Here is a 57,671-nt window from a genome sequence, read left to right on the forward strand (position 1 = left end):
GTAGCGTGAATGTCATATTGCATCGCAGCTATCCGCACGGGACCCGCAAAAGAATACATGCTCGACAACGCTCTCATCCTGCTGCCGGACTTTCTGATCATCCTGTTTGGCTGCCTGCTCAAGCGGCGCTTCGGTTATGGCGGCGACTTCTGGCTCCAGCTGGAGAAGCTGGTCTACTACGTGCTGTTCCCGGTCATGCTGTTCCGGTCGGTGGTCGGCTCCAGCCTCGACCTGCGCGAGGCCGGCGACATGGTGCTGGTCGGCTTTGCGTTTACCCTGACCGGTGTCGGGCTGGGCATGGCCGGTCGCTGGCTGTCGCGTGACGATTCGCGCTCGTTCGCTTCCAGCGTGCAGTGTGCGTTCCGTTTCAACACCTATATCGGGCTGGCGGTGGTCGACCGGGTGGCGGGGCCGGCCGGGGTGGCGACATTCGCACTGCTGGTCGGCTTCATCATTCCGCTGGCGAACGCAGCCGCCGTCTGGTTTCTGGCCCGGCACAGCGGGGGTTCGCTGTGGCGCGAACTGCTGCGCAACCCGCTGATCCTGGCGACGCTGGGCGGATTGCTGTGCAAGGGCATCGGCATCGAGCTGCCGGCGGCGCTGGAGCGGATCGGCAACCTGTTTTCGGTCACTGCGATCACCATGGGCCTGCTGTGCGTCGGTGCCGGGCTGCGGCTCGGTGCGCTGCGGGCGCGGCTGGCCCTGGTCAACTACCTGACCGTGGTCAAGCTGCTGGTGCTGCCGGCGGTGGCGATCGGCTGTGCGGCGTTGCTGGAGGTCGGTGGTACCTACCGTCAGGCGGCAGTGATTCTTGCTGCATTGCCCACGGCGTCGAGTGCCTACATCCTTGCCACGCGCATGGGCGGCGACGGGCAACTGGTGGCGTCGATCATTACGCTGCATGTATTTGCCGCCATGTTGACCATGCCGCTATGGCTATCTCTGGCATGATGGATGCAACTGGAGCGATTGATTTAATGCAATATGGGGAAACCTGATTGACTGTAACCTTGAGCCATTAACCTGACGATCCGGCCGGGGGCGCATCCGGACCCCCGCCGCATGCCCGACTGCCCGTGGTTTCCGGCAGTGAAGAATCGCCAGGTCACCGGCATGAGCGGTGGCCTGTAACGACTGGGCCGCCACCGGACCGACGTACCCTGTCGGACCCGGTGGCGGCGTGTGATTAGAACCGTATCGCCCCAAATGCAGGAGACGACCGTGAACTCCAACACACCAAATAACGAGTTGCTTCAGAATTTCTTTACCAGCCTGACCGAGCGCAATACGGCCATGTTGCAGCAGATCGTCAACAATATGAGCAAACTGCACCTGCCGGATGACCAGATGGCGCCGTTCGCGAAACTGTGGGGGAGTCTGGCCGAGCAGTCGAGCAGCTGGCTGGCCGTGCAGCAATCGTTCTACCAGCAGCAGATGAACATGTGGATGAGCTTCCTCGGCAAGCCGGCCGAAGGCGAGGAGGGCGCGCCGGCCGACAAGCGCTTCGCCGCACCGGAATGGAACGAGCATCCGTACTACAAGTTCCTGAAGCAGAACTACCTGCTGACGTCGAAGTGGCTGACCGAAATGGTCGACGGTGCCCAGGTGGACGAAGAGCAGAAGGAACGCATGGCGTTCTTTACCCGCCAGTACATCGACGCCATGAGCCCGAGCAACTTTGCCGTCACCAACCCCGAGGTGATGAAGCGCGCGATCGAGACCAAGGGCGAGAGCCTGGTCGAGGGCATGAAGCACATGCTCGACGACATGCAGAAGGGCCGCATCTCGATGACCGACGACTCGAAGTTCGAGGTCGGCGTCAACGTGGCGGTCACGCCGGGTGCGGTGGTGTTCGAGAACGACCTGTTCCAGCTGCTGCAGTACACGCCGACCACGGCCAAGGTTCACGAGCGGCCGCTGCTGGTGGTGCCGCCGTGCATCAACAAGTACTACCTGATGGACCTGCAGCCGGACAACTCGATGATGCGTTATCTGGTCGGCCAGGGCTACACCGTGTTCATGGTGTCGTGGAAGTCCGCTGACGAGCGCATCAAGACCTATACCTGGGACAACTACATCGAGGACGGCGTGATCACGGCGGCCGATGCCGTGCGCAAGATCACCCGCCAGGACAAGATCAATGCGCTGGGCTTCTGCGTCGGCGGCGTGATCCTGACCACTACCCTGTGCGTGCTGAAGGCGCGCGGCCTCGACTGGTTCGAATCGGCCACGTTCATGACCTCGCTGATCGATCACGCCGAGCCGGGCGATATCAAGATGTACATCGACCCGAACGTGATCCGCGCCCGGGAAGCCATTATCGCCACCGGCAACGGCGGCATCGTGTCGGGCATCGAGATCGGCAAGACCTTTGCCAGCCTGCGCGCCAATGATCTGGTGTGGAACTACGTCGTCAACAACTACCTGCTCGGCAAGACCCCGCCGCCGTTCGACCTGCTGTTCTGGAACAACGACGCGGCCAACCTGCCGATGCCGATGCACACCTTCCTGCTGAAGGAGCTGTACACCAACAACAAGCTGATCCAGCCGGGTGCGCTGACGCTGTGCGGCGTGAAGATCGACGTCGGCACCATCGACATCCCGCTGTACGTGTTTGCTGCGCGCGAAGACCACATCGTGCTGTGGAAATCGTCGTACTCCGGCGTCAAGTACCTGACCGGCGCACCGGAACGCCGCTATGTGCTGGGCGCGTCGGGCCATATTGCCGGCTCGATCAACCCGGTCAGCAAGAACAAGCGCAACTATTGGGTCAACGAGTCGCTGCCGAATTCGGCCGACGAATGGTTCGAAGGTGCCGAGTCGCGGCCGGGCAGCTGGTGGCAGGACTTCGACAGCTGGCTCGCACCGCGTTCGGGCAAGGAAATTGCCGCACCGAAAACGCCGGGCAACAAGGACTATAAAGTCATCGAGCCGGCACCGGGCCGCTATGTCAAGGAACAGTCGCGGGTGATGGTTTCGGCCTGACCGGTCCGTTTTTCCTACAATTGAGATCCAGGCCGGCGGCGATGAACCGCCGGTCGCCCCCCAGGAGAAAAGTATGCAAGAAGTCGTCATCGTTGCCGCCAAGCGGACCGCCATCGGCAATTTCGCCGGCTCGCTGGCCAAGGTCGGTGCCCCTGATCTCGGCGCGACCGTGATCAAGGCGCTGCTGGCGGAAACCGGCGTGAGTGCCGAAGCGGTCAGCGAAATCATCCTCGGTCAGGTCCTGACCGCAGGCGTCGGCCAGAACCCGGCCCGCCAGGCGCTGATCAAGGCCGGCCTGCCGGTGACCACGCCGGCCTCGACGCTGAACGTGGTGTGTGGCTCCGGCCTGCGCGCGACCCATCTGGCGGCCCAGGCCATTGCGCTGGGTGATGCCGACATCATCATCGCCGGCGGCCAGGAAAACATGTCGCTGTCGCCGCACCTGCTGATGGGCTCGCGCGACGGCTTCCGCATGGGCAATGCCCAGCTGGTGGACAGCATGGTTTACGACGGTCTGACCGATGTGTACAACCAGTACCACATGGGCATCACGGCCGAGAATATCGCTGCCAAGTACGGCATCAGCCGCGAAGAGCAGGATCAGCTGTCGGTGACGTCGCAGAATCGTGCCGAAGCCGCACAGAAGGCCGGCAAGTTCGCCGCGGAAATCGTGCCGGTCGCCGTGCCGCAGCGCAAGGGCGATCCGGTGATGTTCGACAGCGACGAGTTCATCAAGCACGGCGCGACGCTGGAAGGCCTGGCCAAGCTGCGCCCGGCGTTCAAGAAGGATGGCACCGTGACCGCCGGTAACGCGTCGGGCCTGAACGACGGCGCGGCCGCCGTCATGCTGATGTCGGCCAAAAAGGCGCAGGAACTGGGCCTGAAGCCGCTGGCGCGCGTCGCCGGTTATGCGCTCTCCGGCTGCGCACCGGAAATCATGGGCATGGGTCCGGTCAGCGCTACCCGCAAGGCGCTGAAGCAGGCCGGCTGGTCGCTGGGCGATCTGGACCTGATCGAAGCCAACGAAGCGTTTGCCGCGCAGTCGCTCGGCGTGACGCGCGAACTGGAATGGGATCTGTCGCGGGTGAACGTCAATGGCGGCGCGATCGCGCTGGGTCACCCGATCGGGGCGTCCGGTTGCCGCGTGCTGGTGACGCTGCTGCATGAAATGCAGCGCCGCGAAGCCGGCAAGGGCCTGGCCACGCTGTGCATCGGCGGCGGCATGGGCGTGGCGCTGGCGGTCGAACGCGTCTGACGACTCACCGAGGCAGGCACAGACTGCCTGCCTCCCGCTGTCGCGGGGAACGGTGTTGCAGGGTATGAATGAACAGATGGCGGGTGCCCCGGGCAGCCGCCGTTTTCTTTTGGCGTGCCATGACTGTTGTGTCGCTGCCACAACACTGTTCGCGCCGGCCGGGCAATCCGACGAACGGGAACCGCTGTGTGTTCACTGTGCTTTCCGGTATCGATTCCGCAGCAACTTCCACTCCCGGATGCCGTTCCCGCGCCGTCTGGCTGCTGAACATCCGGTCAATTTGGCTGGATATGCTGTATAAATCTTTCTGCTATTGAAAAAAGAACGAATCAGATCTTCCATGACCGGTAGCGAACGGCTGCTATCGGCGGGACTGGACTTCCCGCGGGCATCGGCACGCCCGGCCGGGATTCGATACGGCAGAAACCCATAATGAAAAAAATTGCGCTGGCGGCGCTGGCCAGCCTGCTGCTGGCCCCCGGCTGCCTGGCTGCCGAAGCGGTCACTGAATGGCGTTATCACGTCTACCAGGGCGATACCCTGTGGAGCATTGCCACCCTGCACCTGAAGGATGTGTCCTATATCCCGGCGCTGCAGCGGCTGAACCGCATTTCCAACGCCCATGCCATCCTGACTGGCAGGGATATCCGCATTCCGCTCGAGTGGATGAAGCAGCGCCCCGGCCGGCCGGTGGTCATGGCCGTGACCGGCAACGGCAGCCTGAAGCGGCACAACGGCAGCCGGCCGCTGGTGGAAAAGCAGGAACTGGAGGCCGGCGACATCATCGAGACGGCGGAGAACGCCGTCATCATCATTCGCTACGAGGACGGCTCGGTCAGTGAAATCGGGCCGAAGTCCCGGCTGACGATCAGGCAGACCACGCATTACCCGAGCACCCAGGCCACCAGCAATGATATCCGGCTCGAACGCGGCAGCATTGACAGCCGCATCACCAGAAATCCGCTGATGCCGAACCGGTATGACATCCAGACCCCGAGTGCGGTGACGGCGGTGCGTGGTACGCAGTTCCGCGTGCGCGTCGACGACCCGGCCGAATCCGGCACCGAGGTGCTGGAGGGCAAGGTTGAAGTCCGGCAGGACGGTCGTCCGGTCAATGTCAGCGCCGGCTACGGCGTGATGATGCGTCAGGGCAGGGGCGACAGCGGGGTCGAGTCGTTGCCGGCTGCACCGGATCTGGCCGGGCTACCGGCCGGCAGCGCGTTTCCGGGCGTGCAGTTCGCCTGGCCGGCCGTGCCGCGCGCGACCGCCTATGCGTACTCGTTGCAGGGCGAGTCCGGCCAGTATGCGAGCAGCGAGACCACCGTCCCGCGGGCTGTTGTCCGGGTCAGCGACAACGGCCGCTATCTGCTGACGGTACGCGGCAAGTTGCCGAGCGGGCTCAACGGGTATCCGTCCGTGCATGCGTTCAGTGTGCATGCCTTCCCGCCGCCGCCGTTTATTGTCGAACCGATGAATGGCATCATGGCGGCCGGCAACCAGGTCAGCCTCAACCTGGGCGCCACGGACGGGCAGCGCTGGCTGGTCGAATTTTCCCGCGATCGCGCCTTTGCGGCCCCGGTGCTGCGGCAGCAGATGGATCGCGACCATGCGTCGATCACGCTGCCGCAGGCCGGGATCTGGTTCTGGCGCGCCGCCCAGCTCGATGCCGGCGGCGTGGCCGGCCCTTTCGGCGAGCATCGCCAGCTGGAGGCCGGCGCCGGTTTCCGCGCCCGGCTCAACGATGTACGCATGGCTGTGCGTGCACGTGCGCACCCGGTCGATGGCGCCAGCTATGCACTGACGCTGAGCCGCCCCGGTCAGGAGGTCGTGTACCGCGCGGTCGCGAGCCAGCCGGTCTGGGTCCTGCCGAAGACGCTGCCGTCCGGTCCTTATCGGGCCCGCATCGACATCGATGCGCCTGATTATCATGAGGTTGAACAGCAAGAGATCCAGATACTTGGCTAAACACAGAACGCTGGCCTGGTTGCGCCGGCATGGCATGCCGATTGTGGTCATGCTGCTGACGATTGCCGTCATCCTGCACCAGGGCAGCACCCGGATCGATCTGTGGCTGCTCGATGGCCTGTCCGAGCTGAAGGCCAGCCCGAGCAGTGATGACATCGTGATTGTCGCCATCGACGAGCGCAGCCTGAGCCAGCTTGGCAGCTGGCCGTGGCCGCGCGAGCTGCATGCCCATCTGCTGGACCGGCTGCACGGGGCCCGGGCGGTGGCGCTGGACCTGATTATTGCCGACCCGTCGCCGCAGCCGGAATCCGACCTGGAGCTGGCGCGGGCAATGCGCCGGCACGGCCATGTCTACCTGCCGATCGTGGTCGAAAACGCCGAAGGCAAGCCGAAGGAAGTGGCGCCGCTGCCGGCGCTGGTCGCTGCGGCGAAAGGGCTGGGGACGCTGGATTTCGAGCGGGACAGCGACGGCCTGATTCGCCGTTTCTATCTGCACAGCGGGCTCGGGGCGCCGGTGTGGCCGGCTTTCGCCACCAGCGTGCTGGGCACGACACGCAAGGCCGTGCCGCCGGGCAGCATGGCGACGCTCGATGGCTGGGCGCGTTCGGGCGAACGGCAGATTCCGTATTTCAGCGGCAAGGTCGGCTACCCGACGCTGTCCTATGTCGATGTGCTCGGCTCGACCGGGAATATCGAGGCCATCCAGGGCAAGATCGTCTATGTCGGCGTGACCGTGCGCGGCATGGGCGATGTGTACCGGACGCCGGTATCGGACATGCCCGGCGTGGTCATCAATGCCGCCGCGACCCAGGGGGCGATGGAAGGCAGCCTGATCAAGACGCTGGACGCCGACTGGCTGACCTGGCTGCTGCTGTGCCCGGCGCTGCTGTGGCTGCTCGTGCACCCGTTCATCAGACCGACGTCGGTGCTGGCCGTCGGCTGTGGCGCGGCGCTGGCCCTGCTGCTGTGCAGTGTCACCGCCTACTTTGCGTTCCGGTTCTGGCTGCCGCTCGCCAGTCTGGCGCTGATTCTGCTGGTGTCGGTGCTGGTCGAGTCCATCATTGACCAGCAGCGTTTCAAGAAGCTGGCGCTGACCGATGCGCTGACCGGGGTCGGCAACCGGCTGTGCTTCAACGAGTCCTTCCGCAGCGCGATCAACATGCCGAACGGGCGGCAGCGACCGATCGGGCTGATGATTCTCGATATCGACAATTTCAAGCTGTACAACGACCACTTCGGCCATGCCGCCGGTGACGATGTGCTGCGCCGGGTCGGCAGCGTGCTGCTCGCAGCCTGTCCGCGCAAGGGCCTGGCGGCCCGTATCGGCGGGGAAGAGTTCGCTATCCTGCTGCCCGGCGCCGGCAAGGGCGAGATGAATGCGGTGGCGGAAAGCGTTCGCGCCAACCTCGAAGCGCTGCGGATTCCGCATCCGGCCAATGGTGGCGGCATTGTCACCTGCAGCGTCGGCGTGGTCTGCCGCGCGGTGGGGGCGGAAGGCAACCAGCGCGAGCTGTTTGTCGAGGCCGACGAGGCGCTGTACGAGGCGAAGAAGAACGGGCGCAACCAGGTCCGGGTGGCCGGCCGGACCGTCGTGCCGGTCAGCCCTGCGGCGGCTTGACGCCGTTCGGCAGCAGCAACCACATCTGGCCGCGCTGCTTCATGCGGCCGGCCTGTGCGCCGGCTTCGTCGCCAAAGCCCCAGAAGAAGTCGGCGCGCACCGCGCCCTTGATCGCGCCGCCGGTATCCTGTGCGCCGACCAGCCGGCGCAGTGGCGCATTGCTGTTCGGCAGCGTGGTCGACAGCCAGACCGGCGCGCCGAGCGGCGTGCTCTTCGGGTCGACGGCAATGCTGCCGCCATCGGTCAGCGGCAGGCCCATGGCGCCAAGCGGGCCACCTTCGGCCGCGCCCAGATCACGGAAAAACACATAGCTCGGGTTGGCGGTGTACAGCTCTTTCAGCCGTTCCGGATTGCGTTTCGCCCATGCCTTGATGCCCTGCATCGACGCCTCGGACGCCTTCAGTTCACCCTTGTCGATCAGGTAGCGGCCGATCGAGTTGTACGGCTGACCGTTCTGGTCGGCATAACCGACCCGGACCATGCTGCCATCGGGCAGCTGCACCCGGCCGGAACCCTGGATCTGCAGGAAGATCGCTTCGACCGGGTCATTGACCCAGACCAGCGCGTTGCCGGGCGACACGCCCTTGCCGTCGGCGATGTCGCCGGCGGTCCAGTACGGCACCAGCTTGCGGCCGACCAGCCGGCCGCGCAGCCGCAACCCGTTCAGTTGCGGATAGACACTGGCCAGATCGACGTTGATCAGATCGTTCGGCACCGGATACAGCGGCACGGTCGACTGTGTGGTCCGCGAGCGGCTGCCGGTCAGCAGCGGCTCGTAGTAGCCGGTGATCATGCCGGCGGTTTCCTGGCCGTCGGCCAGTTGCCAGGGGGTGAAGCGGGATTCAAAGAACTGGCGGATCGCCGCCGGGTCCTGCGGGTTGACGCCGGCCGATGCCGCGCAGGCGTCACCCCAGCCGGCACGCCTGGCCACGGTGCGGCACGAGATCAGCCATGCCTGCCAGCCGGCAGCCGTGTCGCCGTCCTGCCAGCCGGGCAGGGTGGCGAAGCTGGTCTGGTGATAGGTCGCCCTGGCGCCGGACGGCTTGACCGGTGGCTGCTGCGGCGTGGTGGGCGGCGACACCGGCGGCGTGGTCGGCGTCGGGACGGGAGTCTGGGTGGCGCAGGCGGCCAGCAACAGCGAGCAGGTCAGTGCGCTCAGGCGGCGAACGTTCATGGATATACGGCCAGGTTCAGCAAAAAAGAGGGCGATTGTACCCCCGCGATGGCGATGCTGTGCTTAGTCCGGCGCGAGGCAGTCTTTCGGCTATAATCGACCTCATTTTTCACCTGAATTGCTGCATCCACACATGGAACTCGCCAAGAGCTTTGAACCGGGCGACATCGAACGCCGCTGGTACGATCAATGGGAACAGGCCGGCCACTTTGCGCCGAACATGGACGAAACCCGTCCGTCCTTCGCCATCCAGCTGCCGCCGCCCAATGTAACCGGCACCCTGCACATGGGGCACGCATTCAACCAGACCATCATGGATGGCCTGACCCGTTTCCATCGCATGAAGGGCGACAACACGCTGTGGGTACCCGGCACTGACCATGCCGGCATTGCCACGCAGATCGTGGTCGAGCGCCAGCTGGCCGAGCAGGGCATCAGCCGGCATGACCTCGGCCGCGATGCCTTCATCCGCAAGGTATGGGAATGGAAGGACGTGTCCGGCGGCACCATCACCAGCCAGATGCGTCGCGTCGGCTGCTCGGTCGACTGGTCGAACGAATATTTCACCATGGACGACACCCGCGCCGGCATCGTGACCGACGTGTTCGTCCGCCTGTACCGCCAGGGCCTGATCTACCGCGGCAAGCGGCTGGTCAACTGGGACCCGAAGCTCGGCACCGCCGTGTCCGACCTCGAAGTGGAGTCGGTCGAGGAAGACGGCCACATGTGGCATATCCGCTACCCGGTAGTCGGCAGCGAGGCGTCGATCGTGGTGGCGACCACCCGTCCGGAAACCATGCTCGGCGACGTGGCCGTGGCGGTGAATCCGGGTGACGAGCGCTATGCGCACCTGGTTGGCCAGATGCTGGAACTGCCGCTGACCGGCCGCCGGATTCCGGTCATTGCCGACGACTACGTCGATGCCGCATTCGGCACCGGTCTGGTCAAGATCACCCCGGCGCACGATTTCAACGACTATCAGGTCGGCAAGCGCCACGGCACGCAACTGATCAATGTGATGAGCCTGCAGGCAACCCTGCTGGCCAAGGCCCAGGTCTTCGCGTTCGACGGCACCGCCGAAGGCACGATCGACCTGCCTGCCGCCTATGCCGGTCTGTCGACCGCCGACGCGCGCAAGGCGATCGTGGCCGACCTGGATGCCCAGGGCTTCCTGGTCGAGGTCAAGCCGCACAAGCTGATGGTGCCGCGTGGCGACCGTACCGGTTCGGTGATCGAGCCGATGCTGACCGACCAGTGGTTCGTCGCCATGTCCAAAGTTGGCGACAATGACCCGACCGGCAAGAGCATCGCCCAGAAGGCCATCGATGCCGTTGCCAGCGGCGAAGTGCGCTTCATCCCGGAAAACTGGGTCAACACCTACAACCAGTGGATGAACAATATCCAGGACTGGTGCATCAGCCGCCAGCTGTGGTGGGGTCACCAGATTCCGGCCTGGTACGACGAGGACGGCCGCTGCTACGTGGCCGAAACCGAGGCCGAAGCGCTGCAACTGTCCGGCGGCAAGCCGCTGCGCCGCGACGAGGACGTGCTCGACACCTGGTTCAGCTCGGCGCTGGTGCCGTTCTCGACCATGGGCTGGCCGGCCGACACTGCAGCACTGCGCGCCTTCGTGCCGTCGTCGGTGCTGGTGACCGGCTATGAAATCATCTTCTTCTGGGTTGCCCGGATGATCATGATGACCACGCACTTCCTCGGCAAGGTGCCGTTCCGTGACGTGTACATCCATGGCATCGTGCGCGATCACGAAGGCAAGAAGATGTCGAAGTCCGAGGGCAACGTCATCGACCCGGTGGACCTGATCGACGGTATCGCGCTGGAACCGCTGGTCAAGAAACGCACTACCGGCCTGCGCCGCCCGGAAAAGGCACCGCAGATCGCCAAGGCGACCGAAAAGCTGTTCCCGGAAGGCATCCCGGCCTATGGCACCGACGCGCTGCGCTTCACCATGGCCAGCTATGCGAGCCTCGGCCGTTCGGTGAACTTCGACTTCAAGCGCGCGGAAGGCTATCGCAACTTCTGCAACAAGCTGTGGAACGCAACCCGCTTCGTGATGATGAATGTCGAGGGGCAGGATTGCGGTCAGGATGAAAGCCTGCCGCTGTCGTTCAGCTTCGTCGACCGCTGGATCATCGGCCGTCTGCAGCAGGCCGAAGCCGAGGTGACCGAGGCGCTGGACAGCTATCGCTTCGATATCGCCGCACAGACGATTTACGAATTCATCTGGAACGAGTACTGCGACTGGTATCTGGAACTGGCCAAGGTGCAGATCCAGAACGGTGACGCCGCCCAGCAGCGCGCGACCCGCCGCACGCTGGTGCGCGTGCTGGAAACCACGCTGCGCCTGACTCACCCGCTGATGCCGTTCATCACCGAGGAATTGTGGCAGACCGTGGCGCCGCTGGCCAACGCCCGGCATACCGACTCGATCATGATCGCCAGATGGCCGGTGGCCCAGCCGGAAAAGATCGACGCCGTCGCCAATGCGCGCATGGATGCGTTCAAGGACATGGTCAACGCCATCCGCAACCTGCGCGGCGAGATGAATCTCGGCCCGGCCGTCAAGGCACCGCTGCTGGTCGAAGGCCCGGCCGACTATGCCGATTTCCTGCCGTATGCGCGCCTGCTTGGCCGCCTGTCCGACGCGGCCATGGTCGACAAGCTGCCGGAAGATGATGCACCGGTAGCCATCTCCGGCACGGCACGGCTGATGCTGAAGGTCGAGATCGACAAGGACGCCGAATGCGCCCGCCTGAACAAGGAAATCGCCAAGCTGGAAGGTGAAGTCGCCAAGCTGTCCGGCAAGCTCGGCAACGACGCCTACGTCGCCCGCGCTCCGGCGCATCTGGTCGAGCGCGACAAGGCGCAACTGGCCGAGTTCGGCGCCAAGCTGGACAAGACCCGCAGCCAGCTGGCCAGACTGCAGGGCTGAGTGCGGGGCGGGGCGTCCGTGAGGGCGCGCCGCCTGGCCATCCGGAACGCCGCTTTTCCGCGAGGGAAAGCGGCGTTCTGACGTCCGTCTGCCTATGACCAGCTGGCCGCCATCACCGGTGCCAGCGTGTCGCGGTACGCTGCCGGCAGCGTGGTCTGGCCAGCGGCGGGCGGGGAGAAGGCCGCCATGGCCGTGACCAGCTGGTCGACCTGGTGGTCGATCCGGCGCTGCCCGGCCGCTTCCAGCTGGTCTCCGTTCCAGACCGTGCCATCGTTGAATACCAGCTGCTCGATGCGCTGGTGTGGCGAGTCGTACCAGCCGGCAATGGTGATCCGGTCGCCGCCGGGACCGTAGTCCAGAACCAGACTGGCAAGCTCGCGGCTGACGGAAACGTCGGCCGGCGCGATGCCGGCACCCAGCACGATGCGATCGGTGGCGGTATCGTACCCGGGGTAATCGTAATACCCGTTTTCCCGGACGGTATCGATGCCGTCACCAGGGGAAAAGTAGTAGTTGTCGGCGCCGGTACCGCCGTAAAGCTGGTCGTTGCCGCGTCCGCCCTCAAGGTGGTTGGCGCTGTCGGGGTTGGCGCCTGGCTCGAGGCGGAACCAGTAATGGTCCGCAATCAGCAGGTCATCGCCAGCGCCACCGAGCAGGAAATCGCTGCCGCCGTTGCCGATCAGCATGTCGTCACCGGCGCCGCCGGCGATGCCATCGTCCGCGCCGCTGCCCCAGCCGATGTCCGCGGCCGCTCCGCCGAGCAGGATGTCGATGCTGCCGGGGCCGCCCGTCGCGCCGCTGTCCGGACTGAAGAACGTGGCGGCGTTGCCGTCGACGAGGCCGGCATGGGCATTGGCCAGCATGCGCTGTACGCCGGGATGCTGCGGGTGCAGCGCCGCGGCGACCTGCAGCAGCGACAGGTGGGACAGGGCCTGTTCCGGATTGTGCTGGCGCCAGCCGGCGGACTGCAGTTGCCCGATCAGCGGGGTGAGGCTGGCGACGGGGTGGTTGGCAAGGTCGATCTGGAGGGGGCTGGGTGCGGTCTGCATGCGGATTCTCCCTGTGCGGTCGTGGTATGACCGGAAGACTTCACGCTACGCCGACGGGATTCGGGCTGTCATTCAGACAATCCCCTGTTTTTCATTGGAAAACTCTGATTGTCCATCCCGTTTTTCTGCCGGTATGCAGCCCGGTTTACACGGGGAAATGAAAACGCCGCTTTCCCGTTACGGGAAAGCGGCGTTCCGGCCTGGCAGTCGTGTCAGGCGGCGATGCCGTCGTTCGCCTCGCGGATGCGGTTGGCGATATGGGCCAGCGCTTCCTCGACCTGGTCGATCAGGATCAGGCACAGGTCGCCGGGGCGCAGATGCGACAGGGCGGTGTCGATGGCGAGGAATTCGCCATGGATTTCCTCGATCGCGGTGGTGCGCCTGGCGCCGGCCAGCCCCTGGTGCAGCAGGGCGAGCACTTCGCCGTCAGCGCGGCCGCGCTGGCAGGCGTCCTGATACAGGATGACTTCGTCGAACGCGTCGCCGAGGATCTCGGTCTGCTGACGGATGTCCTGGTCGCGGCGGTCGCCGGCGCCGCTGATCACCACCGAGCGGCGCTTGGCCGGCATGGTTTCGATCGCGCGGGTCAGGGCCAGGATCGCGTCCGGGTTGTGACCGTAGTCGGCGATCAGGGTGGCGCCGTTGTACTCGAACAGGTTGAAGCGGCCCGGCGCGGTGTCGGCATCGCTGACGAAGGAGCGCAGGCCGGCACGGATGGTGTCCCAGTCGGTGCCGAGTGCCCAGGCGCCAGCGACGCAGGCCAGGGTGTTTTCGACCTGGAAGCCGATCCGGCCGCCGGCGGTCAGCGGGATGTCGGCCAGGGCCAGGCGGACTTCGCTGCTGCCCTGTGCGGCGACGATGTCACCGCCGTCGACGTAGATCACCCGCTTGCCCTGGGCGCGGTGCGACACCATGACCGGCAGGGTCGGGTCGATGGCGAAGTAGGTGACCTGGCCCGGGCAGGCGTCGGCCATGTGTGCCACCAGCGGATCGGCTGCATTCAGCACGGCCATGCCGGTGGTCGACACATTGCGCACGATGATGCTCTTCAGCACCGCCAGGTCTTCCAGCGTGGAGATGTAGTTCAGGCCGAGGTGATCGCCCATGCCGACGTTGGTGACGATGGCGACGTCACAGACATCGAAGCCGAGGCCTTCGCGCAGCAGGCCGCCACGCGCGGTCTCGAACACGGCAGCGTCGACGTCCGGGTGGAACAGCACGTTGCGCGCGCTGCGCGGACCGCTGCAGTCGCCGGTATCGGTGCGACGGCCGTTGATGTAGACGCCGTCGGTATTGGTCATGGCGACGCGCTTGCCGGTCTGCGCCAGCAGGTGGGCGGACAGGCGCACTGTGGTGGTCTTGCCATTGGTGCCGGAGACGGCGATGACCGGGATGCGGCCGTTGTCGCCGGGGGCGAACATCGACGAGATCACCGCTTCGCCGACATCGCGGCCCTTGCCGAACGACGGCTGGATATGCATGCGCAGGCCGGGGGCGGCGTTGACTTCGACAATGCCGCCGCCCTGTTCTTCCAGCGGACGCAGCACGCTGTCGCAGACCACGTCGACGCCGGCAATGTCGAGGCCGATGGTTCGCGCTGCCGCGATGGCGCGTGCGGCCAGTTCCGGGTGGACGTCGTCGGTCACATCGGTGGCGCTGCCGCCGGTGGACAGGTTGGCATTGTTGCGCAGCACCACGCGCTGGCCGCGGGCCGGCACGCTGTCGGCGTCCAGGCCCTGGGTCTGCAGGGTGGCCAGGGCGATGTCGTCGAGGCGGATGCGGGTCAGCGAGGTCGAGTGGCCACTGCCGCGACGCGGGTCGAGGTTGACCACGTCGATCAGCTCGCGCACCGTCAGGGCGCCATCACCGACCACTTGCGGCGGTTCGCGCCGCGCGGCGGCAACCAGCTGGTCGCCAACCACCAGCAGACGGTAGTCATGGCCGGGGATAAAGCGTTCAACCAGCACATGGCTGCTGATTTCCGACGCTGCCGCGTAGGCGGCCAGCACCTGGTCGTGGGTCGAGATATTGACCGCAACGCCCTTGCCCTGATTGCCGTCCTGCGGCTTGATCACCACCGCGCCGCCGATTTCCTGCACGGCGGCCCAGCAGTCGTCGACATCGGTCACGGTGCGGCCGTTCGGCACCGGCACGCCGGCGGCGTGCAGCAGCACCTTGGTCAGTTCCTTGTCCTGGGCGATCGCCTCGGCGATGGCGCTGGTGCTGTCGACTTCGGCGGCCTGGATGCGGCGTTGCTTGCTGCCCCAGCCGAACTGGACCAGGCTGCCCCTGGTCAGGCGGCGGAACGGAATGCCGTGGGCAACGGCGGCGTCGACGATATTGCCGGTGCTTGGTCCGAGCCGGACATCCTCGTCCAGATCGCGCAGGGCAGCCAGGGCGGCCTGCACGTCGAACGGCTGGCCGGCGTCGGCGGCCTTCAGCAGCGCTTCGGCCTGCTCGAAGGCCAGCCGGCCGACTTCTTCCTCGGTGTATTCGACCACGACCTGGTAGATGCCGGCTTCCAGCGTTGCCGTGGTGCGGCTGAAGCTGACCGGACAGCCGGCGCGTGCCTGCAGCGCCAGGGCGACGGCTTCCAGTGCATGGGCCATCGACACGGTTTCATCGTGGCGCAGGGTCTTCAGGGCGCCGAGTTCCGGGAACAGCCCGCGCAACCGGTCTTCGAACCCGGCCATCCCGGCCAGCGTGCGTTCGGTGTCGGTGCAGGCGACGATGGCTTCGATCGCCGTGTACCGGCTCCACAGGTTCGGGCCGCGCAGAGCGCGGATACGGGAGACTTCCATTTTGAGATGCGTCCTGTCCGGTAGGGCTTAGCGGTTGTTCGGGGTTTGCTGGCCAGCCCACTGGCGGACAGCGTTGAGTACGGGCCGGGGATTCCCCTCGCCGCACTGGATGATCAGGCATTCGCCGGCCGACAGGGCGGCCAGGGCATCGTCGACGGCGCGCGTCGCATCGCTTTCCTCGCGGATGTCGCTGGCGCGGATCGCCTGTGCCAGCCCCTGGCGCAGCAGGGCGCGGGCGGCGCCTGCCGGGCGCTGCGACGATACGGTGGCGTCGTCGGTCAGCACGATGCGGTCGAAGGCGGCGCCAAGGATTTCGCCCTGGCGGACCAGATCTTCGTCGCGGCGGTCGACGCCGCCGCCGTAGACGACGGTGCGATGGCTGCACGGGAAGCGGCCGAGCGCATCGACCAGCGCCTGCAGCGCGGCCGGATTGTGGGCGTCGTCGACGATCACGGTCGAACCCTGGCTCTCGAATACCGAGAAGCGGCCGGTGGCATCGTGACGGTCCGGCTCGAAGGTGACAATGCCGGCGCGAATCAGGTCGGTCGACAGGCCCATCGACCACGCGGCGGCAATGGCGGCCAGCACGTTTTCGGTCTGGAAGGCGACGCGGCCGCCACGGGTCAGCGGGAAGTCGTCGACCTGGGCCAGCACGATTTCATCGCTGCCGGTGGCCAGTACGACCTGTTCGTCGCGGACCACGACGGCACGCTTGCCGGCAGCCAGGTGTTCCTGCACCACCGGCAGGTCGGCGTCGAGGGCGAAGTAGATCACTTCGCCGTCGCACAGCGCAGCCATCTCGGCCACGTCCGTGTCGCGGGCATTGAGGATGGCGGCGCCGGTCGGCAGTACCACGTCGATCTGGCTGCGCAGCACGTTGAACATGCGATCCGCGGTATCGATATGGTTGTCGCCAAGGTGATCCGGGTTGTCGATATTGGTGATGATGCCGACCTGGCAGCGGTCGTAGGCGAGGCCGTCGTTCAGCAGCGCGCCGCTGTCGTTCTCGAACACGGCGGCATCGACCGCACGGTTCATCAGGATGCGGCGGGCGGCGTCCCAGTTTGCGCTGTCGCGGGTTTCCACCTGGCGACGGTCGAGGAACAGGCCGTCGCTGCAGGCCAGACCGACGTGGGCGCCGCTGAGGCGCAGCAGACGGGCGACCAGGCGGGCGACCACGGTCTTGCCGTTGCTGCCGGTGATGCCGACGATCGGGATACGGCCGTCTTCGCCTTCCGGGAACAGATGGGCGGCGATGGCGCGGCCGACCGGGCGCGGGGTGCCATCGGCCGGGCGCAGGTGCATCAGCAGGCCCGGGCCGGCGTTGACTTCGACGATGGCGCCGCGCTGTTCTTCCAGCGGGCGGGTGATGTCACGGGTGACCAGGTCGACGCCGGCGATGTCCAGACCCACAGTGCGCGCGGCCAGCGACACGGCGGCGGCGACTTCCGGGTGGACGATGTCGGTTACGTCGAAGGCGACGTTGCCGTTGCGCTGGATCAGCACGTCGACCCCGGCGGGCACGACCGAATCCGGTTCGAAGCCCTGACGCTTGAGGTCGAGACGGGCGGCGGTGTCGAGGCGCACGGTGTTCAGCGGATGGTCTTCGGTGCGGCCGCGGCGCGGGTCGCTGTTCAACTGGCTGTCGATCAGTTCGCGCACGGTTTCGCGACCGTTGCCGACTACCCAGGCTTCTTCGCCGCGGGCGGCGGCGACCAGCTTGCCGCCGACTACCAGCAGGCGGTGCTCCAGACCTTCGACAAAGCGTTCGACGATCACGCCGCTGCCTTCGTCGATGGCGACCTTGTACGCGGCTTCGACTTCTTCGCGGGTGTTCAGGTTGGTGAACACGCCGCGGCCGTGGTTGCCGTCATACGGCTTGACCACCACCGGCACGCCGATTTCCTCGGCGGCTTCCCACGCGTCTTCCGGGCTGCGCACGTAGCGACCTTCCGGGACCGGTACGCCACAGGCTTCAAGCAGGGTCTTGGTCAGGTCCTTGTCGCGCGAAATGCTTTCGGCGATGGCGCTGGTGCGGTCGGTCTCGGCGGTCCAGATCCGGCGCTGGCGTGCGCCATAGCCGAGCTGGACCAGGTTGCCGGTGTTCAGGCGGAAATACGGGATATCGCGGTCGTCGGCGGCGTCGACGATGCAGGCCGTGCTCGGGCCGAGGCAATGGTCATCGACCAGGTCGCGCAGCGTGTCGACCACGGCGGCGACATCGAACGGGCGGTCTTCGATGGCGGCCATGACCAGATCGCGCGCGGCGTACAGGGCGGCGCGGGTGACATCTTCGTGCCAGGCGCGGACCACGACCTTGTACACGCCGCGGATCGGGGTTTCGCGTGCCTTGCCGAAACCGCCGGGCATGCCGGCCAGGTTCTGCAGTTCAAGCGTGACATGTTCGAGGATATGGCCCGGCCAGGTGCCTTCTTCGACCCGGCGCAGAAAACCGCCGCGTTCGCCGTAGCTGCAGCGGTGCTCGATCAGCGACGGCAGCCAGCTCGACAGGCGCTCGTAGAAGCCGGGCAGGGTGTTGGACGGGCATTCTTCCAGTTCGCCGATATCGACCCAGGCCTCGAGTACCGGGCGGTAGGTCCACATGTTCGGTCCGCGCAGGGAGATGACGCGGAGAATTTCAATGTCTTTCTTTTTCATGTTCCAAATAATGCCGTAGGTTTCCGTACCTGAAATGTTTCTGATTGGATCAATTTGTATCCGATTATTAATCGTTGATCAGAATGCTATTCAAGTGAGGGGTAAATGAGTTCGAGATGGAAACAAGCAAGTCCTGACTTTGAATCTTTCATTTAAACCTGTGGCCGTATCGCCGACGACCGGTGACAGGGCGGGGCGCACCGGTGGGCGGGGTCTGGCAGCGAGGCATTGGAAGCTCCGAGTAGGAACGGGAGGTACTATACACTTGCTTCTCCAGCAATTAAACTCTAGGCGGATTCAAGTTTCATCGCGGTCCGGATGCGCTAAATCCTTGTTGTGAAACCGTCTGCGGAATCTGAATGGCCGGTGACGCACAATTCATTACAAACTATTTCAATTCGCGCAAGTGCATTGCGGTGATTGTGAAGTCGATTGAATGTAATGGTGTGTAATGAATTGAAATGAATTGCACGTGAATGGTCCGTTCTTCTGCGTGCAGTCATCGTCTCCAGGACAGGCAGCTTCACCACGGTCGGGCCCGTTGCCCCTCTCGCCAGAAATCAGCTAATGACAAATCATTTATCCGTAGCAAACGTCCACTCCCGCAGCACGCTGCCCGACGAATGGCAACATGAAGTGCAGTCCAGCCTGTCGGTCGGGGAAACCGTGCTGGCGTGGCTGGAAGTCGATCTGGACCGGCGACTGCATTTCCAGCCGGGCATGGTGATCGTGACCGATCGCCGCCTGCTGGCGCGAGCGCCGGACAGCAAGAGCTGGAAGATCTGGGGCTATCGCGAGGGCCTGGCCCTGCGCCTGAGCGACCATGCCGGCGTCGGCGCGATCGAGCTGGTCGACGGTGAGTCCCGCCTGGCCGACTGGCGCTTCACGCTGGGACTGAACCCGGCCGCGCTGCGGCTGGTCGACCAGTTCACGCTGCACCGCGACCGTTATCTGGCCGGCCTGCCGGCTGCCGAACTCGCAGTCAGCGCCGTCTGCCCGAACTGCAATGCGACACTGGCGTCGGCGGATGCCGACTGCCCGCACTGCAGCGGCGAGACCGGCACGCCACCGACCACCTGGACGCTGTTCCGGCTGTGGCGCTTTGCCCGTCCGTACCGCGGCCGGCTGCTGACCGCCTTCGTGCTGACGCTGCTGTCGACGGCGGCGACCCTCGTCGCGCCATACCTGACCATGCCGCTGATGGACAAGGTGCTGATCCCGTACCAGAACGGCACGCCGATCGACACCGGGCTGGTCAAGCTGTACCTGCTCGGCCTGTTCGGCTCGGCGCTGTTCGCCTGGGTACTGGGCTGGGGACGAACCTATATCCTGGCGCTGGTCAGTGAACGCATTGGCGCTGACCTGCGCACCTCGACCTACGAACACCTGCTGAAATTGTCACTGCAGTATTTTGGTGGCAAGCGCACCGGCGACCTGATGGCGCGCATCGGCTCGGAAAGTGACCGCATCTGCATCTTCCTGTCGCTGCACCTGATGGATTTCGCCACCGACGTGCTGATGATCATCATGACGGCGGCGATCCTGTTCTCGATCAATCCGTGGCTGGCACTGGTCACGCTGCTGCCGCTGCCCTTCATCGCCTGGATGATCCATCTGGTCCGCGACCGCCTGCGCCACGGCTTCGAGAAAATCGACCGCATCTGGTCCGAAGTGACCAATGTGCTGGCCGATACCATTCCCGGCATCCGCGTGGTCAAGGCCTTTGCCCAGGAGAAACGGGAAACCGGGCGCTTCCGCGAAGCCAACCGCCACTATCTGACCGTCAACGACCGGGTCAACAAGGTCTGGTCGCTGTTCTCGCCGACCGTGACCCTGCTGACCGAAATCGGCCTGCTGGTGGTGTGGGCATTCGGCATCTGGCTGGTGTCGCATGACCAGATTACCGTCGGTGTGCTGACCGCGTTCCTGACCTATATCAGCCGCTTCTACACCCGGCTGGATTCGATGAGCCGCATCGTGTCGGTGACGCAGAAGGCTGCCGCCGGCGCCAAGCGCATCTTCGACATCCTCGACCATGTATCCAGCGTGCCGGAGGCGAGCCACCCGGTGTCGGTCGGCAATGTCAGCGGCAAGATCGAGCTGCGCGACGTCGGCTTCCGCTACGGCAGCCGCTCGGTGATCCGCAACCTGAACCTGACCATCCAGCCGGGCGAGATGATCGGTCTGGTCGGCCACAGCGGTTCGGGCAAGAGTACGCTGGTCAACCTGATCTGCCGTTTCTATGACGTGGCCGATGGTGCCATTCTGGTCGATGGCGAGGATATCCGCTCGCTGCGCGTGGCCGATTTCCGCCGCAATATCGGTCTGGTGCTGCAGGAGCCGTTCCTGTTCTTCGGCACCATTGCCGACAACATCGCCTATGGCAAGCCGGATGCGACCCGCGAGGAAATCGTCGCCGCCGCCCGTGCCGCCCATGCCCACGAATTCATCCTGCGCCTGCCGCACGGCTACGATTCGCTGGTCGGTGAACGCGGCCAGGCCCTGTCCGGCGGCGAGCGCCAGCGCATCTCGATTGCCCGTGCGCTGCTGATCAACCCGAGCATCCTGATTCTCGACGAGGCGACGGCATCGGTCGACACCGAAACCGAGAAGGAAATCCAGAAGGCGCTCGACAACCTGGTGCGCGGCCGCACCACCATTGCCATTGCCCACCGCCTGTCCACGCTGCGTCGTGCCAGCCGGCTGGTGGTGATGGACAAGGGCGAGATCGTCGAAGTGGGCGGGCACGAGGAACTGATCGCCCGCGAAGGGGCGTACTACCGCCTGTACCAGGCGCAACAGCGCCAGGTGGAAGCCGAGGGCGTGTCGGAAGGCGCGCTGTCGGAAACCGTGGACGATTGAGAAAGACACCGATGACCGAAACCGATTTCAGCCTCGACCGCAACGCCTTCGGCCGCCTGGTGCTGACCACTGCCGACGGCACGGTGCACGAGAATGTCGTCCCGGTGCGCGCGTTCCCGATTGCCGCGCCCGACGACGGCCTGTCACTGCTCAGCCATGACGGCAAGGAACTGGTCTGGATCTCGCGGCCATCCGCGCTGCCGGCCGCCCCGCGCGCGCTGATCGAGGAAGAGCTGGCCGGGCGCGAGTTCATGCCGGAGATCCGGCGTCTGAGCGCGGTGTCCGGTTTTGCCTGCCCGTGCGTGTGGTATGTCGATACCGACCGCGGCGAAACCGCTTTCGTGCTGAAGGGCGAGGAAGACATCCGTCGCCTGGCACCGCCGAATCTGCTGATTACCGACAACAACGGCATCCACTATCTGGTCCGCGACATGAACGCGCTGGACAAGACCAGCCGCAAGCTGCTGGACCGGTTCCTGTAAGGGCCGGCCTTGTGCCAGTCGGCTTGCTGACCAACCCGCGCATAGGTGAAAGGCTTGAGGAATTCGAGCCGCGTGAAGTCCGCAGGATTTTCGTCGGGCACTGCGAAATGCGGCATGAAATCCAGGCACCCATCCCCTACGTTCTGCGGTTGTGGCATACGCGCGAAAACCGGCAGGCGTGCCCGGGACTTGCGCCGATGCTTCAGCCTGCCTTGCCGTATGCCGTGGTTTCCAGCAGAAACGCCTCCACCGCTGCCGCAACCGCCTCGGGCTGGTCCTGCTGGACCATGTGACCGGCGTTGGCGATGCTGGCTTCGCGCAGGTCGGCGAAGCCGTCGCGGCGCTCGCGCATCAGTTCCAGAATATTGAAGGTCAGGCTGTTCGGCTCCGGCGAGTCGCCGGCCAGCCACAGCACCGGGCAGGTGATATGGCGCCAGCAGGCCCTGGCTTCTTCCAGCCGGTACAGCACCGGGTTGACCATCTTGTGCTTCGGGTCGGCGCGATAGCGCAGCTCGCCATTGTCGCCGGTTTCGGTCCAGTGCCCGGCCAGCCAGGCGGCGCGGTCCGGGCGCAGGAAGGGCTGGCGTTTCAGCATCTTGGCCACCAGTGCCTGCAGGTCGCCGATCGGGCCGAAGCGCATGCCCGAGCGTTTTTGCGCCAGCCAGCGCGCATAGCGGGCCGGCGCTTCGTCGGGTGAGGTCGCCGGCAGGCCGAAGCCTTCGATCGAGACCAGCGCCGCCACGCGTTCGGGCCGGATGCCGGCATACAGGCTGGCCACCATGCCGCCCATGCTGTGGCCGACCAGTCGCACTGGAGCCTGCGGGGAGTAGTGTTCGAGGATCGCGTCGAGGTCGGCCAGGTAATCAGCGGCGAAATAGCTGCCGGTATTGTGCTGGGAGGCGCCAAAACCGCGCCAGTCCGGTGCAATGATGTCCCAGTCGTGCGCCAGCGCGTCGACCATGAACTGGAAGGTGGCCGAATGGTCCATCCAGCCATGCAGCAGGAACAGTCGCGGCGCGCCGGGTGTGCCCCAGCGGCGGATGTGATGACGCAGGCCATGGGCGGACAGGAATTCGCTGCGGGACGGGTGTACGGATATCGGCATGGTGGGTGCAGTTTACCGCAGCGCCGCATGGGCGGGCAGGGTGGCAGGAACAGTTGTCAGCGGCGAGGCGACAGGCGCGGGTCCAGCGGCGGGGCCTGCACCGACACGATCCGGCAGGCGCTGGCGGCCGGGTGGGCCGGGTTCAGCAAATAGTTGCTGCCGTCCACCGTCAGTGCGCTCGGTACCTGCAGCAGCGCGGACGGCGCCTGCTCCAGCCAGGCGTCGCCGATCCGGCGGGTCAGCTGCGGCTGTTCGTGCCAGTCGTCGGGCAGGGCACTGATGTCGGCATGCAACAGGGATGCCGGTTCCGGGATGTCGATCTGCAGCAACGGGTAGTGGCGCGGGAAGACGTCCAGTTCCAGATGCACCAGCATCTCCAGCATGGCCGACGCGGAATGGTCGGCCAGGTAGACGACCGGCCGGCCGGGCGAGTGCCAGCACCCCCCGGCGCGCAGCCCGCCCTGACCGCGCAGGTCGGCATGGCGGCTGATCCGCCACAGCCTCATGCGAAGTAGCCTTCGTCGATCTGGATCAGCGCGGTTTCGGCCAGCCGTGCACCCTGCTCGGTGCGGGAGATCTCCAGCGGTGACTGCTCGTCGAAACGTCGCAGCGGCTTGCGCATCCAGTCGGTGGCCAGATGGCGGTCGCCGAATACCTGCTCGGCCAGCGCCAGCAGGCTGGCCACCCGCACCGCACGCTCGGATTCCTCGCGCGTCAGCGACTCGTGCCGGGCCAGCCGGTGGGTCAGCGTACGCGGGTTGATGACGAAATCCAGCTCCTTGCGGGTCAGTCCGGAGCGGACCAGATTGTCGATCACGCCCGGCGACACCCCGGCGCTGACCATGCCGGCCAGCGCCAGATCGGTATCCACCGGCTGGCCCAGCAGGACCGACAGTCGCTCGAAGTGGCCGCCGCAGGCGGTCCGGTCCGGGGTCGGTGCAAAGATGGCCTGGGTCATGTCGTGCCCTCCTGGTGCATTGGCGCCACCGCTGGCCGGAATGGCCAATCGGCAATTTGCCGATTAATTATCGGCAAATTGCCGGCGTGGCGCAATGCGGGCACGCGACCGGCTGCGGCGACTGCCGCTACGCGGGCCGGGACGATGCCGTTCCGGCATGAGAAGAAGGGCGCAAGGCCGCCCGCAGGTCATTGCCGCTCGGGCTCTGGTACACCGACAGGCCGAACTCCGGCAGGATGGCGAGCAGGTGATCGAACACATCGCCCTGGATGCGCTCGTACTGCGCCCAGACCGTGGTTGCGGTAAAGCAGTACACCTCGATCGGGATGCCTTCCGGCTGCGGCTCCTGCAGCCGCACCATGCAGGTCATGTCGTGGTGGATGTCCGGATGGGCGTCGAGATAGGCCTGGGCATAGGCGCGGAAGGTGCCGATATTGGTCAGCCGGCGCAGATTGGCCGGCGGGACCGCATGGCCCAGCGCGCTGTTGCTGCGGGCCAGCTCCTCGCTCTTGCCGTCCAGATATGGCGCCAGCAGGCGGATGTCGCGCAGCCGCGCCAGATCTGTCTCGTCGAGGAAGCGCCCGCCGCCGGCATCAAGCCGCAGCGTGCGCTTGATGCGGCGCCCGCCCGACTGCTGCATGCCGCGCCAGTTGCGGAAGCTCTCCGAGATCAGCCGCCAGGTCGGGATGGTGGTGATGGTCATGTCCCAGTTCTGCACCTTGACCGTATGCAGCGCGATATCGACCACGCTGCCGTCGGCACCGACCTGGGGCATCTCGATCCAGTCACCGACGCTGAGCATGTCGTTGGTGCTCAACTGCACGCTGGCAACCAGTGACAGGATGGTGTCCTTGAACACCAGCAGCAGCACTGCCGACATCGCACCGAGGCCGGACAGCAGGATCAGTGGCGAGCGGTCGATCAGCGTCGACACGATAAAGATCCCGCCCAGTGTGAATACGGCGATCTTGGCCAGTTGCACGAAGCCCTTGATCGAGCGCGTGCGCGCATGCTCGGTACGGGCATAGATCTCCTGCACCCCGTTAAGCAGCGCGCTGACCGCCAGCAGGCAGAACAGGCCGGTGGTTGCCAGTGCCACGTTCAGCAGCACCATTTCCAGCCCGGCCGGCAGTGCCGGCACGAAGCGCAGGCCGAACTGCACCACCAGCGACGGGGTGGCCTGCGCCAGCCGGTGCAGCACGCGCTGTTCGAACAGGATGTCGTCCCATTCCCAGACGCTGCGCCGGGTCATGACATGCACGGCACGAACCAGCACCCGTTCGACCAGGAACTGCGCCACCAGTGCGACCAGCGACAATACCAGCAGCCCGGCCACGCACTGTGCCCATGGCTCGTTCATCCACACTTCCCAATTCATGCTCGTCACTTTCCGTTTCGCCTCCTTGTACAGGGATCGCGCGACGGACCGGCCGGTCCCGCGATCACCGGGCGGGAAACCTTACCATGTGGCGGGCAGTGGGCAAAACCGCGGCAGATTCAGGCGTCCGGGTCCCATTGCGGCGCAAAATCGGGGTTGACCAGTCGTTCGCCCCGCTCCAGGGCGGCGATGGCGGCGCTGTCCGCCGCCGACAGGCGGACCCGTGCCGCCTGCAGATTGGCCTGCAGATGTTCGCGCCGGGTCGAGGACGGAATCACGGCAAAACCCTGCTGCAGCAACCACGACAGCGCGACCTGCGCCGGGCTGGTGTCGTGCTGCACGGCCAGCCGCTGCAGCACCGGGTCGTGCATGACCTTGCCGTAAGCCAGCGGCATGTAGGCGGTGACCGGGATGCCGTTCTCGCCGGCAAGGCGCGCCACGCGGCGGTTCTGCAGGAACGGATGCATCTCGATCTGCACACTGGCGATCCGGTCGGCGCCGACGAGGTCGATGGCCTGCTGCAGCTGGGCGAGGGTGAAGTTGGAAACGCCGATATGCCGGGTCAGCCCGCGTGCCTTTGCTTCGGCCAGCGCGGTCAGCGATTCGGCCAGCGGGATCGCGTCGCCGGGCGATGGCCAGTGGATCAGTGTCAGGTCGACCTGGTCCAGCTGCAGCCTGGTCAGCGAGGCTTCCAGACTCGGCGCCAGCGCGACGGCAGACAGGTTTTCGGTCCAGATCTTGGTGGTGACGAACAACGAGCCGCGGTCGAGGCCGCTGTCGGCAATGGCCTGGCCGACTTCGGCCTCATTGCCGTAGATCTGCGCGGTGTCGATATGGCGGTAGCCGAGTTCGAGGCCGGTACGCACCGAGTCGATGACGGTCTGGCCCTGCAGGCGGAAGGTGCCGAGGCCGATGGCGGGCATGTTCATGATGGATCTGCCTTGTCGTTAGGGTGTTGAAGGGAAAATCAGTCGGCGCAGGCGGTGGCCAGCGGCGTCTCGCCGCCTGCCGCCGGGACGGTCCTGCGATCAAGATGGCCGCTGAGTGCGGTCAGCCCGAGCGCGCCGAGCACCACCAGCGCCCCGATCCACGGCGTCTGCATGATGCCGAGATGCGCGACCACCAGCCCGCCGCCCCAGGCGCCGCCGGCGATGCCGAGATTGAAGGCGGCGATATTCAGCCCGGAGGCGACATCCAGCGCACGCGGGGCTTCGCGTTCGGCCTGGCGTACCACGTACAGCTGCAGGCCCGGCACATTGCCGAAGGCGACAGCCCCCCAGGCCAGCACGGTCAGCAGCACCAGCACCTTGCTGCCGGCGGTGAAGGTCAGCGCAAACAGCACCAGCGCCAGGACCAGGAAAATGCGTTTCAGGGCCGGTACCGGGCCGATGCGGTCGGCCAGCCGGCCGCCGTACAGATTGCCGAAGGCCACCGACACACCATAGACCAGCAGCACCAGACTGACGGCATCGGCGCTGAAGCCGGAGACCTCGCGCAGAATCGGTGCCAGGAAGGTGAAGGCCGTGAATGTGCCACCGTACCCGACGGCCGTCATGGCATAGACCAGCAGCAGACGGGGCCTGGCCAGCACCCGGAGCTGTTCGGCCAGCGAGGCCGGGCGGGTGTGACGCAGGCCGGACGGCACGAAGGCCAGGCTGCCGAGGAAGGCGATGGCGCCGAGCGCGGACACCAGCAGGAAGGTGTTGCGCCAGCCGAAGTGCTGACCGATGAACGTGCCGAGCGGCACGCCGGTCACCAGGGCCACGGTCAGGCCGGTAAACAGGATGGCGATGGCGCCAGCGGCCTTTTCCTTCGGCACCAGCCCGGTGGCGAGCGTTGAGCCGATGGAGAAGAACACGCCGTGGGCCAGGCCGGTCAGCACGCGGGCCACGATCAGCGATTCGTAGCCGGGCGCCTGCCAGGCCAGCAGATTGCCGACGGTGAACAGCGCCATCAGTGACAGCAGCAGGGTCTTGCGCGGCCATTTGCCGCTGAGTGCGGTCAGCACGGGGGCACCGACGGCGACACCAAGCGCGTACAGGCTGACCAGCAGGCCGGCGGACGGCAGGTCGACGCCGAGGTCGGTGGCAATGGTGGGAATCAGGCCGACGATAACGAATTCGGTCGTTCCGATGGCAAAGGCGCTGAGGGTCAGCGCCAGCAGGGCGATGGGCATGACGGGACTCCGGGTTGGAATGCCGCGCAGTGTCCCTGATTTACATTTGCAGATTAAGCCCGTTATCCTCGCAAGATAATTGACTGAAAATCAACAATGAACCTGACCCTGGAAGAAGTGCAGGCCTTTGTCGCCGTGGTCGACCACGGCTCGATTACCGCGGCGGCGGCCCAGCTCGGGCTGACCGTGTCCGGCGTCAGTCGTTCGCTGGGACGGCTGGAGGCCAAGCTGGATACCACGTTGCTGCAGCGGACTACGCGCCGGCTGGCGCTGACCGAAGAGGGAGAAGCGTTTCTGCTCCATGCACGCCAGATCCTGGCCGCGGTCGACAATGCCGAAGACCAGATGGCGCTGCGCCGGCAGACGCCGGCCGGCCGCCTGCGGGTCGATGCGGCGTCGCCATTCATGCTGCATGTGCTGGTGCCGCTGGTTGGCGACTTTCGTCGCCTGTATCCGCAGATTGCGCTGGAACTGCACAGCAGCGAGCAGGTCATCGACCTGCTTGAACAGCGCACTGACGTGGCCATCCGCATCGGGCCGCTGCGCGACTCGACCCTGCATGCACGCGCGCTCGGCAGCAGCCGGCTGCGGCTGCTGGCCAGCCCGGCGTATCTTGCCGCACAGGGCTGGCCGGCCACAGTCGCCGACCTTGACCGTCATGCGCTGCTGGGCTTTACCCGGCCGGACTCGCTGAATGACTGGCCAGTGCGTGACGCGGATGGCGGCCTGCTGCATGTCCGGCCGACACTGGCTGCGTCCAGCGGGGAAACCCTGCGCCAGCTGGCGCTGGCCGGCGAGGGTATCGCCTGCCTGTCGGATTTCATGACCGGCAGCGACCGGCAAGCCGGGACGCTGCTGCCGGTACTGGCAGAGATCACACTGGACGTACGCCAGCCGATCCACGCCGTCTATTACCGCAATACCCAGCTGGCGGCACGGATTGCCTGTTTTCTGGACTTTGTCAGCCGCCGTATCGGCGTCGACGGTCAGGGGCTTATCCGGGCAGATGGCGCTCGATAAGCGGGAACAGCTCGCGTTCCTCGAAACGGACGTGGGCTTCCAGCGTTATGGCGAAGTCGGCGATTCGCGCGCTGTCGCCGTCACTGATTGCCGTCAGCTGCGCGCGCAGCTGGCGGTGCTCGGCCAGCGTCCGCTCGCGCAGCGGCCGTTCGTCGTCGGCCAGCAGCAGTGGCAGCCAGTCGCGCTCTTCTTCCTCAAAATGGGCCAGCAGTGCCGGCTGGTCGAGTTGCGCGAACACGCTGACGGCCTGGCCGGCATCGGCGCGTTTCAGGCGCACGGCCAGCGACAGCGCCGGCTGGTGCTCGCGCGACAGCGACTGCAGCAGCGGGTGGCGCTTCATGCCGGCGGGTCCAGCGGGCGCACGACAAAGACCACCGGGTCATCGGCATGTTCCAGCAGCAGGCGGCGGACCCGGTCCTGCCAGCTGCGGCGGAAGGCGGCCAGTTCGGCCGGCGAGGCCGTGGGCGACAGGGCGCGCTGCATCAGCGTACTGCCGTCCGGTGCGGCCGGCACCCGGTCGAGCCGGGCGCTGACGCCGACCGCGGCACCGGTATCGGTGCGACGCAGTTGCAGGGTGTCCGCCGCCCCGGTGCCGAAGTGCAGCGACTGGCGCCGGTCGAAACGTCCGCCGATGCCCTTGAATCCGCCGTCGCCGGTGGCACCGGTCAGCAGCGTGACCACACTGGCGATCACGCCGCACACGCCGTCGGTCCGTGCTGCCGACAGTTCTGCATGCAGCGCGCCGCGCTCCGGCACGCTGTCCGGGTACAGTGCGGCCAGTGCTGCCCGGGTCATCAGGAAAGCCGACGCCACGGTCGGACACGAATGGCCGGCCAGCCGGACCGCGTCCAGATAGCGATAGGTCAGCAGGCCGTCGTCGGTTGCGCCGAGAAAGTCGGCGAGCGGGTCGCGCATGGTGATGCGCGGTGCCTGGTCATACAGTGTGGTCATGGGCATGGCGTGATCAGGCCGCCTGGACGCGGCTGATGCGCACGCGCCATTCGTCCGGGCCCTGTTCCAGATATTGCCAGTCGAACTGCCCGGCGTACTCGGCCATGAACTGGTAGTGCAGCGGCTTCGGGTCGTGATCATTGCACAGCAGCAGCGACTGGCCGGTTTGCAGGCTGTCGAACGTGCCGAAGATCAGCGGGTGACGGTCGCGCGGCGGGATCTGACGGACATCGATAAGCACTTCACTCATGACGCGGGCTCCTTGTAGGGGATGAACAGGTATGTGGAATGAAGCTTATCTTTTTGTCTGCATCAAAAGCAATATAAAAATTACATCTTTATCGGCGGGAAGACCCGAACGGACTGATTCCGTTCGGATTTCTGCCGTCGCTCAGTCGGTCTTGTCCCGCCCATCCTCGAACAGGGCGGCGCGCATCAGCAGCATGGCCGTGACCGGCGAGGTCATCAGCAGGAACACGCTGATCAGGACTTCCTGTACCACCATGCGCTGGCCGAGCACCGAAAACGCCAGGATCGACGCCAGCAGCACGCAGGCCGCGCCCAGCGTATTGCCGAGCGCCGGGCCGTGCATGCGTGCGTAGAAGTGCGGCAGACGCAACAGGCCGATCGCGCCGATCAGGGTCAGCACACCGCCGGCGCACAGCAACAGCACGACCGGGATGGCGGCCCACAGCGGAAGCTGGTTCATGGCTCGATCACCTCGCCGCGCAGCAGGAACTTGGCCATGGCGCAGGTGCCGACAAAGCCGAACAGGGCGATCAGCAGCGCGATGTCGAAATACACCGCCGCGCCGGAACGCACGCCGAGCGTCAGCACGGTCAGCATCCCGCTGATATACAGCGCGTCGAGCGCCAGGATGCGGTTCTTGGCGCCGGGGCCCTTCAGCATGCGCCAGGCGGCGCAGCACATGGCCAGTACGAAGCAGAGCAGGGCGAAGTTCACCGCCAGGGTCAGCAGCATATTCATTCGAAAATCTCCATCAGCGGTCGCTCGTAGCGCTGTTTGATGGTCCTGATCCAGTGTGCCTCGTCGTGCAGTTCGAGCACGTGCAGTGTCAGCGTGTGGCTGTCGGGGTCGAGGCCGGACCAGACCGTGCCGGGGGTGGCGGTGACGATGATCGACAGCACGGCCAGGCCGTGCGGATCGCGCAGGTCGAGCGGGATGCGCATGAAGCCCGAGTGCGCGCGCCGCTCGGGCGGGCCGAGGATGATGCCGGTCACGGCCAGATTGGAGCGGGCGATGTCGACCAGCACATGGCCGAGCAGCGACAGTGCGACCACCGGCCGCCGCAGCCGCGCCCGCAGCGGCCGCATGGCCGCGACCAGCAGCGACAGTGTCGTCGCCAGCAGCGCACCCAGCACGATCTGGCCGGGCGACAGGCTGTCGTTCAGGATCAGCCACAGCAGCAGCAGCGCTGCCGCCAGCGGCAGCCAGGCGAGTTTGCGGGCCATCAGCGTGCTCCGTTCTGCGGTGTCAGCACCGCGTCGATATAGCGTTGCGGGTTCTGCAGCGCGCTGGCAGTGTCGACCAGATAGCCCATCACCGGCCCGGCGGCAATGGCCATTACCACGCACAGGCCGATCAGTCCGGCCACCGGCCCGGCTTCGATCACCCGCAGGCGCGGCACGGTGCGGGCCGAACTCCAGAAAATGCGCATGCCCATCCGGCACAGCGCAATTACCCCGGCCAGCCCGGACAGCAGCACGGCGACGGTCAATGCCCAGGCGCTGAGCGGGGTCGTGCCGTCAGCGGCGCCGGCCAGCGCGGCCGACAGCAGCGAGAACTTGGCGACAAAGCCGGACAGGGGCGGCAGGCCGGCGACCAGCAGCGTGCAGATCACGAAAGCCAGGCCGAGAAAGGCCATGGCCGCCGGGATGGCGACGCCGACCACATCGTCGGAATGGCGCTTGTCCTCCGGGTCTTCCAGTCCGAAGGCTTCCATGGCCACGGCCAGCAGGTCGGCGCCGAAGGCGCGGCTGCGTTCGGCCATCTCGACCAGCAGGAAAAAGGCGCCGGTCGCCAGTACCGAACTCAGCAGATAAAACAGCATTGGCGCAATGGTGCCGGGCGTACCGATGCCGATCGCCGCCATCAGCGTGCCGGACGAGACGATGACGCAGAAACCGATCAGCCGTTCCATCTGCTGCGCGCCCAGCACGCCGACCGTGCCGTACAGCAGCGTCAGCAGGCCGATGCCGAACAGCCAGTCGCCGGTATACGGAAACAGGCCGCCATCGGCGCCCAGCAGGCTGCCGAGCCGCAGCAGCGCATAGATGCCGACCTTGGTCATGATAGAGAACATTGCCGCGACCGGCGCGCACGACGCCCCGTAGGCACCCGGCAGCCAGAAATTCAGCGGCCAGGCGGCGGCCTTGACCAGGAACACCACGCCGAGCACGGCCGCGCCAGCCTCGAACAGCAGCCGTTCGTCGCCGGCCAGCTGCGGTGCCTTTACCGCCAGATCGGCCAGGTTCAGCGTGCTGGTCACGCCGTAGATCAGTGCGGCGCCGATCAGGAACATCAGTGATGCCACCAGGTTGACCACCACGTAAGGCAGGCCGGCCTTGACCCGCGCCAGCCCGGAACCGTGCAGCGCCAGCCCGTACGAGGCGGCCAGCAGGATTTCAAAGAACACGAACAGGTTGAACAGGTCGCCGGTCATGAATGCGCCGTTCAGCCCCATCAGCAGGAACTGGAACAGCGGGTGGAAGTGGACGCTGGAGCGGTCCCAGCGTGCCAGCGAGTAGACCAGCGTCGCCAGGGCGAGCACGGCGCTGAGCACCAGCATCAGCGCGGCCAGCCGGTCGACCACCAGCACGATGCCGAACGGCGCGGCCCAGTTGCCGACCTGGTAGACCGCGATCGGCGCTGCTGCTGCCGCGCCAGCCAGCAGCGCCGCGGCCACCGCCAGTTGCGCCAGCGTCGATAGCACGGCGATGCTGGCGCGCGTATTGCGGCGCGCGTCGCCGAGCGTCAGCATCAGGGCGCCGGCCAGCAGCGGCAGGATGACCGGCAGCACCGGCAGGTGGGAAGTCCAGTCGCTCACCAGTCGCCCCCGCTTTCCCGCCCGTCGACGTGGTCGGTGCCGGTCAGGCCGCGCGAGGCCAGCAGCACCACCAGAAACAGTGCCGTGGTGGCGAAGCCGATGACGATGGCGGTCAGCACCAGCGCCTGCGGCACCGGGTCGTCATAACGCGACGGATCCATGACCTGGCTCGGGTCGACGATCGGCGCGCGGTCGATGGTCAGCCGGCCCATGCCGAAAATGAACAGGTTGACGGCATAGGACAGCAGCGACAGCCCCATGATCACCTGGAAGGTGCGTGGCCGCAGCAGCAGCCAGACGCCGGCGCCGGCCAGAACGCCGACGGCGAGTGCATAGACGATTTCCATCAGTCGGCCTGCCTTTCCTGTTGTGTGGGCAGCGGTTTGCGATGCTGGGTACGCAGCGACTGGTGGGCCAGCGCCACCAGCACCAGTGTGGTCGCGCCGACCACCAGCATGTAGACGCCGATATCGAACGGCAGCACGCTGGACAGGTGCACCGCGCCGATCAGCGGCAGATACAGATCCCCGGCCAGGCTGGTCAGGAACGGCCGCGCGGCGAACCACGAGCCGATGCCGGCACTGCCGGCGGCCAGCAGGCCGATGGCGATCCAGTACTGCGGGTGCAGCCGCGAGCGCGACTCGACCCAGACAATGCCGCCGAACATGTACTGCAGGATCACCGCCGTCGACAGGATCAGCCCGCCGACAAAGCCGCCACCGGGGGCGTTGTGGCCGCGCAGCAGGAAGTACAGCGACACCAGCGCCGCGACCGGCATGATCAGCCGCACCAGCACCGTCGGCACCATCAGGTAGCCGGCCGGCAGGGCCGCATCCGGATTCGGCGCGGCCATCATCGGCTGGTCGAGCTGCTGCTGTGGCGGCGCCACGCTTTCCGGCGCCGGGCGGAAGCGGCGCAGCAGCGCGTAGACCGTCAGCGCCACGATGCCGAGCACGGTAATCTCGCCCAGGGTATCGAAGCCGCGGAAGTCGACCAGGATCACGTTGACCACATTCAGCCCGCCGCCCTGCGGCAGCGATTCACGGATAAAGAATGGTGCGATACCCTCGATGGCCGTTCGCGACATGACGGCGAAGGTCAGCCCGGCCATGCCGCAGCCGACCAGTGCCGCAATGCCGAAGTCGCGCAACCGGCGGCTGTAGGCGATGACGCTGCCGGCACCAGCCTGGCCCGGCTGCTCGATGCGGCGCGGCAGCCAGCGCAGGCCGAGCAGGATCAGCACCACGGTGACTACTTCGACCGTGATCTGGGTCAGTGCCAGATCCGGTGCGGAGAACCAGGCGAAGGTCAGGCAGGTCGCCAGCCCGGCGCTGCCGGCCAGAATCAGCGCCACCAGCCGGTGGTACTTGGCCTGGTGCGCGGCTCCGACGGCGCAGGCCGCGCCGCTCAGCCACAGCAGCGCAAACACCGGGTCCAGCGGGGCCAGCGGCTTGTCGCCGAAGCGGAAGCCGTGCGGCCACAGCGGAATCAGCGCGGCGGTGAAGGCTGCGCACACCAGCAGCAGCAACTGCACCTGCAGCCGGCGCGAGGACACATAGCGCATCAGGTGGTCGGCCGCCGACATGCTGGTCGCCATCACGAATTCAAACGCGCGCTTGCCGTCAAAGCGGTAGATCAGGATGCCGCCGCTGGCCTGGCGCCACTGCAGCCACAGGTACAGCAGCACACCGCCGACCAGTGCGACCAGGCTCATCAAGAGCGGCAGATTGAAGCCGTGCCAGATCGCCAGGCTGTATGCCGGCTTGTCGACACCGAGAATGGCCTGTGCCGCGTTGTCGAGGAACGGGCCGACCGTCAGACCCGGCAGGATGCCGACCAGCAGGCAGGCCAGTACCAGCAGCGCGCTGGGCACCAGCATCCAGCGCGGCGGTTCATGCGGCGCGCGCGGCAGATCGTGCGGCGCCGGGCCGTAGAACACCTGCAGAATGAAGCGCAGCGAGTAGGCGACGCTGAAAATGCCGGCAATCACCGCTGCCACCGGCAGCCAGCCGCTGTGGGCGGTGAAAACCGTCTCGGCGAAGAACATTTCCTTGGACAGGAAGCCGTTCAGCAGCGGGACACCGGCCATCGAGGCCGCCGCCACCATGGCCAGCGTCGCCGTGATCGGCATCGCCCGGGCCAGGCCGCTGAGCCGGGTCAGATCGCGAGTGCCGGTTTCGTGATCGACAATGCCGGCGGCCATGAACAGCGAGGCCTTGAACGTGGCGTGGTTGACGATATGGAAGACCGCGGCGACCAGCGCCAGCGGGCTGTTCATGCCCAGCAGCAGTGTGATCAGACCGAGATGGCTGATGGTCGAATAGGCGAGCACGCCCTTCATGTCGCGCTGGAACATTGCCGCATAGGCGCCAAGCACCAGCGAACACAGCCCGGCGCCACCGATCAGCCAGAACCATTCCTCGCTGCCGGACAGCACCGGCCAGAAGCGGGCCAGCAGGAACACGCCGGCCTTGACCATGGTTGCCGAGTGCAGATAGGCCGACACCGGCGTCGGCGCCGCCATCGCGTGCGGCAGCCAGAAATGGAACGGGAACTGCGCGCTCTTGGTCAGCGCCCCGAGCGCAGTCAGCGCCAGGATCGCCGGATACCATGCATGGGCGCGTACCCGGTCGCCGGCCACCAGCACCCGGTCGAGATCGTAGCTGCCGACCACCTGGCCGAGCATCAGCACGCCGGCCAGCAGGCACAGTCCGCCGGTGGCGGTGACGATCAGCGCCATGCGCGCACCGCGCCGGGCGTCGATACGGTGGTTCCAGTAGGCGATCAGCATGAACGACGCCAGACTGGTCAGCTCCCAGAACATCACCAGCTGGATCAGGTTGCCGGACAGCACCACGCCGAGCATCGACCCCATGAAGGCGAGAAAGAACGAGAAGAAACGCGGCACCGGATCGTCCGGCGACATGTAATAGCGGGCATACAGCACCACCAGGCCGCCCATGACCGCAACCAGCAGCGCGAACAGCCACGCATACCCGTCGAGACGCAGCGAGAAATCGAGCCCGGCGATCCACGGCAGCGCATGGCGGACCACGCCGCCGTCGGCGACCTGTGACTGCAGGCTGATGACCAGCGCGGCGCAGACCACGGCGACGCCGCCGGCCAGCCAGGCTTCGGCATTGCGCGCATTGGATGGCATGCAGGCAGCCAGCAGGCTGCCGATGAAGGGGAGCAGGACGATCAGGATCAGCGACATGGTGTTCCCGTCATCGCGGTTGGGCCGGTGCGATCAGCACATCGCAACCGGCCTGGGCAAGCACTTGTGGCATGACGCCGCGGTAGAACAGGCGTCGCAGCGCGGACGGGGTCCGGCCGCCGATCACCAGTAGATCAGCTAGCAATTCGCGTTCCTTGTCGAGTATCAGTTCGGGCGCATGGGCGCATTCGGCAATCTTGAATGCCTGTCGCGGCGACAGGCCGGCCTGGTCGAGCAGCGCATCGAGGCGGTCGAGCGCGGCTTCGCGCTGGTCCGGCGGGCAGGCCTGGTCGGCCGCGTCCGGCTGCCGGGGCAGGGCATGGAGCACGGTCAGCTCGGCTGCCGGCGCAAAGCGGCGCGCAAGCTGCAGGCAGTCCGCCGCACGGTCCGCCGACAGTTCGATGGCGACCAGCACACGCCGGTACGGTGCGGCGCCGGGGCGGCGGACGATCAGCAGCGTGCCGTGTGGCGGGGTCAGCAGTTGACGGGTCAGGGCCGTCAGCCCCTCGCGCGGCCACGGGGCCGGCTGGTGGGCGGCGAGGGTCAGCGGATGGCGCTGACGCTGGATATCAAGCTCGGCCAGACTGGCATCGGCCAGTACCTGCCAGTCGCCACCGGTCGGGAACCGGGGCAGCGGGCGCGGCAAGGGCGCCAGCGGTGACCAGGCGGGCGGGGCGATGCGCAACAGGGTGCCGCCGGCGGAGGCCGGCGTGCCGAGCGCGGCGGCGGCGTCGATGAGCGGCTGCTCGTCGGCCACGCCGTCGCTGACAATCAGTACCCTGTTCGTCGAATCCATCGCGCCCCTTGCCATTTGTCCGTCATGCGCCGCAGATCCGGCATACCTTTACAGTATTGCAGATGGTGGGGATACGGAAAATTCGGGCGGCACGTAAGGGAAACCCGTAGGGCCGGGCGGTCCGCCCGTCACGGCAGCGAAGAACAGGACGGGCATGGCAGGGTTCCATCAGGCGGACGGCCGCCTGTGCCGTCCCGGCCCGTCAGTCTCCGGCGGCCAGCAGCGCCTGCACCAGGGAGTTGACGTGTTGCCGGGCCATCGCGTCGGCACGGTCGCTGTCGCGCCGGCGGATTGCATCGAGCACCGCGACATGCTCGCCGCGATTGCACGCCAGCTGGTCGAAGCTGAACGGCCGCCGGCCGCACATGGCCATCATCTGTCCATACAGCGCATGCAGCAGGCGCGACAGCGTCGGACTGCCGGCAGCAGCCAATAGCGCTTCGTGGAAATGCTGGTTGGCGCTGGCATAGCCGGCGCGGTCCTGGGCGGCTATGGCCTGTGCCTGACGGTCGATCGAATCGGCCATGACCGCGATCTGCGCCTCGTCGGCCTGGGCGGCGGCCAGCCGGGCCACCATGCCCTCCAGCGCCTCCCGGGCCCGGGCGATGTCGCGTACCTCGTCGGCACGGAAGGCCGGCATGAACACCCCCTGGCGCGGCCGCACCTCGACCAGCCCCTCGGCTTCCAGCCGGGAGATCGCTGCCCATAGCGGCGAGCGGCTGACACCCAGTTCCTGCGCCAGCGCCTCGACACTGATCTTGTCACCCGGCGCATGGCGCTCGCCATCGAGCAGAATGGCGCGAACGGTCGCATAGGCGTCGCTGCTGAGGGTGGAACGGGACAAGGGCTTGGTCATGGCAGGCGGGGCAGTGGTCAGGGGTGCTATCGTACCGCGCCTGTGCCCCGGCCGCTCAGTCTCCGTGTGCCGCGCCAGCCGCTGCGGCCGGTGCGGCGCAGTCGCCGGCCGGCGATCTGGCGACGCGGAGGGCCGTCCGGTCGGCTGCGTGATCGGCCGGGGCGCCGGCGATGGCCAGCCCGTACAGCAGCAGCGCCACGCCGAACAGGCGGGCGATGATGAACAGCGCCACAGCGGTCGGGTCCGACCGGGAATCGTCGTCGTGCATGGCAGCCCTTTCGTCATGTTTCGTGTTTCATGTTACGTGTCACAATAAAGGACGTCAACCGGCATCCGCCCCGCCGGCTTCCGCGCGGTGATGAAAATCGGGGATACTGGGCGGCTGTTGAATTCCGGATATCTTGTGTCATGACTGACATGCGCGATGTCCATCGCATCTGGCGAGTGTTCGCCTTCATGGCCGTCTACGTGGTCCTGGACCTGTTCACCGGCCCGTACGCCGCTTTTCTGCCCAATGGCCAGGTCTGGCACCCGGCCGCCGGCCTGGCGCTGGTGTTCCTGCTGCTGGAAGGGAACAAGGCGCTGCTGCCACTGCTGCTGACCATCGTGCTGGCGCAATGGCTGGCCCCCTTTCCGGTCGAGAACACCGTCAATACCCTGCTGCCCGGCCTGATGCCGGTGCTGGCCTATGTCGCCACCGCCCATGCCCTGCGGCGCGGCCTGCCGGACGGCGGCTTTTTTGCCGACCACCGCAGCCTGCTGCGGCTGACCGGCGTGATCGTGGCCGGCGCCCTGTTCGGCACCCTGCTGCATACAGGTGCACTGGTCGCGATCAGTGGCAATACCCAGATACTGAGCGTCGATGTGCTGATCCGTTACTGGATGGCCGAGATCGCCGGCATGCTGATCGGCATGCCGCTGTTCTACCTGCTGTGCCGCGAGGATTCGCGTGCCGACTTCGTGCAGGCGGTCTGCAAGCGCGAGACGCTCGGCTGTGCGCTGGCGATCAGCGTGATTCTGGCCGGCGCATGGCTGCGACCGGATGACCGCATCCTGACGTTCTATCTGCTGTTCCTGCCGCTGGCCTGGGCGGCGGCACGGCAGGGCATGGCCGGGGTCATTGTCGCGGCCGTGGTGCTGGAGGCCGGCGTGACCACCGCCATCCTGCTGGCCGGCTGGCCGGGGCCGCAGATGCCGGACGTGCAGGTACTGCTGCTGACACTGACGCTGGCCGGCTTCCTGACCGGGGTGGCGGTCGATCGCTCGCGGCGTGCCAGCGCCGAGCTGCGCCAGTCGCTGCGGCTGGCTGCGGCCGGTGAAATGGCCGGAGCGCTGGCGCATGAGCTGAACCAGCCGCTGACGGCGCTGTCCGCCTACGGCAGTGCCTGCGCGCGGCTGATCGAAAGCAATGGCGACGATGCGCTGCTGAGAAAGACCGTCGGCGCCATGGTGGCCGAGTCGCGGCGGGCCTCGGATGTGCTGAAGCGTCTGCGGGAATTCTTCCGCTCCGGTTCGACGGCGCTGGAACCGCTGCCCGTGGCGCGCCTGATAGCTGCCGCCACCGCACCGTTTGTCGAGCGCGCGCGTCTGCGCGGTGTCGAGTTCGTGGTGGCGCCGGCGCCGGAAGCCTGTCTGCTCGGTGACCGGGTTCAGCTTGAGATTGTGCTGCGCAATCTGCTCAGCAATGCGTTCGAGGAGGTCGAGCAGGCGTCGATCGCCTCACCGCGGGTGGTGGTCGAAAGCGGCGCCGGTGACGGCTGGGCGTGGATACGCGTTCGCGACAGCGGCAGCGGCATTCCGAACAAGATCCGCGCCCGGCTGTTCGAGCCCTTCGTGTCGATGAAGGCCAGCGGCATGGGGCTCGGCCTGGCGATCAGCCGGGTGATCATCGAAACCCACGGCGGCACGCTGACGGTCGAGGCCGGCACGCACGGCATTCTGAAAATCCGGCTTCCGCTCGATGCCGGTGACGTTGAGACTTCCGATGACCCACACTGACCTGACGGTTTTCATCGTCGACGATGACCCCGGCGTGCGCGATGCGCTGAGCCTGTTGCTGAGCCTGCACGGCTATCGCACCGCGCTGTTCTCGACCGCCGCCGACTTCCTCCAGCGCTGGACTCCGGGCCTGAGCGGCTGCCTGCTGCTGGATATCCGCATGCCGGACATGGACGGGCTGACCCTGCAGCAGACCCTGCGCGAGCGGGGCTGCCGGCTGCCGGTCATCATCCTGACCGGGCATGGCGACGTCGATTCGGCGCGGCAGGCCTTTCGCTCGCAGGCGCTGGACTTCCTGGAAAAACCGGTCGACGAGCAGCGGCTGCTGCAGGCGATCGAGGAAGCCTGTGCCAGCCAGACCGCGGCGCAGCACCAGCGCCGTGGCAGTGACGAACATGCGCGCCGTTACGCGACGCTGACTCCGCGCGAGCGCGAAATCATGCAACTGGTCGTCGATGGCCGGCACAACCGCGATATTGCCGAGCTGCTCGGCATCAGCGTGCGCACGGTCGAGGTGCACAAGTCGCGGCTGATGGACAAGCTCGATGCGGCGTCGATTGCCGATCTGGTGCGCAAGCACCTGTCGCACGGCACCGGACACGGCTAGGACATACCCGGTACCTGCATTGCGCAGCATGGTGATAATCATTATCATTCTCGTTTGATTTCGAACGGGAGCTGTGCCAATGGCCGAAACATGCTGGTCGAGACACATCGTGTCCGACATGACCCTGTCTGCCGGTTCGCGGGTCCACAGCGACTATCTGGACGTGCGCGAACCGGTGTTCGAGGGGCTGCAGGTCATCGTCTCGCTCAGTGCCAGGCTGTCGGCCAGCATCGACGGTCAGCGACCGTTCGATGTCGCCGATGCCGGCGTCTACCTGGTGCTGGCGGCCGGTCGCCACGAGGGGCGCGACCGCTTCGCGCCCGGCACGCTGCAGCGCTACGTCAAGATCGGCATCGACCGCCAGGCGGCGCAGCGTCACGGGCTGGACCTGGAACGGATTGCGCAGGCCGGCGGTGAACGGCTGGGCACTGATGCCATCATCGTCCGCCGCCAGCCGCTGACACCGTCGCTGCGCGCCATCGCCTCGCAGATCCTGACCTGCCCGCTGGACGGCGGCTTGCGCGATCTGTACCTGGCCGGCAAGGGGCTGGAACTGACCGCCATCGCCACCCGCCAGGCGCTGGCCGTCGCGGGACGGCCGGCAGCACGGCGCTGGTCGGCCGGCGATATCGAGCGGCTGGAGCAGGCGCGCGCCCTGGCCACTGCCCACGCCCATGCGCCGCTGACGCTGGATCAGCTGGCACGCCGGGTCGGCGTCAATGTGAAGAAACTGACTTCCGGTTTCCGCGAGCTGTTCGGCACCAGCGTATTCGGCCACGTGCAGGAGGTGCGGCTGGCCGAGGCGCACCGCATGCTGTCAACCGGCGCCTACAGCGTGTCCGAAGTCGCCTGCCATGTCGGCTACGCGATTCCGCATTTCTCGACCCTGTTCCGCAAGCGCTTCGGCCTGCCGCCCAGCCAGCTGGGCCAGGGCTGACCGGCGGTCCAGATCACGAATGTCAAAGCCCGGCGGGCGAAAGCGCCTGCACTGGCAACACCGTACAGTATCGAGATTCATTCTCATCTGATTACTGTCCAGGACATTGCCACCATGCCGTTACCCGCCCCGCTTCGCCGACCGCCGTCGCGCCACAAACCGGTTGCGCTCGCCGTACTGACGCTGTGCACGGCATTGCCGGCGTGGGCCGGGGAGGGCGACGACGCGGTCCGCCTGCCGGCGGTGACGGTCGATGCCGCCGCGCCGCGTCATCTGCCCTCGGCGCAGACCGGCTCGTACACCGCGCCGGCGGTCAGCGTCGGCTCGAAAATCCCCGCCAGCCTGAAGGAAACGCCGCAGTCGGTCAGCGTCATCACCCATCGTCGCATCGAGGAGCAGAACATGACCTCGCTCGAAGACGCGATGGCGCAAACCACCGGTGTAACCGTCGACCTGTCCGGTACCGCCGTGGTGCCGGCGTTCTACTCGCGCGGTTTTCCGATCGAGTATTTCCAGTTCGACGGCGTGCCGCTGCAGACCGGCGGCTCGTCGTGGACCCAGCCCGATCTGCTGATGTACGACCGGGTTGAAATGCTGCGCGGGGCGGCCGGGCTGTTCAACGGGGCCGGCCAGCCGGGCGGCGTGATCAATCTGGTGCGCAAGCGGCCGACCGCCGCGCCGCATGCGTCGGTGGCGCTGAGCGCGGGCTCATGGGACAGCTGGCGCGGGGAGATTGACGCCAGTTCGGCCCTGAACGAGAGCGGCACCGTGCGTGGCCGGGTGGCGATGTCGTATGCGGAGCAGGATTACCCGGTCAATATCGCCAACAGCGAACGCACGGCGCTGTACGGCATCCTGGAAGCGGATCTGGGGTCGCGCACGCGGGCGTCGGTCGGTGTCAGCTACCAGAAACGCGACTGGGTGCCGCCGATGATGGGGCTGCCGCGCTACAAGGATGGCGGCGACCTCGGCCTCGGTCGCAAGACCTTCCTCAGCACCCCCTGGTCGCACTGGAATTTCGAGACTACCCAGCTGTTTGCCGATCTGACCCATGATTTCAACGACGACTGGCAACTGAAAATCAGCGCCAGCGGCGAGCGGGAAACCAGTGACCTGAAATACGCGTATGTGAGCGGTGCGGTCGACCGGGTCACGCTGGCCGGGCCGAAGCTGGCCGGTGGCGCCAATGCGTACCGCAACAGCCAGCTCGGTATCGACGCCATGCTGTCCGGCGCATTCCAGGCGTTTGGCCGTCGTCACGAAGTGGTGGTCGGCGGCAATCTGTACCGGCGCGAGGCCGATGCCGACGGCGGCGTGCTGCCCGGCTTCGGCGGCACGGCCGTCGACGTATTCAACTTCCATCCCGGTGCCATCGCCGACCCCGGCAGTCCGCGCTGGACCAGCAAGAACCGCACCGATACCCGCCAGAGCGGCCTGTACGGCGTGGCGCGACTGAAACTGGCCGATCCGCTGACGCTGATCCTCGGCAGCCGGGTCAGCTGGTGGCAGAGCGAGGCACACAACCGGCTGACCGGTGCCACCAGCAGCGACTATCGCCAGAATGGCCGGGTCACGCCGTATGCCGGCATCGTCTACGACCTCGATCCGACCTGGTCGCTGTATGCAAGCTATGCCGACATCTTCCGGGTCCAGAGCGACAAGCTCGACGAAAGCGGTGGCCGCCTGCCGCCGGTGATCGGCGCCAACTACGAGGCCGGCATCAAGGGGGCGTGGTTCGACGGCGGTCTGAATGCGTCGTTTGCCGTGTTCCGCATCGACGAAACCCACCGCGCGGTGCTGGTATCGCCGGTGGCGGCCGGCGGTTGCTGCTACGCCGACAGCGGCAAGGTGCAGAGCCAGGGGTTCGAGGCCGAGCTGTCCGGGCAGTTGTCGCCCGGCTGGCAGATGGCGGCCGGCTACACCTGGAATCACAGTGAATACAAGAGCGACCCCACGGCAGGCGGGCAGAACTTCCGCTCGTTCACGCCGCGCCATCTGCTGCGGGTGTGGACCGGCTATCAATTGCCCGGCGAGTGGAACCGCTGGGATATCGGCGGCGGCGTCAGTGCGCAGAGCGCCATTTTCAGCGAAGGCGGCCGGCCGTCGGTGCGCGTGGCCCAGGGCGGCTACGCGGTCTGGAACGCCCGCGTCGGCTACCGCTTCGACAAGACCTGGTCGGCCAGCCTGAACGTCAACAACCTGTTCGACCGCGAGTACTACCAGCGGCTTGGCAGCAGCGGCTTCGGCCCGGCCAGTTTCGGCAATGTCTACGGCGACCCGCGCAACGCCACGCTGACCGTGCGCGCCAGTTTCTGACGCCCGGTTCCGTTTCGCCGCGGGCTTGCCCGCGGCCTGTCCTTTTTCCCCGTGAGAGCCCCATGTCCGTGTTCCGTTTCCTGTTTCCCCCGCTGTGGTCCGGCCTGCTGCTGGCCTGGCTGGCGTTTGGCCAGACCGCCATCGCCGCCACCGTCGTTGATGCTGCCGGGCGCACCGTGGTCGTCCCCGACCGGGTCGAGCGCATCCTGCTCGGAGAAGGGCGACTGATCTATACGCTGGCGCTGCTGGAGGGCAAGCGGCCGTTCGCCCGCGTCGCCGGCTGGCAGGGCGATTTCCGCGGCCTTGACGTGCAGGGCTACGCGGCGTTTCGCCGCGTCTTCCCGCAGGCGGATGCGATCCCGCTGGTCGGCGGCACCTCGCCGGAAACCTTCAGCGTCGAGAAGGCGCTGTCGGTACGACCCGACATTGCCTTCATGACCCTGTCCGGCGGCCACGGGCCGACGCCGGGCAGCGAGGCCGTGCGGCAGTTGCAGGCTGCCGGCGTGCCCGTGGTGTTCGTCGACTTCAGCAATCACCCGCTGCAGAACACCGTACCCAGCCTGCGCGCGATGGGCCGTGCGATCGGCCGCGATGCCCAGGCTACCGCCTTTATCGACTTCTATACCCGCGAAGTCGGCCGGGTGACCCGGGTGCTCGATGCCGCCGCGCGTCGGCCCGACTGGCGGCGGCCGACTGTTTTTGTCGACATGCTGGCCGGGCTGCGCGACTGCTGCGGCTCGCCGGGCAAGGGCAATCTCGGCGACCTGATCGCCGCCGCCGGCGGTGACAATATCGGCGCCGGCCGCATTCCCGGACCGATCGGCACCCTGAGCGTCGAATATCTGCTGTCCAGCCGCCCGGACGTCTACGTGGCGACCGGCGTGTTCGCGGCCGGGCAGGGCGGGGTGACGCTGGGCTACCAGGCGACGCCGGCCCAGGCCCGTGCCAGCCTGCGCCAGGTGGCGAATCGTCCGCAAACCCGCGAGCTGGATGCCGTGCGCAGCGGGCGGGCATTCGGCCTGTGGCATGTGTTCTATGACTCGCCCGAACACCTGATCGCGCTGCAGGCGCTGGCCCGGTGGCTGCATCCGTCCCGCTTCCCCGACCTGGACCCAGAGCGGACCCGCGCCAAGCTGTATGCGCGCTTCATGCCGATTCCGGCCAGCGGCGTGTTCACCATCGGACCGGTGGCGCCATGACGGCCGCCACAATCCCGCAGACCCCCGGCGGCAGTGCCGGCTACCGCCGCCGTCACGCCCGACGCGCGACCCTGGTCGGCGCGCTGGCCGTGGCGCTGCTGGCCAGCCTGGTCCTGGACATCGTCAGCGGGCCGTCCGGCCTTGGCTCCGCCGATCTGCTGCGCGTGCTGCTGCACCCTGACACCACGTCGCGCATCGACCGGGTCATCGTCTGGGACGTACGGCTGCCGCAGGCGCTGATGGCGGTACTGGTCGGCGCGGCGCTGGGACTGGCCGGCGCCGAGATGCAGACCGTGCTGAACAATCCGCTGGCCAGCCCGTTTACGCTCGGCGTGTCGTCGGCGGCGGCATTTGGTGCCGCGCTGGCGATCGTGCTCGGTGTGGGCCTGCCCGGCGTGCCGGTGGCCTGGCTGGTCCCGGTCAATGCCTTTGTGTTTGCACTGGCATCGGTCGTCCTGCTGTACCTGCTGGCCCGCTGGCGCGGCTTTGGCGTCGAAAGCCTGGTGCTGTTCGGCATTGCGCTGGTCTTTGCTTTCAACGCGCTGGTGGCGCTGCTGCAGTTCGTCGCCAGCCAGGACACGCTGCAGCAGCTGGTGTTCTGGACCCTCGGCAGTCTGGCGCGCGCCAGCTGGGACACGCTGGGCCTGCTGGCACTGGCGCTGGCGATTCTGCTGCCGTGGTCGATGCGCCAGAGCTGGGCGCTGACGGCACTGACGCTGGGCGAGACGCGCGCGCGCAGTTTCGGCGTCGACGTGGCGCGGCTGCGGCGCTTCTCACTGCTGCGCATCAGTCTGCTGACGGCGCTGTCGGTGGCTTTTGTCGGCACCATCGGCTTTATCGGCCTGATTGCGCCGCATATCGCCCGGCAACTGGTCGGCGATGACCACCGGCTGCTGCTGCCGGGCAGCGTGCTGGCCGGCGCGCTGATCCTGTCGCTGGCCTCGGTGGCCGGCAAGACGCTGATCCCCGGCGTGCTGATTCCGGTCGGCATCGTGACGGCACTGGTCGGCATTCCGCTGTTCATGCTGATTGTGGCGCGGACACGGGGAGAACAGTCATGAACGCCGGCGTGAAGCGTCTCGATATTGACGGCCTCGGCATGCGCTACGGACAGCGCCGGGTGCTCGACGACATCCGGGTGCCGGCACTGACTGCCGGCAGCCTGACCGCACTGATCGGTCCGAATGCGGCCGGCAAGTCCACATTGCTGCGCGGCGTGGCCGGACTGGCACCGGCTTCGGGCCGGGTGCTGCTCGACGGGGAAGACCTGGCCCGCAGCCCGCAGGCGGAGCGCGCGCGGCGCATGGCCTATCTGCCGCAGACCCGGCCCGGTCGATCCCGGCTGGGCGTGTTCGAAGCCGTGCTCAGTGCGGCGATGGCCGCTCGTCCGGGGCGGGGCCATGCCGCTGCTGCCGACCTGCATGCCGTGGATGCGGTGCTGGCACGGCTCGACCTGACGGCGCTGGCCGATCGCGGCATCGATGCGCTGTCCGGCGGCCAGCGGCAGCGGGTCGGGCTGGCTCAGGCGCTGGTACGCGATCCCGCCGTGCTGCTGCTGGATGAACCGACCAGTGCGCTGGACCTCCACCACCAGTACCGGGCCGTTGACGTGATCCGTCGCGAAACCCGCGCCCGCGGGCTGATCACCCTGCTGGTCGTGCACGATATCAATCTGGCGCTGCGCTTTGCCGATCGGGTGCTGGTGCTGCATGACGGCCGGCTGGTGGCCGACGGCAAGCCCGGTGCGGTCATCGACCGCGAACTGCTGGCCCGCGTCTACCGGGTCGATGGCGAAGTGACCGGCATCGGCGGTCGCCCGACCGTCCTGGTGCATGGCGTGGTGCGCCGGCCGCATCCCGGTGCTGGAAGACGGGAGGCTGACGCAATCGGAAACCCGTGATGCCCTGATGACGCAGCCCGACCATGGGGTTGAAGCTGGCGGAGCAACCGGTGGACCGCGCCGCTGCAACAGCGCATGGCGACTGAACCTGTGCCGGTTCAGCCCCCCGAGCGCTTGACGGCATGGCCCTGCGCGCCCAGCCAGGCGATCACCGTATCGCGATGGTCGCCCTGGATCTCGATGACGCCATCCTTGACCGTGCCGCCGCTGCCGCAGCGGGTCCGCAACTGCTTGCCGAGTGCGGCCAGCGCCACGGCATCGACCGGCACGCCGCGCACCGTGGTGACATCCTTGCCGCGCCGGCCCTTGCTTTCGTGCGCGACGCGCACGATGCCGTCGCCGGCGGCGGGCAGGGCGGCCCGGCACTGGCAGTGGTCGAGCGGCTGGCGGCAGGCAGGGCACATGCTGCCGTGTTCGGTCGAGTAGACCAGGCCCCCCTGGGCGGAACGATGCTTCATCTCGGGGTCGCATTTCTGTCGGGAATGCGCATTATCGCGACAAGTGCGCCGTGCCGCGAGCCCCATGCGCGGCGGTACAATGGCAGTCTGTGCTGACGGCGCCTGCCCGCCCGTCCGGCGAGTCTGGAGCGATGATGGAAACCCGTTGGCTGGAAGATTTTCTGGTGCTGGCCGAAACCGGCAGCTTTACCCACTCGGCGCAGGCGCGCCACCTGACCCAGCCGGCCTTTTCGCGCCGGATCCAGGCACTGGAGAACTGGGTCGGTACCGAACTGATCGACCGGACCTCCTATCCGACCACGCTGACCCCGGCCGGCGTGGTGTTTCGCGAACGCGCAGCCGACATGCTGAACCAGGTGCTGGCGACGCGCGCGCTGCTGCAGGGCATGAAGCCGCTGCCGGAAGACACGCTGTCCTTCTCGGTGCCGCATACGCTGTCGTTTTCGTTCTTCCCGAAATGGCTGACGCAGATGGAAGCGCGCTTCGGCCAGCTGGCCTGCCGGCTGCAGGCCAGCAACGTCCACGACGCGCTGCTGTCGCTGGTCGAAGGCGGCGCTGACCTGCTGCTGTGCTATCACCATCCGAAAAAACCGGTCGAGCTGCCGCCGACGCATTACGCCGGGCTGCGACTGGGCGTTGAGAGTCTGCGCCCGTATGCGCGCTGCGGCCGGGACCGCGTGCCCCGCTTTCGCCTGCCGGGCACCCGCGAGGCGCCGGCGCCACTGCTCGGCTATGCGGCGAATGCGTATTTCCGGCTGATGACCGAGCTGATTCTCGACAATGCGCCCGAGCCGTGCCACCTGACGCTGCGCTATGAAACCGATATGGCCGAAGGGCTGAAGAACATGGCGCTGGAAGGGCATGGCATCGCCTTTCTGCCGCAGAGCGCGGTCACGCGCGAAGTCCGCCATGGCCAGCTGGCGCCGGCCGCCGGCGACGAGTGGGCGGTCGATATGGAGATCCGCGTCTACCGGCGGCTGAAACCGGCCCGGCCGGCCGTCGAGACATTCTGGTTGTTCCTGCAGGATCAGTACGCACCGATCTGACGGCATGCCCCTGTGCCCAGGCGTCATCAAAATCCGCTTTTGTGCAGGTTATGCAAAAAAATCATGACCCGATCGGCATTCGGAATTGGTCAGGATTTGCCGGTCGCGCCTAGAGTGCGCTCCTTCGCATTTCTCCGCCCCGAAAGGCACCCGATGAGTACCCGGATTGAGCATGACCTGATTGGCAACCGTGACGTTCCCGCCGATGCGTACTGGGGTGTGCATACGCTGCGGGCGATCGAGAATTTCCCGATCACCGGGCAGACCATTTCCAGTTATGCGGAACTGATCAATGCGCTGGCACTCATCAAGCAGGCCGCCGCGCTGGCCAACCATGATCTGGGCCTGCTCGACCAGCGCCGCACTGACGCCATCGTCGGCGCCTGCGAGGACATCCGTGCCGGTCGCTGGCACGAGCAGTTCGTCGTCGACGTGATCCAGGGCGGTGCCGGCACCTCGACCAACATGAATGCCAACGAAGTCATCGCCAACCTGGCGCTGGAACGGCTGGGCCATGCCAAGGGCGAATACCAGTACCTGCACCCGAACGAACACGTGAACCTCGGTCAGTCGACCAACGACGTCTACCCGACCGCGCTGCGGCTGGCGACCTGGACCGGCGTGCAACGGCTGGTCGGCGCCATGGCCACCCTGCGCGACGCCTTTGCCGCCAAGGCGGACGAGTTCAAGGACGTGCTGAAGATGGGGCGTACCCAGCTGCAGGACGCCGTGCCGATGACGCTGGGCCAGGAATTCATGACCTATGCGGTCATGCTCGGCGAAGACGAACTGCGTCTGGGTGAAGCCAGCCAGCTGATGCTGGAAATCAACCTCGGCGCGACCGCGATCGGCACCGGCATCAATGCCCACCCGGACTACCCGGCCCGGGTGCGCGAGCACCTGTCGGCGCTGTTCGGCCAGCAACTGATTACCGCCCCGAACCTGATCGAAGCCACCCAGGACTGCGGCGCCTTCGTGCAACTGTCCGGCGTGCTCAAGCGCGTGGCGGTCAAGCTGTCCAAGACCTGCAACGACCTGCGCCTGCTGTCCAGCGGCCCGCGCGCCGGCTTTGGCGAAATCAACCTGCCGGCCCGTCAGGCCGGCTCGTCGATCATGCCGGGCAAGGTCAATCCGGTCATTCCGGAAGTGGTGACCCAGGTCGCCTATGAAGTCATCGGCAACGACATGACCGTGACCATGGCCGCTGAAGCGGGCCAGCTGCAGCTGAACGCGTTCGAGCCGGTCATTGCCTACAGCCTGTTCCGCAGCGTCAGCCACCTCGCCAACGCCTGCGGCACGCTGACCGAGCATTGCGTGAAGGGCATTACCGCCAACCGCGAATTCCTGCGCGCCCAGGTCGAGAACTCGATCGGGCTGGTCACGGCACTGAACCCGTTTATCGGCTATGCGGCCGCCACCGAAGTGGCTGCAGAAGCTCATGCCCATGGCGGTGGCGTGGCCGACATCGTGCTGGCGCGGGGCCTGATGACCCGCGATCAGCTCGATGCCGTGCTGAACCCGGAATCGCTGACCCGCCCGCGGCTGGTGACGCTGTAAGAGCAGCGTATTGCTGTGCAGCCTCCGTACCAGACTGAGTTCAACCGTCTGGTGTACGGAGGTTGCCCATGCCGACCATCATGCAAAAGGCCCGCTCCGTCGTGAAAACGACGGAGCGGGCCTTTCGTTTGCGGGCGCTATTACTCGCTCTTGACCATCAGCACCGGCACCGGGCTGTTGCGCAGCACCATTTCGGCGTCGCTGCCCATCAGCAGCCGGGTCAGGCCGCGGCGGCCGTGGGTGCCCATGACGATCATGTCGGCCGGCCAGGCTTTGGCCTGCTCGACGATCAGGTCGGCCACGCTGTGGGCGGCGGTTTCGGTGATCGCGGTTTCGACCGTGACGCCATGATCGGCGGCGAGCTTGTGCGCGTCGGCGATGATCTGCTGGCCGGCTTCACGCAGTTCGCTGGTCAGATCGGCACCGGCGCCACCGCTCATGGCGGCATAGGCAATCATCGGGTCGATGATGTGGAACAGCTTCAGCGTGGCGCCGAGGCGCGCGGCGAGCGCGATGGCTTCATGCAGGCCATGGGACGAAGCGGGGCTGCCGTCGACGGGGACGAGGATGTGCTTGTACATGCGTTCTCCTTGGTAAGACGAAACGGGTAAAAGGCTCAGCGGGTCAGCAGGTCGACGCCGTCTTCGGTCACGGCGACCATGTGTTCCCACTGCGCGGACAGCGAACGGTCACGGGTCAGCACGGTCCAGCGGTCGGGCAGGACTTCGGTACCGGGCTTGCCCATGTTGATCATCGGTTCGATGGTGAAGGTCATGCCGGGCTTCAGCCGGGTGCCCATGCCGGGCCGGCCGTAGTGCAGGACCTGAGGATCTTCATGGTAGACGCGGCCAATGCCGTGTCCGCAATATTCGCGCACCACCGAAAAACCGGCGGCTTCGGCGTGGCGCTGGATGGCGTGACCGATATCGCCGAGCGTGGCGCCGGGGCGGACCGCTTCGATGCCGAGCATCATCGCCTCGTGGGTCACGTCGATCAGTTTGCGGGCCTGCGGGGCGATCGTGCCGACGCTGTACATGCGGCTGGTGTCGCCATGCCAGCCGTCCTTGATCAGCGCCACGTCGATATTGAGGATGTCGCCGTCCTTGAGGATCGTCTGCGCGTCCGGGATGCCGTGGCAGACGACTTCATTCAGCGAAATGCACACGGTCTTCGGATAGCCGTGATAGCCGACATTGGCGGCAATGCACTTTTGCGTGTTGACGATATAGTCGTTGCACAGGCGATCGAGCTCGTTGGTGCTGATGCCGGGGCGGACGTGCTCGCCGATCATGTCCAGCACGTCGGAGGCGAGCTGGGCGGCAATGCGCAGGGATTCGATTTCCTGCCGGGTTTTAATCTGGATAGCCAATTGTGTTCATTCTCCATACAGAATCCCCGATAGTGTCGCGCAGACGGGGGGTATAGAGAAGCGAAAAATGCCCGCCGCGTAACGGGCTGCGGCGGGTCTCCACTTGTGGCGTCAACGCGAGCCTGGCCTCTGGCGAAGGCTGGCGAGTTCCCGCTCCTGCGCCGACAGCCGCTGGCGCAGCAGCCGGTTCTCGCGCGACAGCTGGTCGGGCGAGGCGGGCGGCACGGCCGCGCCGAACTTGCGGCGCCAGTTGTAGAACGTGGTGTCGCTGATATGGTATTTCCGGCACAGGACAGCGGCCTGGGCGCCGTTGGCCGCCTCGCGCAGGATGGCCAGAATCTGCATGTCGCTGAAACGCGGCTTGTTCATGGCAGTGTTCCTCTCCGGATTACGGGCCGACCCAGTCGGCGGCCGGGCGCGGTCCGCGCGCCGACTGCCTGGACAGCGGCTGCTCGCGCATCAGCAGATGCACGGCCAGTGCCGACAGCAGTGCCACGACGGCCGCCGCGCCGAGCAGACTGGCGAAACCGTGGGCAAAACTGTCACGGGCCAGCGCCAGCGCGCTGTCGCGCAGGGCTGGCGGCAGTGCCAGCGCCGCCTGCAGCGCATCGCCGGACAGCACGCGCTGGACGAAATCCGCATCGGCCGGTGCCGTCCCGCTGTCGAGCATGGCCCGGGTCCGGGTAGCAAGAACCCCGCCAAGCCCGCCGACCGCCAGCACGATGCCGGTGAAACGGGTGGTGGTGCTGATGCCGGATGCCATGCCGGTGCGGGTACGCGGCACGCAGGCCATGATGTTCTTCTGGGTATCGCCATTGAGCAGACCCGCTCCGGCGCCGGTCACCAGCATGCCCAGCGCCACCCAGCCGTAGTACAGCGTCGGTGCGGCCAGTGCGGTGAGCGCATTGCCGATGCCGACCAGCACCAGGCCGAGCACCAGCACGCCATGCATCGGCAGATGACGGCCGAGCCACGGGCCGATGCGCGGCCAGATCACCATCGAGATGGCGAACGGCAGCATGGCCAGACCGGCGCCGACCGAGGTATGGCCGAACGCGTTCTGCATGTAGAGCGGCAGGAAGGTCATCATCACCTGTGCCGACGTTGCATAGCCGAACATGGCCAGCACCGCACCGATAAAGCGCGGGCTGCGGAACAGCGCCAGATCGACCATCGGCCGCTGCTGGCGCAGCTCGACCACGATGAACAGCATCAGCAGCAGCACGCCGGCCCCGGCGCGGCCGAGGGTGGCGGTGCTGGTCCAGCCGGCCTCGCTGCCGCCAATCAGCGCCCAGATCACGCCGAACAGGCCGGCGCTGAAGCACAGGCTGCCGAGCGGGTCGAGCCGGGCTGCCTGCGGATCGCGCGACTCGTCGATACAGCGCCAGACCAGGGTCAGCAGCAGCAGGCCGATCGGCAGGTTCAGATAGAAAATCCAGCGCCAGCCGAGCCAGGCGGTGACGATGCCGCCGAATACCGGGGCGATGGTCATGGCCAGCCCCATGCAGCCGCCCCAGAACGACCACGCGCGCATCCGCTCGCGCTCCTCGTGGAAGGTGTGGCCGATGACCGCCAGCGCCGAGGTCAGCAGCAGGGCCGAGCCGACGCCCTTGATCGCGCGGGCGATGTTCATCGCCGTGGTGGTTTCCGCCGCACCGCAGGCCAGCGACGCCAGAATGAAACCGACCAGGCCGACCAGCATGGTGCGCCGCCGCCCCCAGCGGTCGGCAATGCTGCCGGCCGGCAGCAGGCAGGCGGCAAAGGCCAGCATATAGGCACTGACCACCCATTCGAGATCGGCGAAGCCGGCATTCAGCGAGCGGGCGATGGCCGGCAGCGACACTGCGACGATATTGGTGTCGAGCACGATCAGGCTGCACACCGCCGAGGCGGTCATCAGCACCCAGACCGGGCGCCGTTGCGGGAGAAAATCGGAAAGCGACATGGCGGACTACCGGAAATGAAGTAACGCAGCCGCCATGGTAGGCAACACTGAATTAGCCGTCATTGCGGTAATCTGGCAAATTAATTGCCTGCAGGCTAATTGTTGGCGGAAGAGGCCGTCGCGACATGGAACTCAGACAGTATCGCTATTTCATTGCCGTGGCCGAGCAGCTGCACTTTGCGCGTGCGGCCGAGCTGCTCGGTATCACCCCGCCGTCGCTGACCCGGCAGATCCAGGACATGGAGCGCGAGCTCGGCGTCAGCCTGTTCCACCGCACCAAGCGCAGCGTGGCGCTGAGCGCCGCCGGCGAGGTGCTGCTGACCGAGGCCAGACTGGCGCTGCTGCAGTGCGACCGTGCCGAGGAGCGGGTGCGTCGTGCCGGGCGCGGCGAGAGCGGGCGCATCGAGATCGGTTATGTGGCATCGGCGGCCTATTGCAGCGTGCTGCAGACCTATCTGGCCCGCTTCCGCCTCGATATGCCGGGGGTCGAGTTGCGCCTGCACGAGCTGTCGATGGAGCGCATCCCGACCATGCTGGACGATGGCGGACTGGATCTGGCCTTTGTCCGTCCGCCGCTGGATTTCCCGGACGGCATCGACACCGTCACCGTGCATCGTGATCACTTTGTCGTCGTACTGCCGGATGCGCACCCGCTGGCGAAACTGGCGTCGATTCCGGCGGCGCGGCTGCGCCACGACACGTTCATCCTGCCGGAGCAGGACTATGGCACCCACGAAGTGTCGCGGCGCGGCGACTTCATGCCCCGGCTCGGGCCGCGTGCCGGCGGGCTGGTGGCGGTGGTGACCCAGGTGTCGCTCGGGGTCGGGGTGGCCATCGTGCCGCGGGTGCTGGCCGAGTGCCTGCGCATGCCGAAAGTGGTCTATCGCGAACTGAATGGCGAACCGATTCCGTCCGAACTGGCGCTGGCCTATCGCCGGCACGAAAAGGCACCGGCGGCCATGGCGCTGATCCGGCATATCCGCCGCTCCGTCCATCAATAAAGCATTTCAGACTAAACTGATATACTGCCGTGATGGAGGAACAGTCTGGGCGGACCATGCATTACACGTACTGCAATACCCTGGATTTTGTGCTGTTCGACAAGAAACCGGCGGTGACGGAAACCGCCGCACACTTTCATCCGTATGGCCAGCTGGTGCTGCCGTTTGGTGACGACGTTGTGGTGCGTATCGGTGAAGGCGACGCCCACCCGCTGCCGGCCGGCAGCGTGCTGTTCCTGTCGCCGTTCGTCCGTCACCATGTCTGGCTGGAACGCCCGGGGGGGCACTGGGACTCGCTGTCGGTCAACCTGGCCCGGCTGGGCGACGATTTCTTTTCCATGCCGTATACCCGGCCGATCCGGCAGTTCTATCAGGACGGTTTCTATGGCGTGCTGTTCGAGGGCGAAGCAGCGCGCCATTGCCGGGCCGAATTCGCCACGCTGGACAATGTGTTCCATATGGCGCACCTGCTGACGGCGCTGCGGATCATGAGCGGGCTGGCGCTGGCGCCGGCGCGGCGGCGCCTGTCGGTCGACATTGCCCAGCCACCGGACCGGCGCGAGATCGAGCTGTGCCAGACCATTGCCGAACATATCCGCAACGGGCTCGGCGGCGAGCTCGACATCGACAGCACGGCGGCCATGGTGCACATGTCACCGTCCAATTTCTGCCGCTTCTTCAAGCGCTATTTCGGCCAGCCGTTCTACGCCTACGTGCTGGGCAAGCGCTTCGAGGCCGCCTGCTATCTGCTCGACTCGTCACCGCGCTCGATCCAGGACATTGCCGACCGGCTCGGCTTCCATTCTGCATCGCATTTTGCCATGACCTTCAAGCGCCGCCAGGGGCTGACGCCGGGGCAATACCGGCGCAAACAGGGTGTGGCGCGGGCCTGCTGAGCGGCCGGGGCTTGCCAGACGGCGGTATTCCTGAGAAAACGCCCGGCACTTCTTTACCGGGCACACGCCATGATCACCGAACTGCATATTGAAGACATCCTGACCGGCGAGGGCAAGGCCGTCGTCAAGGGTGCCCTGATTACTGCCGAGTACGACGGCTTTCTGGAAGACGGGACCCTATTCGACTCGTCGCGGGCGCGCGGCAAGCCGTTCCAGTGCGTGATCGGCAGTGGGCGGGTGATCAGGGGCTGGGACCTGGGACTGATCGGGATGAAGGTCGGCGGCCGGCGCCGGCTGCATGTGCCCGCCCATCTCGCTTATGGCGAGCGGCAGATCGGCGCCCATATCAAGCCGAACTCGGACCTGATCTTCGATATCGAGCTGCTGGAAGTGCTGACGCGGGACGACTGAAGCCCGTTCCACGGTGTCTGCCACCCGTGACATGGATGGCAGGGCATGCTGCGGCCACAAACAATGCTATTGTTCTGAGATTCTGTGAGTTTTGATGCGTTTAATATACCGCGGGGCGGGAAGAACAAGGGGTGGACCATGGCTGACAGCAGTGCAAGCGGATTGCAGTTCCTGTTCGAGAAGAGCAAGGGCGTCGACAACATCCACATTTACAACCAGAGCAAGGACCCCCTCAAGATCAGTCGGGTCGAGGTGGAGACCAATGTCTTTGTGGGCGACGGTCATGACGGGGAGCGGAATCTCACGAACGAGACACGCGACCGGTTTTATCTGGCCGCAGGTGTCGAGCCCAGCAACGAGCAGAAAATCGCCTTCTTCGGCGAACAGGTGCAGGTACACGGGCTGAACAAGGCGCTCAACATGTTCTTCACGCCGTGGGGCTCGCTGTACTACGGGCCGCAGGAGTTGACGGTGTCTCGAAAGGAGAACGCCGAGCGCTACGTGTTCACGCTGTCCTATGCCAAACCGGTCACCATCGGGCCGTACGAACGGCTGACCCTGTCCTATTCCAACTCCTTCCACGGCCTGCCGATCCGTTCGCCGATCCGCGGCGTGCAATACCTGCCCCGGGTGTCGGTGAAACTGGATCAGGGGCCGCAGTACCGGGACACCCGGCAGCAAGTGGACGCGCTGGCCCGGCCCGGCACCAGCCCGACGGGGGCCAAGGTGCTGGAGCTGGCAGCGATGATCCTGAATGCCGAAACCGGACAGCGGGTACTCGACACGCGCATGGCCAACAAGGCCAGATCCGCGGATCTGACCCGCCGGCTGGTCGGTTATTACGCCAACTACTTCATGTACAAGCGCAATTACTTTGTCACCGATATCCCGGTTGACCTGGTGAACTGCATTTCCTACGGCATGATGGGGCTGGAACTCGACGGCAGTCTGAGCAGCAGCGACGAATGGGCCGACAACTGGCAAGTGGCGGCGCTGCAATACATGAAGCAGTTGAATCCTGCCCTGAGAGTCTCGCTGATCGTCGGCGGCTGGCCGAAAAGCCCGATGCTGCATTTCCGCACCGTGGCCGGGCCGGCGGATTTTCCCGCCACGGCGCAGAACGCCGATGACTTCTGGATCTATCACGTCAGCGGCAAGCAGCAATGGCGCATCTTTTATGGCACCGGCACGCCGTTGTCGATCGATGGCGCTCCCGCACCCTATGGCTCCAGCAGCAGTGACCCCGGCGGGGTATTCGATCCCGACGCGCCGCGGCGGGCGCTGTTCGCGCTGCTGTCCGGGCCTGGCGCCTCTTACGACAATTGCGATGTCAGCGCCGACGGGGAGACCCTGCTGGCCATCCTCGAACAACTGGCCACGGCCTTCCATGCCAGTGAGGCGGTGGCGCCATTCTCGGCCTTGCTGCGACTGATCTCCCGCGATCCCGTCCGCCGCCAGCGCTTTGCGCAATCGGCTGCCAGCGCGATCCGGACCCTGGGCTTCGACGGACTGGAAATCGACTGGGAATACCCGGACGCCGGTGATGGCGACGGTTATGTGCAGCTGCTGCAGGCAACCCGGCAGGCGATAGGCGAGGCCGAACTGGCGATAGCGGCCCCGGCCGCCCCCTCCCGGGTCGATGCGCTGGGCACCGAACAGTGGCGTGCCATCGGCCAGCTGGTCGACCACGTCAATGTGATGAGTTACGACTATTACGGCAGCTGGTCCGACTATTCCTGGTTCAACGCCCCGATGAAGATCCCGGCCGACAAGCAGGCGGCGCGGGATCTGGACCCGACTTTCTGCGTGACCGCCACACTGGACAAGTTCCTGCAACTGGTGGCGCAGAACTGCCTGACCCGCCGCCAGCTGGCGCTGGGGCTGGCCGCCTATGGTCGCGTGGTCGCGGTGGACGGTGCCGACGACCACAACCGGGGGCTGATTTGCGCCATCAACAAGAAGCCGGTGCTGGCGGCAGGGGACGCCTCGCTGGACGAGCCGCCGCTGTACCGGGATATCGTGGCGGCCAAAGCGGCAGGCGGCTATCTGCCGGCAAAGGAGGATCATTCACCCTCGGCCGGCTGGCCGGGGCTGGTCTTTGTCGATGCGCTGGAGGGCGAGGCCCGCGCGCCCTATGCCTATCGCAGCAGCAGCCAGGGACGAACCGGGCTGTCGCTGACCTATGACGACCCGCGTTCGCTGCGCGAGAAAGTGCGTTATGCCCTGGCCGAACAACTGGGCGGAGTGATGGTATGGGACCTGTCCGGCGACGTGGCCGCCGACCAGCCGGCGTCCCTGCTGGCCGCCGTGGCGGATGAACTGCGGCAAAGCCATCCGGCCAGCCAGTTCCACTTCACCCGGCAGACGCCGACGGGACCGTGGATCGACGCAGCGAAGCTGGGTGAAGCGCTGCCGCCCTGGCCGCTCAAAAGCCAGGTGCAGGACTATGGTGCTGCGCCACGCCGCCACCTGCAGGTTCTCGGTGGCCCGGCCATTGCCGTGATGGCGGCGCTGCCGGTCGGCGCGCTGGCACTGAGTGGCCCGGGCGCGCCGATCAGCATGCTGCAACCGCTGGGCCCGGGCGATTTTTCCACCGCTCGCAGCGTCGGCTACCAGGGCGACGTGGCGGCGCTGCTGCCGCTGCGCGACGGGCGTGTGCTGGTGCGCTATGCCGATGGCCGCCTGCAGAGTCTGTGCTTTGAAGACGA

The 57,671-nt window shown here is 66.5% G+C and carries 49 protein-coding genes (1 of these 49 running past the window's edge); 22 read left to right on the forward strand and 27 right to left on the reverse strand.

The features are described from left to right. The first annotated feature begins 57 nt into the window (after positions 1-57). The 5 genes from ACYVG8_RS08165 to ACYVG8_RS08185 all read left to right on the forward strand — a co-directional run bounded on the left by ACYVG8_RS08165 (position 58) and on the right by ACYVG8_RS08185 (position 7,823). Positions 58-951, forward strand: a complete 894-nt coding sequence (locus tag ACYVG8_RS08165) for an AEC family transporter (protein WP_028498784.1) — start codon at positions 58-60, stop codon at positions 949-951. 270 nt (positions 952-1,221) lie between these two features. Then, positions 1,222-2,985 (forward strand): PHA/PHB synthase family protein, encoded by a 1,764-nt coding sequence (locus tag ACYVG8_RS08170; protein ID WP_028498783.1) that lies wholly within the window; start codon positions 1,222-1,224, stop codon positions 2,983-2,985. 73 nt (positions 2,986-3,058) lie between these two features. Next, positions 3,059-4,240 carry an acetyl-CoA C-acetyltransferase gene (locus tag ACYVG8_RS08175; RefSeq protein ID WP_028498782.1) on the forward strand — a complete coding sequence of 394 codons (1,182 nt, stop codon included), beginning with the start codon at positions 3,059-3,061 and terminating at the stop codon, positions 4,238-4,240. A 432-nt stretch (positions 4,241-4,672) separates the two neighbouring features. Then, positions 4,673-6,205 (forward strand): FecR family protein, encoded by a 1,533-nt coding sequence (locus ACYVG8_RS08180; protein ID WP_460745369.1) that lies wholly within the window; start codon positions 4,673-4,675, stop codon positions 6,203-6,205. After that, positions 6,198-7,823, forward strand: a complete 1,626-nt coding sequence (locus tag ACYVG8_RS08185; protein ID WP_460745370.1) for a CHASE2 domain-containing protein — start codon at positions 6,198-6,200, stop codon at positions 7,821-7,823. Before ACYVG8_RS08180 ends, ACYVG8_RS08185 begins: the two co-directional genes overlap by 8 nt. Here ACYVG8_RS08185 and mltA read toward each other — a convergent pair. Then, entirely contained in the window at positions 7,804-8,997 is a 1,194-nt protein-coding gene (mltA, locus tag ACYVG8_RS08190; RefSeq protein ID WP_460745371.1) for a murein transglycosylase A, read from the reverse strand. The two genes, ACYVG8_RS08185 and mltA, sit on opposite strands and share 20 nt — an antisense overlap. A gap of 133 nt (positions 8,998-9,130) precedes the next feature. Between mltA and ACYVG8_RS08195 the strand changes: the two genes are divergently transcribed. Further along, complete coding sequence (locus ACYVG8_RS08195) at positions 9,131-11,947, forward strand: valine--tRNA ligase (RefSeq protein ID WP_107889744.1); 2,817 nt, start codon at positions 9,131-9,133, stop codon at positions 11,945-11,947. A 92-nt stretch (positions 11,948-12,039) separates the two neighbouring features. On the opposite strand, the gene ACYVG8_RS08200 is transcribed toward ACYVG8_RS08195, so the two are convergent. The 3 genes from ACYVG8_RS08200 to cphA (ACYVG8_RS08210) form a co-directional block, all read right to left on the reverse strand. Further along, entirely contained in the window at positions 12,040-12,996 is a 957-nt protein-coding gene (locus ACYVG8_RS08200) for a calcium-binding protein (protein WP_107889745.1), read from the reverse strand. A 212-nt stretch (positions 12,997-13,208) separates the two neighbouring features. Then, positions 13,209-15,797 carry a cyanophycin synthetase gene (gene cphA / locus ACYVG8_RS08205; protein ID WP_460745372.1) on the reverse strand — a complete coding sequence of 863 codons (2,589 nt, stop codon included), beginning with the start codon at positions 15,795-15,797 and terminating at the stop codon, positions 13,209-13,211. Positions 15,798-15,824: 27 nt separating this feature from the next. Continuing rightward, positions 15,825-18,455 carry a cyanophycin synthetase gene (gene cphA / locus ACYVG8_RS08210; RefSeq protein WP_281660569.1) on the reverse strand — a complete coding sequence of 877 codons (2,631 nt, stop codon included), beginning with the start codon at positions 18,453-18,455 and terminating at the stop codon, positions 15,825-15,827. A 567-nt stretch (positions 18,456-19,022) separates the two neighbouring features. Between cphA (ACYVG8_RS08210) and ACYVG8_RS08215 the strand changes: the two genes are divergently transcribed. Together ACYVG8_RS08215 and ACYVG8_RS08220 are read left to right on the forward strand one after the other, a co-directional pair. Then, complete coding sequence (locus ACYVG8_RS08215) at positions 19,023-21,317, forward strand: cyanophycin metabolism-associated ABC transporter (RefSeq protein ID WP_112692403.1); 2,295 nt, start codon at positions 19,023-19,025, stop codon at positions 21,315-21,317. A gap of 11 nt (positions 21,318-21,328) precedes the next feature. After that, positions 21,329-21,799 (forward strand): cyanophycin metabolism-associated DUF1854 family protein, encoded by a 471-nt coding sequence (locus ACYVG8_RS08220; protein ID WP_028498773.1) that lies wholly within the window; start codon positions 21,329-21,331, stop codon positions 21,797-21,799. A 202-nt stretch (positions 21,800-22,001) separates the two neighbouring features. Here the strand turns inward: ACYVG8_RS08220 and ACYVG8_RS08225 are convergent, their stop codons facing one another. The 6 genes from ACYVG8_RS08225 to ACYVG8_RS08250 form a co-directional block, all read right to left on the reverse strand. Next, a complete protein-coding gene (locus ACYVG8_RS08225; RefSeq protein WP_460745373.1) occupies positions 22,002-22,904 on the reverse strand; it encodes an alpha/beta fold hydrolase in 903 nt (300 codons plus the stop codon). A gap of 56 nt (positions 22,905-22,960) precedes the next feature. Next, a complete protein-coding gene (locus ACYVG8_RS08230) occupies positions 22,961-23,410 on the reverse strand; it encodes an RES family NAD+ phosphorylase (RefSeq protein WP_460745374.1) in 450 nt (149 codons plus the stop codon). After that, on the reverse strand, positions 23,407-23,862 hold the full coding sequence (locus tag ACYVG8_RS08235) for an antitoxin Xre/MbcA/ParS toxin-binding domain-containing protein (protein WP_051528754.1): 456 nt from the start codon (positions 23,860-23,862) through the stop codon (positions 23,407-23,409). Before ACYVG8_RS08235 ends, ACYVG8_RS08230 begins: the two co-directional genes overlap by 4 nt. Positions 23,863-23,989: 127 nt before the next feature. After that, positions 23,990-25,240 carry a mechanosensitive ion channel family protein gene (locus tag ACYVG8_RS08240; RefSeq protein WP_460745375.1) on the reverse strand — a complete coding sequence of 417 codons (1,251 nt, stop codon included), beginning with the start codon at positions 25,238-25,240 and terminating at the stop codon, positions 23,990-23,992. Positions 25,241-25,359: 119 nt separating this feature from the next. After that, positions 25,360-26,169, reverse strand: coding sequence for a 2,5-didehydrogluconate reductase DkgB (dkgB, locus tag ACYVG8_RS08245; protein ID WP_028498771.1), 810 nt, complete (start codon positions 26,167-26,169; stop codon positions 25,360-25,362). Between the two features lie 38 nt (positions 26,170-26,207). Then, the gene (locus ACYVG8_RS08250) at positions 26,208-27,416 is read right to left on the reverse strand and encodes an MFS transporter (RefSeq protein WP_460745376.1); all 1,209 of its coding nucleotides are present in this window, start codon (positions 27,414-27,416) and stop codon (positions 26,208-26,210) included. Positions 27,417-27,512: 96 nt separating this feature from the next. On the opposite strand from ACYVG8_RS08250, the gene ACYVG8_RS08255 reads away from it, so the two are divergent. Then, a complete protein-coding gene (locus ACYVG8_RS08255; protein ID WP_331637774.1) occupies positions 27,513-28,436 on the forward strand; it encodes a LysR family transcriptional regulator in 924 nt (307 codons plus the stop codon). Here the strand turns inward: ACYVG8_RS08255 and ACYVG8_RS08260 are convergent. The 12 genes from ACYVG8_RS08260 to ACYVG8_RS08315 all read right to left on the reverse strand — a co-directional run bounded on the left by ACYVG8_RS08260 (position 28,411) and on the right by ACYVG8_RS08315 (position 37,591). Then, positions 28,411-28,776, reverse strand: a complete 366-nt coding sequence (locus ACYVG8_RS08260) for a hemerythrin domain-containing protein (protein WP_460745377.1) — start codon at positions 28,774-28,776, stop codon at positions 28,411-28,413. The genes ACYVG8_RS08255 and ACYVG8_RS08260 overlap by 26 nt on opposite strands. After that, on the reverse strand, positions 28,773-29,393 hold the full coding sequence (locus ACYVG8_RS08265) for a hypothetical protein (RefSeq protein ID WP_460745378.1): 621 nt from the start codon (positions 29,391-29,393) through the stop codon (positions 28,773-28,775). Before ACYVG8_RS08265 ends, ACYVG8_RS08260 begins: the two co-directional genes overlap by 4 nt. A gap of 7 nt (positions 29,394-29,400) precedes the next feature. Beyond that, complete coding sequence (locus tag ACYVG8_RS08270) at positions 29,401-29,637, reverse strand: DUF2249 domain-containing protein (RefSeq protein WP_028498767.1); 237 nt, start codon at positions 29,635-29,637, stop codon at positions 29,401-29,403. Between the two features lie 141 nt (positions 29,638-29,778). Next, a complete protein-coding gene (gene mnhG / locus ACYVG8_RS08275) occupies positions 29,779-30,096 on the reverse strand; it encodes a monovalent cation/H(+) antiporter subunit G (RefSeq protein ID WP_028498766.1) in 318 nt (105 codons plus the stop codon). Further along, the gene (locus tag ACYVG8_RS08280; protein ID WP_028498765.1) at positions 30,093-30,374 is read right to left on the reverse strand and encodes a K+/H+ antiporter subunit F; all 282 of its coding nucleotides are present in this window, start codon (positions 30,372-30,374) and stop codon (positions 30,093-30,095) included. The genes mnhG and ACYVG8_RS08280 overlap by 4 nt, the downstream gene beginning before the upstream one ends. Next, positions 30,371-30,859, reverse strand: a complete 489-nt coding sequence (locus tag ACYVG8_RS08285; protein WP_281660578.1) for a Na+/H+ antiporter subunit E — start codon at positions 30,857-30,859, stop codon at positions 30,371-30,373. Before ACYVG8_RS08285 ends, ACYVG8_RS08280 begins: the two co-directional genes overlap by 4 nt. Next, entirely contained in the window at positions 30,859-32,454 is a 1,596-nt protein-coding gene (locus ACYVG8_RS08290; RefSeq protein WP_331637775.1) for a monovalent cation/H+ antiporter subunit D, read from the reverse strand. The genes ACYVG8_RS08285 and ACYVG8_RS08290 overlap by 1 nt, the downstream gene beginning before the upstream one ends. Then, on the reverse strand, positions 32,451-32,801 hold the full coding sequence (locus tag ACYVG8_RS08295) for a Na+/H+ antiporter subunit C (protein WP_028498762.1): 351 nt from the start codon (positions 32,799-32,801) through the stop codon (positions 32,451-32,453). The genes ACYVG8_RS08290 and ACYVG8_RS08295 overlap by 4 nt, the downstream gene beginning before the upstream one ends. Then, positions 32,801-35,671 (reverse strand): monovalent cation/H+ antiporter subunit A, encoded by a 2,871-nt coding sequence (locus tag ACYVG8_RS08300; RefSeq protein WP_460745379.1) that lies wholly within the window; start codon positions 35,669-35,671, stop codon positions 32,801-32,803. The genes ACYVG8_RS08295 and ACYVG8_RS08300 overlap by 1 nt, the downstream gene beginning before the upstream one ends. Positions 35,672-35,681: 10 nt before the next feature. After that, positions 35,682-36,467 carry a universal stress protein gene (locus tag ACYVG8_RS08305; RefSeq protein WP_331637777.1) on the reverse strand — a complete coding sequence of 262 codons (786 nt, stop codon included), beginning with the start codon at positions 36,465-36,467 and terminating at the stop codon, positions 35,682-35,684. A 202-nt stretch (positions 36,468-36,669) separates the two neighbouring features. Then, positions 36,670-37,311, reverse strand: coding sequence for a GntR family transcriptional regulator (locus ACYVG8_RS08310; RefSeq protein WP_158537430.1), 642 nt, complete (start codon positions 37,309-37,311; stop codon positions 36,670-36,672). A 67-nt stretch (positions 37,312-37,378) separates the two neighbouring features. Next, the gene (locus ACYVG8_RS08315) at positions 37,379-37,591 is read right to left on the reverse strand and encodes a hypothetical protein (protein WP_036385599.1); all 213 of its coding nucleotides are present in this window, start codon (positions 37,589-37,591) and stop codon (positions 37,379-37,381) included. A gap of 140 nt (positions 37,592-37,731) precedes the next feature. Between ACYVG8_RS08315 and ACYVG8_RS08320 the strand changes: the two genes are divergently transcribed. The 7 genes from ACYVG8_RS08320 (at position 37,732) to ACYVG8_RS08350 (ending at position 46,280) form a co-directional block, all read left to right on the forward strand. After that, positions 37,732-39,321 (forward strand): sensor histidine kinase, encoded by a 1,590-nt coding sequence (locus ACYVG8_RS08320; protein ID WP_159076033.1) that lies wholly within the window; start codon positions 37,732-37,734, stop codon positions 39,319-39,321. Next, on the forward strand, positions 39,308-39,928 hold the full coding sequence (locus ACYVG8_RS08325) for a response regulator transcription factor (protein ID WP_028498759.1): 621 nt from the start codon (positions 39,308-39,310) through the stop codon (positions 39,926-39,928). Before ACYVG8_RS08320 ends, ACYVG8_RS08325 begins: the two co-directional genes overlap by 14 nt. 118 nt (positions 39,929-40,046) lie before the next feature. Then, positions 40,047-40,865 carry a helix-turn-helix transcriptional regulator gene (locus ACYVG8_RS08330; RefSeq protein ID WP_233495233.1) on the forward strand — a complete coding sequence of 273 codons (819 nt, stop codon included), beginning with the start codon at positions 40,047-40,049 and terminating at the stop codon, positions 40,863-40,865. A 114-nt stretch (positions 40,866-40,979) separates the two neighbouring features. Next, a complete protein-coding gene (locus ACYVG8_RS08335) occupies positions 40,980-43,181 on the forward strand; it encodes a TonB-dependent siderophore receptor (RefSeq protein WP_460745380.1) in 2,202 nt (733 codons plus the stop codon). 62 nt (positions 43,182-43,243) lie between these two features. Continuing rightward, positions 43,244-44,380, forward strand: coding sequence for an ABC transporter substrate-binding protein (locus ACYVG8_RS08340; RefSeq protein WP_460745381.1), 1,137 nt, complete (start codon positions 43,244-43,246; stop codon positions 44,378-44,380). Then, the gene (locus ACYVG8_RS08345) at positions 44,377-45,441 is read left to right on the forward strand and encodes a FecCD family ABC transporter permease (RefSeq protein WP_460745382.1); all 1,065 of its coding nucleotides are present in this window, start codon (positions 44,377-44,379) and stop codon (positions 45,439-45,441) included. Before ACYVG8_RS08340 ends, ACYVG8_RS08345 begins: the two co-directional genes overlap by 4 nt. Then, on the forward strand, positions 45,438-46,280 hold the full coding sequence (locus tag ACYVG8_RS08350; protein ID WP_460745383.1) for an ABC transporter ATP-binding protein: 843 nt from the start codon (positions 45,438-45,440) through the stop codon (positions 46,278-46,280). The genes ACYVG8_RS08345 and ACYVG8_RS08350 overlap by 4 nt, the downstream gene beginning before the upstream one ends. A 98-nt stretch (positions 46,281-46,378) precedes the next feature. Here ACYVG8_RS08350 and ACYVG8_RS08355 read toward each other — a convergent pair whose 3' ends face one another. Beyond that, positions 46,379-46,738 carry a translation initiation factor Sui1 gene (locus tag ACYVG8_RS08355; protein WP_460745384.1) on the reverse strand — a complete coding sequence of 120 codons (360 nt, stop codon included), beginning with the start codon at positions 46,736-46,738 and terminating at the stop codon, positions 46,379-46,381. A 131-nt stretch (positions 46,739-46,869) separates the two neighbouring features. On the opposite strand from ACYVG8_RS08355, the gene ACYVG8_RS08360 reads away from it, so the two are divergent. Continuing rightward, entirely contained in the window at positions 46,870-47,784 is a 915-nt protein-coding gene (locus ACYVG8_RS08360) for a LysR family transcriptional regulator (RefSeq protein ID WP_460745385.1), read from the forward strand. A gap of 153 nt (positions 47,785-47,937) precedes the next feature. Beyond that, complete coding sequence (aspA, locus tag ACYVG8_RS08365) at positions 47,938-49,341, forward strand: aspartate ammonia-lyase (protein ID WP_107889758.1); 1,404 nt, start codon at positions 47,938-47,940, stop codon at positions 49,339-49,341. Between the two features lie 140 nt (positions 49,342-49,481). Here aspA and ACYVG8_RS08370 read toward each other — a convergent pair whose 3' ends face one another. The 4 genes from ACYVG8_RS08370 to ACYVG8_RS08385 form a co-directional block, all read right to left on the reverse strand. Beyond that, positions 49,482-49,922, reverse strand: a complete 441-nt coding sequence (locus tag ACYVG8_RS08370; protein ID WP_028498752.1) for a universal stress protein — start codon at positions 49,920-49,922, stop codon at positions 49,482-49,484. A 35-nt stretch (positions 49,923-49,957) separates the two neighbouring features. After that, positions 49,958-50,710 (reverse strand): type I methionyl aminopeptidase, encoded by a 753-nt coding sequence (gene map / locus ACYVG8_RS08375; protein ID WP_331637782.1) that lies wholly within the window; start codon positions 50,708-50,710, stop codon positions 49,958-49,960. A gap of 111 nt (positions 50,711-50,821) precedes the next feature. Further along, complete coding sequence (locus ACYVG8_RS08380) at positions 50,822-51,079, reverse strand: transposase (protein ID WP_028498750.1); 258 nt, start codon at positions 51,077-51,079, stop codon at positions 50,822-50,824. Positions 51,080-51,098: 19 nt separating this feature from the next. Next, positions 51,099-52,655 (reverse strand): MFS transporter, encoded by a 1,557-nt coding sequence (locus ACYVG8_RS08385; protein WP_460745386.1) that lies wholly within the window; start codon positions 52,653-52,655, stop codon positions 51,099-51,101. 125 nt (positions 52,656-52,780) lie between these two features. Here ACYVG8_RS08385 and ACYVG8_RS08390 point away from each other — a divergent pair, with 125 nt between their 5' ends. The 4 genes from ACYVG8_RS08390 to ACYVG8_RS08405 all read left to right on the forward strand — a co-directional run. After that, positions 52,781-53,656: a LysR family transcriptional regulator gene (locus ACYVG8_RS08390; RefSeq protein ID WP_028498748.1), complete on the forward strand. Its 876-nt coding sequence runs from the start codon at positions 52,781-52,783 to the stop codon at positions 53,654-53,656. A 56-nt stretch (positions 53,657-53,712) separates the two neighbouring features. Next, a complete protein-coding gene (locus ACYVG8_RS08395) occupies positions 53,713-54,552 on the forward strand; it encodes a helix-turn-helix transcriptional regulator (protein WP_028498747.1) in 840 nt (279 codons plus the stop codon). A gap of 69 nt (positions 54,553-54,621) precedes the next feature. Next, positions 54,622-54,963, forward strand: coding sequence for an FKBP-type peptidyl-prolyl cis-trans isomerase (locus ACYVG8_RS08400; protein ID WP_028498746.1), 342 nt, complete (start codon positions 54,622-54,624; stop codon positions 54,961-54,963). Positions 54,964-55,101: 138 nt separating this feature from the next. Continuing rightward, positions 55,102-57,671, forward strand: partial view of a glycosyl hydrolase family 18 protein gene (locus tag ACYVG8_RS08405; RefSeq protein ID WP_460745387.1) — the beginning only. The gene runs 4,975 nt beyond the window's last position; only the first 2,570 of its 7,545 coding nucleotides appear in the window; its start codon is at positions 55,102-55,104; the stop codon falls past the right edge of the window.

Source organism: Microvirgula curvata (genome assembly GCF_054781615.1).

Coding starts and splice junctions, on each gene's coding strand:
- ACYVG8_RS08165 (WP_028498784.1), top strand. CDS start 58: ATGCTCGACAACGCTCTCATCCTGCTGCCGGACTTTCTGATCATCCTG.
- ACYVG8_RS08175 (WP_028498782.1), top strand. CDS start 3,059: ATGCAAGAAGTCGTCATCGTTGCCGCCAAGCGGACCGCCATCGGCAAT.
- ACYVG8_RS08180 (WP_460745369.1), top strand. CDS start 4,673: ATGAAAAAAATTGCGCTGGCGGCGCTGGCCAGCCTGCTGCTGGCCCCC.
- mltA (WP_460745371.1), bottom strand. CDS start 8,997: ATGAACGTTCGCCGCCTGAGCGCACTGACCTGCTCGCTGTTGCTGGCC.
- ACYVG8_RS08195 (WP_107889744.1), top strand. CDS start 9,131: ATGGAACTCGCCAAGAGCTTTGAACCGGGCGACATCGAACGCCGCTGG.
- ACYVG8_RS08200 (WP_107889745.1), bottom strand. CDS start 12,996: ATGCAGACCGCACCCAGCCCCCTCCAGATCGACCTTGCCAACCACCCC.
- cphA (WP_460745372.1), bottom strand. CDS start 15,797: ATGGAAGTCTCCCGTATCCGCGCTCTGCGCGGCCCGAACCTGTGGAGC.
- cphA (WP_281660569.1), bottom strand. CDS start 18,455: ATGAAAAAGAAAGACATTGAAATTCTCCGCGTCATCTCCCTGCGCGGA.
- ACYVG8_RS08215 (WP_112692403.1), top strand. CDS start 19,023: ATGACAAATCATTTATCCGTAGCAAACGTCCACTCCCGCAGCACGCTG.
- ACYVG8_RS08220 (WP_028498773.1), top strand. CDS start 21,329: ATGACCGAAACCGATTTCAGCCTCGACCGCAACGCCTTCGGCCGCCTG.
- ACYVG8_RS08225 (WP_460745373.1), bottom strand. CDS start 22,904: ATGCCGATATCCGTACACCCGTCCCGCAGCGAATTCCTGTCCGCCCAT.
- ACYVG8_RS08230 (WP_460745374.1), bottom strand. CDS start 23,410: ATGAGGCTGTGGCGGATCAGCCGCCATGCCGACCTGCGCGGTCAGGGC.
- ACYVG8_RS08235 (WP_051528754.1), bottom strand. CDS start 23,862: ATGACCCAGGCCATCTTTGCACCGACCCCGGACCGGACCGCCTGCGGC.
- ACYVG8_RS08240 (WP_460745375.1), bottom strand. CDS start 25,240: ATGAATTGGGAAGTGTGGATGAACGAGCCATGGGCACAGTGCGTGGCC.
- dkgB (WP_028498771.1), bottom strand. CDS start 26,169: ATGAACATGCCCGCCATCGGCCTCGGCACCTTCCGCCTGCAGGGCCAG.
- ACYVG8_RS08250 (WP_460745376.1), bottom strand. CDS start 27,416: ATGCCCATCGCCCTGCTGGCGCTGACCCTCAGCGCCTTTGCCATCGGA.
- ACYVG8_RS08255 (WP_331637774.1), top strand. CDS start 27,513: ATGAACCTGACCCTGGAAGAAGTGCAGGCCTTTGTCGCCGTGGTCGAC.
- ACYVG8_RS08260 (WP_460745377.1), bottom strand. CDS start 28,776: ATGAAGCGCCACCCGCTGCTGCAGTCGCTGTCGCGCGAGCACCAGCCG.
- ACYVG8_RS08265 (WP_460745378.1), bottom strand. CDS start 29,393: ATGCCCATGACCACACTGTATGACCAGGCACCGCGCATCACCATGCGC.
- ACYVG8_RS08270 (WP_028498767.1), bottom strand. CDS start 29,637: ATGAGTGAAGTGCTTATCGATGTCCGTCAGATCCCGCCGCGCGACCGT.
- mnhG (WP_028498766.1), bottom strand. CDS start 30,096: ATGAACCAGCTTCCGCTGTGGGCCGCCATCCCGGTCGTGCTGTTGCTG.
- ACYVG8_RS08280 (WP_028498765.1), bottom strand. CDS start 30,374: ATGAATATGCTGCTGACCCTGGCGGTGAACTTCGCCCTGCTCTGCTTC.
- ACYVG8_RS08285 (WP_281660578.1), bottom strand. CDS start 30,859: ATGGCCCGCAAACTCGCCTGGCTGCCGCTGGCGGCAGCGCTGCTGCTG.
- ACYVG8_RS08295 (WP_028498762.1), bottom strand. CDS start 32,801: ATGGAAATCGTCTATGCACTCGCCGTCGGCGTTCTGGCCGGCGCCGGC.
- ACYVG8_RS08300 (WP_460745379.1), bottom strand. CDS start 35,671: ATGTCGCTGATCCTGATCGTCCTGCTCCCCTTCATCGGCAGCCTGCTG.
- ACYVG8_RS08305 (WP_331637777.1), bottom strand. CDS start 36,467: ATGGATTCGACGAACAGGGTACTGATTGTCAGCGACGGCGTGGCCGAC.
- ACYVG8_RS08315 (WP_036385599.1), bottom strand. CDS start 37,591: ATGCACGACGACGATTCCCGGTCGGACCCGACCGCTGTGGCGCTGTTC.
- ACYVG8_RS08320 (WP_159076033.1), top strand. CDS start 37,732: ATGACTGACATGCGCGATGTCCATCGCATCTGGCGAGTGTTCGCCTTC.
- ACYVG8_RS08325 (WP_028498759.1), top strand. CDS start 39,308: ATGACCCACACTGACCTGACGGTTTTCATCGTCGACGATGACCCCGGC.
- ACYVG8_RS08330 (WP_233495233.1), top strand. CDS start 40,047: ATGACCCTGTCTGCCGGTTCGCGGGTCCACAGCGACTATCTGGACGTG.
- ACYVG8_RS08335 (WP_460745380.1), top strand. CDS start 40,980: ATGCCGTTACCCGCCCCGCTTCGCCGACCGCCGTCGCGCCACAAACCG.
- ACYVG8_RS08340 (WP_460745381.1), top strand. CDS start 43,244: ATGTCCGTGTTCCGTTTCCTGTTTCCCCCGCTGTGGTCCGGCCTGCTG.
- ACYVG8_RS08345 (WP_460745382.1), top strand. CDS start 44,377: ATGACGGCCGCCACAATCCCGCAGACCCCCGGCGGCAGTGCCGGCTAC.
- ACYVG8_RS08350 (WP_460745383.1), top strand. CDS start 45,438: ATGAACGCCGGCGTGAAGCGTCTCGATATTGACGGCCTCGGCATGCGC.
- ACYVG8_RS08355 (WP_460745384.1), bottom strand. CDS start 46,738: ATGAAGCATCGTTCCGCCCAGGGGGGCCTGGTCTACTCGACCGAACAC.
- ACYVG8_RS08360 (WP_460745385.1), top strand. CDS start 46,870: ATGATGGAAACCCGTTGGCTGGAAGATTTTCTGGTGCTGGCCGAAACC.
- aspA (WP_107889758.1), top strand. CDS start 47,938: ATGAGTACCCGGATTGAGCATGACCTGATTGGCAACCGTGACGTTCCC.
- ACYVG8_RS08370 (WP_028498752.1), bottom strand. CDS start 49,922: ATGTACAAGCACATCCTCGTCCCCGTCGACGGCAGCCCCGCTTCGTCC.
- ACYVG8_RS08380 (WP_028498750.1), bottom strand. CDS start 51,079: ATGAACAAGCCGCGTTTCAGCGACATGCAGATTCTGGCCATCCTGCGC.
- ACYVG8_RS08385 (WP_460745386.1), bottom strand. CDS start 52,655: ATGTCGCTTTCCGATTTTCTCCCGCAACGGCGCCCGGTCTGGGTGCTG.
- ACYVG8_RS08390 (WP_028498748.1), top strand. CDS start 52,781: ATGGAACTCAGACAGTATCGCTATTTCATTGCCGTGGCCGAGCAGCTG.
- ACYVG8_RS08395 (WP_028498747.1), top strand. CDS start 53,713: ATGCATTACACGTACTGCAATACCCTGGATTTTGTGCTGTTCGACAAG.
- ACYVG8_RS08400 (WP_028498746.1), top strand. CDS start 54,622: ATGATCACCGAACTGCATATTGAAGACATCCTGACCGGCGAGGGCAAG.